53 protein-coding genes and 2 pseudogenes are annotated in these 54,575 nt (G+C 72.0%); 24 read left to right on the forward strand and 31 right to left on the reverse strand.

All coding sequences use genetic code 11. From position 1 onward, the window contains the following. Positions 1-66 precede the first annotated feature (66 nt). From AB0N07_RS24660 to AB0N07_RS24685, 6 genes are all read right to left on the reverse strand, one after another. On the reverse strand, positions 67-942 hold the full coding sequence (locus AB0N07_RS24660; RefSeq protein WP_365838469.1) for a universal stress protein: 876 nt from the start codon (positions 940-942) through the stop codon (positions 67-69). 157 nt (positions 943-1,099) lie between these two features. After that, positions 1,100-2,170 (reverse strand): zinc-dependent alcohol dehydrogenase family protein, encoded by a 1,071-nt coding sequence (locus AB0N07_RS24665; RefSeq protein WP_365838471.1) that lies wholly within the window; start codon positions 2,168-2,170, stop codon positions 1,100-1,102. 114 nt (positions 2,171-2,284) lie between these two features. Continuing rightward, positions 2,285-3,721: an MBL fold metallo-hydrolase gene (locus AB0N07_RS24670; protein ID WP_365838473.1), complete on the reverse strand. Its 1,437-nt coding sequence runs from the start codon at positions 3,719-3,721 to the stop codon at positions 2,285-2,287. 142 nt (positions 3,722-3,863) lie between these two features. After that, positions 3,864-4,436: a hydrogenase maturation protease gene (locus AB0N07_RS24675; RefSeq protein ID WP_365838475.1), complete on the reverse strand. Its 573-nt coding sequence runs from the start codon at positions 4,434-4,436 to the stop codon at positions 3,864-3,866. A gap of 179 nt (positions 4,437-4,615) precedes the next feature. Further along, the gene (locus AB0N07_RS24680; protein WP_365838477.1) at positions 4,616-5,038 is read right to left on the reverse strand and encodes an Hsp20/alpha crystallin family protein; all 423 of its coding nucleotides are present in this window, start codon (positions 5,036-5,038) and stop codon (positions 4,616-4,618) included. A gap of 145 nt (positions 5,039-5,183) precedes the next feature. Next, on the reverse strand, positions 5,184-5,906 hold the full coding sequence (locus AB0N07_RS24685) for a CBS domain-containing protein (RefSeq protein WP_365838614.1): 723 nt from the start codon (positions 5,904-5,906) through the stop codon (positions 5,184-5,186). 276 nt (positions 5,907-6,182) lie between these two features. Here AB0N07_RS24685 and AB0N07_RS24690 point away from each other — a divergent pair, with 276 nt between their 5' ends. The 5 genes from AB0N07_RS24690 to AB0N07_RS24710 are packed head-to-tail and all read left to right on the forward strand — an operon-like array spanning position 6,183 to position 11,554. Further along, a complete protein-coding gene (locus AB0N07_RS24690; protein ID WP_365838479.1) occupies positions 6,183-7,079 on the forward strand; it encodes a universal stress protein in 897 nt (298 codons plus the stop codon). A gap of 42 nt (positions 7,080-7,121) precedes the next feature. Further along, on the forward strand, positions 7,122-7,700 hold the full coding sequence (locus AB0N07_RS24695; protein ID WP_365838481.1) for a 2-oxoacid:acceptor oxidoreductase family protein: 579 nt from the start codon (positions 7,122-7,124) through the stop codon (positions 7,698-7,700). Next, positions 7,684-8,925 (forward strand): pyruvate ferredoxin oxidoreductase, encoded by a 1,242-nt coding sequence (porA, locus tag AB0N07_RS24700; protein WP_365838483.1) that lies wholly within the window; start codon positions 7,684-7,686, stop codon positions 8,923-8,925. The genes AB0N07_RS24695 and porA overlap by 17 nt, the downstream gene beginning before the upstream one ends. Further along, positions 8,922-9,932: a thiamine pyrophosphate-dependent enzyme gene (locus tag AB0N07_RS24705; RefSeq protein WP_365838485.1), complete on the forward strand. Its 1,011-nt coding sequence runs from the start codon at positions 8,922-8,924 to the stop codon at positions 9,930-9,932. Before porA ends, AB0N07_RS24705 begins: the two co-directional genes overlap by 4 nt. Continuing rightward, entirely contained in the window at positions 9,929-11,554 is a 1,626-nt protein-coding gene (locus AB0N07_RS24710) for an NAD(P)-binding protein (protein WP_365838487.1), read from the forward strand. Before AB0N07_RS24705 ends, AB0N07_RS24710 begins: the two co-directional genes overlap by 4 nt. 399 nt (positions 11,555-11,953) lie before the next feature. Here AB0N07_RS24710 and AB0N07_RS24715 read toward each other — a convergent pair whose 3' ends face one another. The 10 genes and pseudogenes from AB0N07_RS24715 to AB0N07_RS24760 form a co-directional block, all read right to left on the reverse strand. Further along, positions 11,954-13,366, reverse strand: a complete 1,413-nt coding sequence (locus AB0N07_RS24715; RefSeq protein WP_365838616.1) for an NAD(P)(+) transhydrogenase (Re/Si-specific) subunit beta — start codon at positions 13,364-13,366, stop codon at positions 11,954-11,956. Between the two features lie 5 nt (positions 13,367-13,371). Beyond that, complete coding sequence (locus AB0N07_RS24720; RefSeq protein WP_365838489.1) at positions 13,372-13,692, reverse strand: NAD(P) transhydrogenase subunit alpha; 321 nt, start codon at positions 13,690-13,692, stop codon at positions 13,372-13,374. Further along, entirely contained in the window at positions 13,689-14,804 is a 1,116-nt protein-coding gene (locus tag AB0N07_RS24725; RefSeq protein ID WP_365838491.1) for an NAD(P) transhydrogenase subunit alpha, read from the reverse strand. Before AB0N07_RS24725 ends, AB0N07_RS24720 begins: the two co-directional genes overlap by 4 nt. Positions 14,805-14,844: 40 nt before the next feature. Beyond that, positions 14,845-15,858, reverse strand: coding sequence for a zinc-dependent alcohol dehydrogenase (locus AB0N07_RS24730; RefSeq protein ID WP_365838493.1), 1,014 nt, complete (start codon positions 15,856-15,858; stop codon positions 14,845-14,847). Positions 15,859-15,869: 11 nt separating this feature from the next. Further along, a complete protein-coding gene (locus tag AB0N07_RS24735) occupies positions 15,870-16,238 on the reverse strand; it encodes a DUF779 domain-containing protein (protein WP_365838495.1) in 369 nt (122 codons plus the stop codon). Positions 16,239-16,252: 14 nt separating this feature from the next. Continuing rightward, positions 16,253-17,773 carry an aldehyde dehydrogenase family protein gene (locus AB0N07_RS24740; RefSeq protein WP_365838497.1) on the reverse strand — a complete coding sequence of 507 codons (1,521 nt, stop codon included), beginning with the start codon at positions 17,771-17,773 and terminating at the stop codon, positions 16,253-16,255. A 44-nt stretch (positions 17,774-17,817) separates the two neighbouring features. After that, a complete protein-coding gene (locus AB0N07_RS24745) occupies positions 17,818-19,116 on the reverse strand; it encodes a transcriptional regulator (RefSeq protein ID WP_365838499.1) in 1,299 nt (432 codons plus the stop codon). Between the two features lie 144 nt (positions 19,117-19,260). Continuing rightward, a complete protein-coding gene (locus AB0N07_RS24750) occupies positions 19,261-20,988 on the reverse strand; it encodes a GAF domain-containing sensor histidine kinase (protein WP_365838501.1) in 1,728 nt (575 codons plus the stop codon). A gap of 120 nt (positions 20,989-21,108) precedes the next feature. Beyond that, on the reverse strand, positions 21,109-22,137 hold the full coding sequence (gene gap / locus AB0N07_RS24755; protein WP_365838618.1) for a type I glyceraldehyde-3-phosphate dehydrogenase: 1,029 nt from the start codon (positions 22,135-22,137) through the stop codon (positions 21,109-21,111). 126 nt (positions 22,138-22,263) lie between these two features. After that, positions 22,264-22,822: pseudogene (locus tag AB0N07_RS24760) on the reverse strand (response regulator transcription factor); the annotation flags it as partial. 271 nt (positions 22,823-23,093) lie between these two features. Here AB0N07_RS24760 and AB0N07_RS24765 point away from each other — a divergent pair. The 3 genes from AB0N07_RS24765 (at position 23,094) to AB0N07_RS24775 (ending at position 24,671) form a co-directional block, all read left to right on the forward strand. After that, positions 23,094-23,579, forward strand: coding sequence for a pyridoxamine 5'-phosphate oxidase family protein (locus AB0N07_RS24765; RefSeq protein ID WP_365838503.1), 486 nt, complete (start codon positions 23,094-23,096; stop codon positions 23,577-23,579). Between the two features lie 121 nt (positions 23,580-23,700). After that, complete coding sequence (locus AB0N07_RS24770; RefSeq protein WP_365838505.1) at positions 23,701-24,375, forward strand: DUF4389 domain-containing protein; 675 nt, start codon at positions 23,701-23,703, stop codon at positions 24,373-24,375. Next, positions 24,372-24,671, forward strand: coding sequence for a hypothetical protein (locus AB0N07_RS24775; RefSeq protein ID WP_365838507.1), 300 nt, complete (start codon positions 24,372-24,374; stop codon positions 24,669-24,671). Before AB0N07_RS24770 ends, AB0N07_RS24775 begins: the two co-directional genes overlap by 4 nt. A 12-nt stretch (positions 24,672-24,683) precedes the next feature. On the opposite strand, the gene AB0N07_RS24780 is transcribed toward AB0N07_RS24775, so the two are convergent. Both AB0N07_RS24780 and AB0N07_RS24785 read right to left on the reverse strand, forming a co-directional pair. After that, complete coding sequence (locus AB0N07_RS24780) at positions 24,684-25,598, reverse strand: universal stress protein (protein WP_365838620.1); 915 nt, start codon at positions 25,596-25,598, stop codon at positions 24,684-24,686. Positions 25,599-25,742: 144 nt separating this feature from the next. After that, a pseudogene (locus AB0N07_RS24785) lies at positions 25,743-26,163 on the reverse strand (carbamate kinase); the annotation flags it as partial. On the opposite strand from AB0N07_RS24785, the gene AB0N07_RS24790 reads away from it, so the two are divergent. The 4 genes from AB0N07_RS24790 to AB0N07_RS24805 all read left to right on the forward strand — a co-directional run bounded on the left by AB0N07_RS24790 (position 26,123) and on the right by AB0N07_RS24805 (position 30,208). Beyond that, the gene (locus tag AB0N07_RS24790) at positions 26,123-26,524 is read left to right on the forward strand and encodes a nitroreductase family deazaflavin-dependent oxidoreductase (protein ID WP_365838622.1); all 402 of its coding nucleotides are present in this window, start codon (positions 26,123-26,125) and stop codon (positions 26,522-26,524) included. The pseudogene AB0N07_RS24785 and the gene AB0N07_RS24790 overlap by 41 nt on opposite strands. Positions 26,525-26,692: 168 nt before the next feature. After that, entirely contained in the window at positions 26,693-26,947 is a 255-nt protein-coding gene (locus AB0N07_RS24795) for a hypothetical protein (RefSeq protein ID WP_365838509.1), read from the forward strand. Positions 26,948-28,071: 1,124 nt separating this feature from the next. Continuing rightward, positions 28,072-28,449 carry a hypothetical protein gene (locus tag AB0N07_RS24800; protein WP_365838511.1) on the forward strand — a complete coding sequence of 126 codons (378 nt, stop codon included), beginning with the start codon at positions 28,072-28,074 and terminating at the stop codon, positions 28,447-28,449. A 187-nt stretch (positions 28,450-28,636) separates the two neighbouring features. Then, complete coding sequence (locus AB0N07_RS24805) at positions 28,637-30,208, forward strand: oleate hydratase (RefSeq protein WP_365838513.1); 1,572 nt, start codon at positions 28,637-28,639, stop codon at positions 30,206-30,208. A gap of 81 nt (positions 30,209-30,289) precedes the next feature. Here AB0N07_RS24805 and AB0N07_RS24810 read toward each other — a convergent pair whose 3' ends face one another. Continuing rightward, on the reverse strand, positions 30,290-30,889 hold the full coding sequence (locus AB0N07_RS24810) for a hypothetical protein (RefSeq protein WP_365838515.1): 600 nt from the start codon (positions 30,887-30,889) through the stop codon (positions 30,290-30,292). A 241-nt stretch (positions 30,890-31,130) separates the two neighbouring features. Between AB0N07_RS24810 and AB0N07_RS24815 the strand changes: the two genes are divergently transcribed. Next, complete coding sequence (locus AB0N07_RS24815) at positions 31,131-31,583, forward strand: universal stress protein (RefSeq protein WP_365838517.1); 453 nt, start codon at positions 31,131-31,133, stop codon at positions 31,581-31,583. Positions 31,584-31,590: 7 nt separating this feature from the next. Here AB0N07_RS24815 and AB0N07_RS24820 read toward each other — a convergent pair whose 3' ends face one another. The 4 genes from AB0N07_RS24820 to AB0N07_RS24835 form a co-directional block, all read right to left on the reverse strand. Then, positions 31,591-32,247 (reverse strand): NAD-binding protein, encoded by a 657-nt coding sequence (locus AB0N07_RS24820; RefSeq protein ID WP_365838520.1) that lies wholly within the window; start codon positions 32,245-32,247, stop codon positions 31,591-31,593. Beyond that, positions 32,244-32,903, reverse strand: a complete 660-nt coding sequence (locus AB0N07_RS24825) for a TrkA family potassium uptake protein (protein WP_365838522.1) — start codon at positions 32,901-32,903, stop codon at positions 32,244-32,246. Before AB0N07_RS24825 ends, AB0N07_RS24820 begins: the two co-directional genes overlap by 4 nt. Continuing rightward, positions 32,900-35,659, reverse strand: coding sequence for a cation-transporting P-type ATPase (locus tag AB0N07_RS24830; protein WP_365838524.1), 2,760 nt, complete (start codon positions 35,657-35,659; stop codon positions 32,900-32,902). Before AB0N07_RS24830 ends, AB0N07_RS24825 begins: the two co-directional genes overlap by 4 nt. Positions 35,660-36,271: 612 nt before the next feature. Further along, the gene (locus AB0N07_RS24835) at positions 36,272-37,249 is read right to left on the reverse strand and encodes an AsnC family transcriptional regulator (RefSeq protein WP_365838526.1); all 978 of its coding nucleotides are present in this window, start codon (positions 37,247-37,249) and stop codon (positions 36,272-36,274) included. Between the two features lie 99 nt (positions 37,250-37,348). Here AB0N07_RS24835 and AB0N07_RS24840 point away from each other — a divergent pair, with 99 nt between their 5' ends. Further along, complete coding sequence (locus AB0N07_RS24840) at positions 37,349-38,161, forward strand: inositol monophosphatase (protein ID WP_365838528.1); 813 nt, start codon at positions 37,349-37,351, stop codon at positions 38,159-38,161. A 51-nt stretch (positions 38,162-38,212) separates the two neighbouring features. Here AB0N07_RS24840 and AB0N07_RS24845 read toward each other — a convergent pair whose 3' ends face one another. Both AB0N07_RS24845 and AB0N07_RS24850 read right to left on the reverse strand, forming a co-directional pair. Further along, entirely contained in the window at positions 38,213-39,169 is a 957-nt protein-coding gene (locus AB0N07_RS24845; RefSeq protein ID WP_365838530.1) for a pyridoxamine 5'-phosphate oxidase family protein, read from the reverse strand. 21 nt (positions 39,170-39,190) lie between these two features. Beyond that, positions 39,191-40,063 (reverse strand): alpha/beta hydrolase, encoded by an 873-nt coding sequence (locus AB0N07_RS24850; RefSeq protein WP_365838532.1) that lies wholly within the window; start codon positions 40,061-40,063, stop codon positions 39,191-39,193. Between the two features lie 83 nt (positions 40,064-40,146). On the opposite strand from AB0N07_RS24850, the gene AB0N07_RS24855 reads away from it, so the two are divergent. Further along, on the forward strand, positions 40,147-40,704 hold the full coding sequence (locus AB0N07_RS24855; protein WP_365838534.1) for a CGNR zinc finger domain-containing protein: 558 nt from the start codon (positions 40,147-40,149) through the stop codon (positions 40,702-40,704). A 200-nt stretch (positions 40,705-40,904) separates the two neighbouring features. Here AB0N07_RS24855 and AB0N07_RS24860 read toward each other — a convergent pair whose 3' ends face one another. After that, positions 40,905-41,390 (reverse strand): OsmC family protein, encoded by a 486-nt coding sequence (locus tag AB0N07_RS24860; RefSeq protein WP_365838536.1) that lies wholly within the window; start codon positions 41,388-41,390, stop codon positions 40,905-40,907. 220 nt (positions 41,391-41,610) lie between these two features. On the opposite strand from AB0N07_RS24860, the gene AB0N07_RS24865 reads away from it, so the two are divergent. From AB0N07_RS24865 to AB0N07_RS24895, 7 genes are all read left to right on the forward strand, one after another. Next, positions 41,611-42,315, forward strand: a complete 705-nt coding sequence (locus AB0N07_RS24865; protein WP_365838538.1) for a response regulator transcription factor — start codon at positions 41,611-41,613, stop codon at positions 42,313-42,315. Further along, positions 42,312-43,724, forward strand: a complete 1,413-nt coding sequence (locus AB0N07_RS24870; RefSeq protein WP_365838540.1) for a HAMP domain-containing sensor histidine kinase — start codon at positions 42,312-42,314, stop codon at positions 43,722-43,724. Before AB0N07_RS24865 ends, AB0N07_RS24870 begins: the two co-directional genes overlap by 4 nt. 107 nt (positions 43,725-43,831) lie before the next feature. Continuing rightward, complete coding sequence (locus AB0N07_RS24875) at positions 43,832-44,197, forward strand: hypothetical protein (RefSeq protein WP_365838542.1); 366 nt, start codon at positions 43,832-43,834, stop codon at positions 44,195-44,197. Then, complete coding sequence (locus AB0N07_RS24880) at positions 44,194-45,039, forward strand: FAD:protein FMN transferase (protein ID WP_365838544.1); 846 nt, start codon at positions 44,194-44,196, stop codon at positions 45,037-45,039. The genes AB0N07_RS24875 and AB0N07_RS24880 overlap by 4 nt, the downstream gene beginning before the upstream one ends. After that, a complete protein-coding gene (locus AB0N07_RS24885; protein ID WP_365838546.1) occupies positions 45,036-45,722 on the forward strand; it encodes a ferric reductase-like transmembrane domain-containing protein in 687 nt (228 codons plus the stop codon). The genes AB0N07_RS24880 and AB0N07_RS24885 overlap by 4 nt, the downstream gene beginning before the upstream one ends. Next, on the forward strand, positions 45,719-47,044 hold the full coding sequence (locus AB0N07_RS24890; protein ID WP_365838548.1) for an NADH-ubiquinone oxidoreductase-F iron-sulfur binding region domain-containing protein: 1,326 nt from the start codon (positions 45,719-45,721) through the stop codon (positions 47,042-47,044). Before AB0N07_RS24885 ends, AB0N07_RS24890 begins: the two co-directional genes overlap by 4 nt. Continuing rightward, complete coding sequence (locus AB0N07_RS24895; RefSeq protein WP_365838550.1) at positions 47,041-47,253, forward strand: ferredoxin; 213 nt, start codon at positions 47,041-47,043, stop codon at positions 47,251-47,253. Before AB0N07_RS24890 ends, AB0N07_RS24895 begins: the two co-directional genes overlap by 4 nt. A 99-nt stretch (positions 47,254-47,352) precedes the next feature. On the opposite strand, the gene AB0N07_RS24900 is transcribed toward AB0N07_RS24895, so the two are convergent. The 5 genes from AB0N07_RS24900 to AB0N07_RS24920 all read right to left on the reverse strand — a co-directional run bounded on the left by AB0N07_RS24900 (position 47,353) and on the right by AB0N07_RS24920 (position 50,665). Further along, positions 47,353-47,577: a hypothetical protein gene (locus tag AB0N07_RS24900; protein ID WP_365838552.1), complete on the reverse strand. Its 225-nt coding sequence runs from the start codon at positions 47,575-47,577 to the stop codon at positions 47,353-47,355. A gap of 24 nt (positions 47,578-47,601) precedes the next feature. Further along, positions 47,602-48,042, reverse strand: coding sequence for a pyridoxamine 5'-phosphate oxidase family protein (locus AB0N07_RS24905; RefSeq protein ID WP_365838554.1), 441 nt, complete (start codon positions 48,040-48,042; stop codon positions 47,602-47,604). Positions 48,043-48,156: 114 nt separating this feature from the next. Beyond that, positions 48,157-48,831 carry a pyridoxamine 5'-phosphate oxidase family protein gene (locus tag AB0N07_RS24910; protein WP_365838556.1) on the reverse strand — a complete coding sequence of 225 codons (675 nt, stop codon included), beginning with the start codon at positions 48,829-48,831 and terminating at the stop codon, positions 48,157-48,159. A 216-nt stretch (positions 48,832-49,047) separates the two neighbouring features. Next, entirely contained in the window at positions 49,048-49,674 is a 627-nt protein-coding gene (locus AB0N07_RS24915; protein ID WP_365838558.1) for a hypothetical protein, read from the reverse strand. A 160-nt stretch (positions 49,675-49,834) separates the two neighbouring features. Continuing rightward, a complete protein-coding gene (locus tag AB0N07_RS24920) occupies positions 49,835-50,665 on the reverse strand; it encodes a universal stress protein (protein WP_365838560.1) in 831 nt (276 codons plus the stop codon). A 219-nt stretch (positions 50,666-50,884) separates the two neighbouring features. Here AB0N07_RS24920 and AB0N07_RS24925 point away from each other — a divergent pair, with 219 nt between their 5' ends. Both AB0N07_RS24925 and AB0N07_RS24930 read left to right on the forward strand, forming a co-directional pair. Further along, positions 50,885-51,277: an STAS domain-containing protein gene (locus tag AB0N07_RS24925; RefSeq protein WP_365838562.1), complete on the forward strand. Its 393-nt coding sequence runs from the start codon at positions 50,885-50,887 to the stop codon at positions 51,275-51,277. 229 nt (positions 51,278-51,506) lie between these two features. Beyond that, positions 51,507-54,560 carry a LuxR C-terminal-related transcriptional regulator gene (locus tag AB0N07_RS24930; RefSeq protein ID WP_365838564.1) on the forward strand — a complete coding sequence of 1,018 codons (3,054 nt, stop codon included), beginning with the start codon at positions 51,507-51,509 and terminating at the stop codon, positions 54,558-54,560. The last annotated feature ends 15 nt before the right edge of the window (positions 54,561-54,575 follow it).

Genomic DNA, 54,575 nt, shown 5'->3' on the forward strand with positions numbered 1-54,575 from the left:
CGCCCCTTTGGGGCGCTGTCGCACCGGTGCGGACTTCGTCGAGGGCGCTCAGCGGGCGGTGCACGGTCATACCTGTTGCGGCACGATCGCCACCGGGCAGCCCGCGTGGTGCAGCAACGTGTGTGCCACCCGGCCGAGTTGGAGGCCGCCGTGGCCGGTGCGGCGCTGCGCCCCGACGATCACGAGGTCCGCGGCGGCCGAGCGGTGCAGCAGCACCTTGCGGGCCGGTCCCTCGACCGTGACGCGGTGCACCAGGACACTCGGGTGGTCGGCGATCGCGTCGGCGAGCAGGGCGTCGAGCAGTGCGGACGCCTGCTCTTCGTGGCGGTGCGCGGGGTCGTCCGCCGGCCGCGAGTGGCCGGCGCTCTCGTGTGCGGGACAGCGCCAGGTGCGCACGACGTCGAGGGGGCATCCGCGCGCCTCGGCCTCGCGGAAGGCGAACCGCACGGCCTCGCCGCCGGTCGCCGGCTCCCCCGCGCCGAGCAGGATCCGCTCATGGGTGCCCGCCAGGCCGGCCTTGTCGCCGCGGACGACGATCACCGGGCCGTGGGCGCGGGCGGCCACGGCCAGTCCGACCGAGCCGAGCAGCAGGCCCGCCAGCTCGCCGCGCCCGCGCGAGCCCGTCACGAGTACGGAGGCGTTGTTGCCCTCGTGCAGGAGCGCTGCGGCCGCTTCCTCGGGGAGCACGTCGGTGGTGACCTTCACATCGGGGTTGCGCCGCCCGGCGCGCTCCGCGGCGGAGGCGACGATGTGTTCCGCCATCACCTGCTCGGACGGACGTTCAAGACTGTTGGACGGCACGGTGCCCTCGTAGCGTTCCCACAGCGAGGCGTACACCAGGCGCAACGGCAGTCCGTGCCGGGCCGCTTCGTCCACGGCCCAGTCGACCGCGGCGAGGCTCCCGTCGGATCCGTCGACGCCCACGACCAGGGGCAGCTCCATCTTCCCCACCGCCTTTCTTCGGTCTGCGCGGTAGCTCGGCGCAGAACTCCACTCCCACCGTGACACCGGCAGCCCGGGCTCAGCAGGGGTGGTTCGGCCCCCGCTCGGGGCCGCTCGGCCCAGGCCGGTGCCCGCGCAACCTCTGCCGGGGCTCCCGTCATGCCGTCGGCACGGGGACGACCTCGCGCTGCGGCCCGCCGAGGACCACCTTGAGCGCGCCGGTCTCGGCGGCACGGGCGAAGACCTCGTACGCCTCCTCCATGCGGTCGAGCGGGAAGCCGTGGGTGACCAGTTGTGAGGTCGGCAGTCGTCCGGCCGCCGCCATCCGCAGCAGCGTGGGAGTGGAGCGTGTGTCGACCAGGCCCGTGGTGATGGTCACGTTCTTGATCCACAGGTCTTCCAGGTGCAGGGTGGCCGGCTTGCCGTGCACACCGACGTTGGCCACGTGCCCGCCGGGGCGCACCATGCGCGTGCACAGCTCGAAGCTCTCCGGTACGCCGACCGCCTCGATGACCACGTCGGCACCGAGCCCGTCGGTGAGATCGGCGATCAGCTGCTCCGGCGCCTCGCTCGCGTCGGCCACTGCTTCGGCACCGAGCTTTCTGGCCGCCTCCAGGCGTGAGGCGGCGAGGTCCACGGCGAGAATGCGCTCCGGGGCGAACAGCCGGGCCGTGGCGATCGCGGCCAGGCCGATGGGCCCCGCCCCGACCACGGCGACGGTGTCTCCGGGACGTACCCGGCCGTTGAGCACGCCCACCTCGTAGGCCGTCGGGAAGATGTCGGCCAGCAGCACGGCGTCCTCGTTGTCCACGCTGCTGGGCAACGGATGCACGGAAAGGTCGGCATAGGGGACCCGGACGTACTCGGCCTGGGTGCCGTTGATCAGGTGACCCAGGATCCAGCCTCCACCGCCCCGGCACTGTCCGTACACGGCCTCGCGACAGTAGTGGCAGCGACCGCAGGCGCTGATGCAGGAGACCAGGACCCGATCCCCGGGCCGTACGGTCCGCACGTCGCTGCCGACCTCGACGATCTCACCGACCGCCTCGTGCCCCAGCACCGTGCCCGGGCGCACCTCGGGCACATCGCCCTTGAGGATGTGCAGATCCGTCCCGCAGATGGTGACGGCGTCGACCCGCACGATCGCATCGGTGGCCTCCTCCAGGCCCGGGTCTGCAACCTCTTCCCAGGCCGCCTGGCCCGGGCCGTGGAACACGTACCCCTTCATGTCCGACCTCACCCTCTTGATGCACGGGATCCCCGAGTTGCCGGAAACACCCCCGTAGCTCCAGCTTGGCCAACATCCACGGGATCCGCATGGGCCGGTCGGCCCCGCGGCCCGTCACCGGACGAGTACGCGCTCCCCGGATCGGGGCACGACGGCGGTCCAGCCCAGGGTGCGGTCGATGCGGTCGCGCAGGGCGTTTGCCGCGTCGGGTTCGCCGTGCACCAGGTAGGTGGTGTGCGGAGCGGGGGCGCCGTGCAGCCAGTCGATGATCTGGGCGGCATCCGCGTGTGCCGAGAAGTGGGGCACATCGGCGACCTGCGCACGCACCGGGACGTATTCACCGAACATCTTCAGGGCCTTGGCGCCGTCGACGAGGTCCCTGGCGCGGGTGCCCCGGGCGGCGAAACCGACCACGACGACGGCATTGCGCGGGTCGGGCAGCAGGCGCCTGAGATGGTGCAGGACACGGCCGCCGGTGGCCATGCCGGAGGCGGAGACGATGACGGCCGGGCCGCCGGACTCGCCGATCTCGACCGACTCCTGGATGGAGCGGGCCGCAAGGAACGGCTCGGGGCTCAGCGCGGCCGTGCCTGCGGCCGTGACCTCGGGGCGCAGTTCGGGTGCCGCGGTGCGCACGGCGTCGCGGTAGACGTCGAGGGCCGCCAGCGCCATCGGGCTGTCGACGTACACCGGCACCGCGGCGGACAACCGGCCCCGGCGGCGGAGTTCGGCGAGTTCGTGCAGGACGACCTCGGTGCGGTCGAGGGCGAATGCGGGGATCACGACGGTGCCGCCACGGGCGAGGGTGCGGGTCAGCACGTCCGCGAAGTGGGTGCGTCCCGCCTGTTCCTCGTGGCGCCGGTTGCCGTACGTCGATTCCATCAGCAGCACGTCCGCCCCGGAGAACGGTTCCGCGGGGCGCAGCAGCGGGTGTCCCGGTCGGCCCAGGTCTCCGCTCACGGCGAGGGTGTGCCCGTCCTCCAGGGTGAGCCGGGCCCAGGCCGAGCCGAGGATGTGGCCGGCCGGGTGCAGTGTCAGGGTGGTTCCGGTGGCGATGTCGGCGGATGCGCCCACGGGTACGGTGTCGACGAGTTTGAGGGTGCGGTCGACGTCCGCGTCGTCGTACAGCGGTTGCGCGGGCCGGTGTTTGGACCAGCCGTGCTCATTGGCGTGCTGAGCGGCCTCGATCTGGAGTTTTGCGCTGTCCCGCAGCACGATCTCCATGAGCCGTGCAGTGAACTCGGTCGTCACGATCCGTCCCCGGAACCCGTGGCGCAGCAGCCGCGGCAGGTACCCGCAGTGGTCCAGGTGCGCATGGGTGACGACCACCGCCTCGATGTCGGCGGCGTCGCAGGGAAGGCCGCGCCAGTTGAGCCGCCGCAGGTCGGCCAGGCCCTGGAAGAGCCCGCAGTCGACGAGGACGCGCGCGTGGTCGCTCTCCATGAGGAACTTGCTGCCGGTGACGGTTCCCACGCCACCCAGGAAGGTCAGCAGTGCGGGCCGGGGGTGGGCCGGTGCAGTGCCGGCCGGACGCGGTCCGTCGGCGGTCATGACGTCCTTCTCCTCACCGGCCTGGGCCGGGATTCGGGGCCGATCGGCCCTGGTGTGTCCGGTGTGCGCATGGTGTGCTGGAGGTGACGGGAAGTGCCCACGAAAGACGCGGGGAAGCGGCCGGCGGCCGCGCACCGCGCAATCAGGATCCGCGAGAAGCGGATGGGCCTTCCCGCCCTTCATGGCCGTCGGCCCCGTCCTTGATGCCGGGCATGTCGGCCAAGTCCTTCGCGACCGCGGCCCGATGGCGGGTGATCTCCGCCTCGACGCAGGTGACGAGCTGCCCGACCGTCGTGGCGACGGGTTCGGAAAGCCCCTTGCCGAGCGAGGCGTCGGCACCGTCCACGGCGTACGCCACCAGGTGGCCGGGCAGTCGCCCGAGCGCCCTGCCCACGTTGACGACTTCGCCCAGGCCCTGCGGGCGCATCGTGCCGGCCCGCCACAGCGCCGCCGTGTCCAGTTCCAGGCGGTAGATGCGGCCGGGGTGGCTCGGGCGGGCGTGGGCGGGCTCCAGCACGACGGCCAGCTCCGTGTTCTCCCACAGCCGGATCAGCCGTGCCGGGTCGGGGTCGCATGCGGCGAGCAGGGTGCCCGGGGGCAGTGGCCTTTCGGTGGCCCGCTCCCGCAGGCAGGAGAGCACCGCTCGAGGCACGCCGTCGTCGTGCCGGTCCGGGTCGCCGATGGCGATGATCGCGATACGGGTGGAGACAGTCATGGTTCCCCTCCCTCCACTGCGTGTGCGTTCAGCCTTGCCGGAACCAGATGTTCCGGTCAGGGGCCGAAGGGCCTCGGAAACGGCCGCGTGGCCCGGCCGTCCGTCCCGCCTCGGGCAGACGTGTGCGCGGCCGGCGTACCGGCCGCGCACCGCAGGTGCGGGCGAACGCCCACCCCCACTCAGCCTTGTCGCACCGGGATGGTCTTCGTGCCCGTCTTGGCCTCGGGCACCGGGATCCTGACGGTCAGGACGCCGTCCTTGTACTCGGCAGTGGCCTCGTCGCCCTTGGCCCCGGCCGGCAGCCGGACGGAGCGGGCGAAGGTGCCGTAGCGGAACTCCGTGCGGTGCTTCTGTGTCGTCTCCTCACTGCGCTCGGCCCGCAGGGTCAGAACGCCTTCCGCGACGGTGATTTCGACATCCTTGGCGGGGTCGATGCCGGGGAGCTCCGCCCGCAGCACGTACGTCTCGTCCGCCAGGTGTTCTTCGATGCGGATGCCGTGCAGTCCGGGGACCGTGTGCGCCCCGGGGAAACCGGTCTCGACCCAGCCGAACAGGTCGGGCAGGGTCGGCCAGCCCGGCAGCCGTTCGATCATGCCGGTCATGTCCCCTCCTCGTCTTCCGTCTTCTTCGCCACTTCCAGCGTCCCGCGCCGGGGCGGGACGCGCGTGGGCCGACCGGATCCGTACCGGGCCCGGTCGGCCCTGGCGCCCCGACGTCCCCCCGGAACCTGCCGGTTGGGGCGCCGCCTCATGACGCGCCGCCGACACCCGAGGGCGGCGCGCTCGGCTCGGTGTCCGGCAGGTCCGGGTCCAGGTCCGGACGCCGGCGCGGTCCCAGCAGCGCGCAGTCCACGTCCACGACGCCCTCGACGGCCCGCACCAGCCGTGCGGCGATGGGCACCAGGGCGGTGTCGCTGGTCCTTCCGGTGAGCTTCACGACGCCTTCGCGCACCTCGACCCGGATCGATTCGGCCTCGGCGGGGAACAGGTGCGCCACGACGTCGCGCCGCACCTCTGCGGCGATGTCCTGGTCGCTGCGCAGGAAGACCTTCAGCAGGTCGGCCCTGCTGACGATGCCCCGCAACATGTCTTCGTCGTCGACGACCGGCAGCCGTTTCACCTTGTGGAGCGCCATGATCCGGGCGGCCTGCGTGAGCGAGGCGTGTGCCTGGACGGTGACGGCCGGTGCGCTCATCAGTTCCTCGGCGGTCACGGCGCCGGCCTTGACCAGGTCGGCCAGCCGGCGCAGCTGGGTGTACCGGTCCGGGTCGCCGTCGCGGAACTCCTCCTTGGGCAGCAGATCGGCCTCGGAGACGATTCCGACCACCCGGCCCTCGCCCTCCACCACGGGCATGGCGCTGACCTTCCACTGCTGCATGGTCTTCACGATCTCCTTGAACGTCGCTCCGCGGCCGAGGGCGACGACGGTGCGGGTCATGACATCGCTGACGATGTGCGGAGTGCCGTGCATGGCGCGTCCTCCCTTGTGCTCGCGGCGCGCGACGTACTCGGGTCGCACGACCACACCTTCAGCGTCGGGCAGCCGCCCGCCGTCGACATGGGCCGAGTGGCCCAGTACCGGGTTCCGGTGGGCTCTCTTTGTGCTGCTCGGCCCGAGCAGCGCATCCAAGGGCCGTTCGGCCCGTTCCGCAGGCCACGCAGCCCCTGCCCGGGCGGACGGCTTCCCGGTGACGCTGGTGGTGCAGAGGGGCGCCCGGAAGCGGGCGGCCGACCAGCCGGGGAGGTGATGGCCGTGCTTCGCCCCGTTGTCGTGGGCCTGGACGGCTCACGTGAGAGCCTCGCCGCCGCCGAGTGGGCGGCCGGGGAGGCATTGCGGCGCGGCCTTCCGCTGCGCCTGGTGCACGCGTGGGAGGGACTGGAGTCCGACACGACGCAGCTGCCCGAGCTGGAGGCGCCGCGGTATTGGGCGCGGCGGATCCTGCGCGGAGCCATGGACCAGCTCAACGAACGTCACCCGCAGGTGTATCTCAGTGCCGAGCAGATCGCCCGTCCCGCGGCGGACGCGCTGGTGGAGGAGGCCGCCGAGGCCGAGCTGTTGGTCCTGGGCAGCCGGGCGTTCAGCGGGTTCGGCGGCTTCATGGCCGGCTCGGTGGCGCTCGCGACGGTGGCCCGCGTGACACGGCCCGTGGTGCTCGTACGGGCCGACCGGACCGCGGAGGACGACCACCTGCCGGACGCGGAGGGCGGGCCTTCGCTGTGCACGCCGTATCGCGACGTCGTGGTCGGTGTGGACATCGCGCACCCGTGCGAGGAACTGCTCGCGTTCGCCTTCGAGAGCGCGGCCCTGCGTTCCGCACAGCTGCAAGCGCTGCACACCTGGCACGTGCCGTACACTCCGCCCGCCGCGGCAGCCACGATGAGTGCCGCTGCACAGCAGGCCGCCGAGACCGCACTGGACGGCGCGCTCCAGCCGTGGCGGGAGAAGTACCCGACGGTGAAGGTCCGGACGCTGGTGGAGAACGGCCGCCCGGCCCAGCAACTGCTGCACGCCGCACAGGACGCCGGACTGCTGGTCGTCGGCCGCAGGAACCGTCCGGCCAGGCTGGGCTCGCACACCGGGCCGGTCGCGCACGCGGTGATGCACCACGTGCGCTGCCCGGTCGTGATCGTCCCGCACGACTGACTCGCCCGAAGGCACGAAGACCCGTGGGGAAGGAAAGGTGCCGTGTTCCAGGTTCGCATCCACGGTCGTGGCGGCCAGGGAGCCGTCACGGCCGCCGAGTTGTTGTCGGTGGCGGCGTTCATGGAGGACCGCCACGCGCAGGCGTTCCCGAGCTTCGGATCGGAGCGGACGGGGGCGCCGGTCGTGGCGTTCTGCCGGATCGACGACCGGCCGATCCGGGTGCGCGAGCCCGTCATGCGGCCCGATGCGCTGGTGGTCCAGGACCCCACGCTGCTGCACCAGGTGAACGTCTTCGAAGGGCTGCGGACCGGCGGCGCCGTACTGATCAACTCGCCGCGGTCTGCCGACGAGTTGGGCCTCGACGAGCTTGCCGGCCGTGCTCTCACCGTCCCGGCCACCGCACTCGCCGTGCGCCACTTCGGCCGGCCGGTACCGAACGCCGTCCTGCTCGGCGGGCTCGCCGCGCTCACCGGCTGCGTGCGGATCGAGTCCCTCGGCGCCGCCGTCCGCGAGCGTTTCCCCGGGGAGCTGGGCGAGGCCAACGCGGCCGCGGCCCGGGAAGCGTACGACCACGTCCGGAAGGCCCAGCGGGAGGAGCGGGCGCATGCTCAAGCAGACTGAGGGGTCGCGTGCGGTCGCCGAAACCGTCGCCTGCTGCCGGCCCGAAGTGATCGCCGCGTATCCGATCTCGCCGCAGACGCACATCGTCGAGGAGCTCAGCCGCCTGGTGAAGTCCGGGACGCTGAAACCGTGCGAGTACGTCAACGTCGAGTCGGAGTTCGCCGCGATGTCGATGTGCATCGGGGCCTCGGCCGCGGGCGCCCGCACCTACACGGCGACCGCGAGCCAGGGCCTGCTGTACATGGTGGAGGCGCTCTACAACGCCTCCGGGCTCGGTCTGCCGATCGTGATGACGGTCGCCAACCGGGCCATCGGCGCACCCATCAACATCTGGAACGACCACAGCGACACCATGTCGCAGCGCGACTCCGGCTGGATCCAGCTGTACGCGCGCGACAACCAGGAGGCCGCCGACCTGCATCCGCAGGCGTTCCGGCTGGCCGAGGAGCTGTCGCTGCCGGTGATGGTGTGCATGGACGGCTTCGTGCTCACCCACGCCTGGGAGCGGATCGAGGTGCCGGAGCAGGCACAGGTCGACGCGTTCCTGCCGCCGTACGAGCCACGCCAGGTCCTGGACCCGGCCGAGCCGGTGTCGATCGGTGCGATGGTCGGCCCGGACGCCTTCACCGAGGTGCGGTATCTGGCGCATGCCAAGCAGATGCAGGCGCTGGAGGCGATCCCCCGGGTGGCCGACGAGTTCCGGCAGGTCTTCGGGCGCGCCGGCGGCGGCCTGGTCCATCCGTACGCCTGCGAGGACGCCGACACGATCGTCGTGGCACTGGGCTCGGTGTTCGGAACGGTGTGCGACGTCGTCGACGAGATGCGGGAGGGCGGGGTGCGGATCGGGGCGCTTGCCATCACGTCGTTCCGGCCCTTCCCGCTGAACGCGGTGCGGACCGTGCTCGGCCGTGCCCGTCAGGTGGTCGTGCTGGAGCGGGCGTTGGCGGTCGGTATCGGCGGGATCGTGTCGGCGAACGTGCGCACCGCACTGTCCGGGATCCAGTTGGACGGACACACCGTGGTCGCGGGGCTCGGCGGGCGCGCGATCACCAAGGAGTCCCTGCACCGGCTGTTCGACGACGCGATCGCGGGGCGGCTGGGGCAGTTGACCTTCCTCGACCTCGACACGGAGCTGGTGGAGCGGGAGTTGGCGCGGATGGCTGAGACCAGGCGGTCCGGGCCGTCCGCGGAGAACATCCTGCGTGATGTGGGGAGCAACCGATGAGTGCCGCGTCGCAGGTCAAGTTCTACCAGGTGGGCAGCTTCGCGGCCGGTAACCGGCTGCTGGGGCCCGAGCTGCAGTCCGACCAGGCCGATCCGGGTCGCGCCAACGCGCTGACCTGCGGCCACCGCGCCTGCCAGGGCTGCGGCGAGGCGCTCGGCGCCCGCTACATCCTGGACTCGGCCCAGCGGGCGGCCGGCGGCAAGGTGATCGCGGTCAACGCGACGGGCTGCCTGGAAGTGTTCTCGACGCCGTATCCGGAGACGTCGTGGCAACTGCCCTGGCTGCACTCGCTGTTCGGCAATGCGCCCGCGGTCGCCGCGGGCGTCGCCGCCGCACTGCGCGCCAAGGGCCGCACCGACATCCGCGTGGTCGGGCAGGGCGGCGACGGCGGCACCGTCGACATCGGCCTCGGCTGCCTGTCCGGCATGTTCGAGCGCAACGACGACGTCCTGTACGTCTGTTACGACAACGAGGCGTACATGAACACCGGTGTGCAGCGCTCCGGGGCCACTCCCCCGAGCGCGCGCACCGCCACCACCCAGGCGGTGGGCGAGGAGCCCGGGGCCCCCTTCGGACAGGGCAAGAACCTGCCGCTGATCGCGATGGCCCACGATATCCCGTACGTCGCCACGGCCACCGTCGCGGGTCTGCGCGACCTGGAGGCCAAGGTGCACCGGGCGATGGGCATGCGCGGCGCCCGCTATCTGCATGTGCTGGTGCCCTGCCCGCTGGGCTGGGGCACGGCGTCCCACGACACGGTGCGCATCGCGCGTCTGGCCGAGCAGACCGGGCTGTTCCCGGTGTTCGAGGCCCTCGACGGCAAGGTCACCGACGTCACACCGATCCGGCGGCGCCTGCCGGTCGAGGAGTACCTGCGCCCGCAGAAGCGCTACGCGCACCTCTTCCGGCCGGAGCTGCGCACGGACGTCATCGCCCGTCTGCAGCGGACCGCCGACCGCAACATCGCCCGCTTCCGGTTGCTGGCCCATGAGGAGGCGGCGTCGTGAAGGACAAACCGTTCGCGATCACTCTGAACGTCGGCTCCAGCCTGGCGAACCACACCGGTGCCTGGCGCACCGAACGTCCCGTGTACGTCGACCGGATGCCGCCGTGCAACCAGGCCTGCCCTGCCGGGGAGAACATCCAGCAGTGGCTGTTCCACGCGGAGAGCGGCGACTACGGGTCCGCGTGGCGGCAGCTGATGCGGGACAATCCGCTGCCCGCCGTGATGGGACGCGTCTGCTATCACCCCTGCGAGACCGCCTGCAACCGGGTGCAGGTCGACAACGCGGTCGGCATCAACTCGATCGAGCGGTTCCTGGGCGACGAGGCGATCAAGCGGGGCTGGACGGTTCCCGTGCCGGACACGACCTCGGGCAAGCGCGTCCTGGTCGTCGGCTCGGGTCCGGCCGGGCTGTCGGCCGCGTACCACCTGCGGCTGCTCGGCCACGAGGTGACGATCCGCGAGGCACAGGAGAAGCCCGGCGGGATGATGCGCTACGGCATTCCGCGCTACCGGCTGCCGCGCGAGGTACTGGACGCCGAGATCGACCGGATCACGGCGCTGGGCGTCCGGCTGGAGCTCGGCACGAAGGTCGACGACGTGCCGGCCGCGCAGCGGGACGGCGGCTTCGACGCCGTGTTCCTGGCGGTGGGCGCGGGCATCGGCAAGCGTGCCTACATCCCGGCCGGTGACAGCGCCCGCATCCTCGACGCGGTGACGCTGCTGGGCAGCATGGAGGGCGAGGACCGGCCGCTGCTGGGCCGCAGGGTCGCCGTCTACGGCGGCGGCAACACGGCCATGGACGCGGCCCGTACCGCCCGCAGGCTCGGCGCGACCGACGCCGTGGTGGTCTACCGGCGCACCCGGGACCGTATGCCCGCGCACGACATCGAGGTCGAGGAGGCGCTGGAGGAGGGCGTGCGGATGAAGTGGCTCTCCACGATCAGGCACGCCGACGAGGGCCGGCTGACCATCGAGCGGATGGAACTCGACGAGACCGGATTCCCGCAGCCCACCGGCGAGTTCGAGGAGCTGGCGGCGGACAGCGTGGTGCTGGCGCTCGGCCAGGACTCGGACCTGTCCCTGCTGCGGGACGTACCGGAGCTGACCGTGGACCACGGCATGGTCCAGGTGGCCGACGGGCTGATGACCGGGCGCGAGGGCATCTTCGCGGGCGGCGACATGGTGCCGGCCGAGCGCACGGTCACGGTGGCCGTCGGGCACGGCAAGAAGGCGGCCCGGCACATCGACGCGTACCTGCGCGGCACGTCGTACGACCCCGGCCCCAAGCACGGCCTCGCGTCGACCGACCGGCTCAACACCTGGTACTACTCCGACGCCCCGGCCTCCGTACGACCGACGCTCGAACTCGCCCGACGCGTCTCGACGTTCGACGAGGTGGTGCAAGGGCTCGACGAGTCCACGGCACTGTTCGAGGCCCGGCGTTGCATGTCCTGCGGCAACTGCTTCGAGTGCGACAACTGCTACGGCGTCTGCCCGGACAACGCGATCATCAAGCTGGGGCCGGGCAAGGGGTTCACCATCGACCTCGACTACTGCAAGGGGTGCGGGCTGTGCGCGGCCGAATGCCCGTGCGGGGCGATCGACATGGTGCCGGAGGAGTGAGCCGGACCCACGCGATCCCTCATTTCCCGGAGGGAATTGCCGGTCTTGTCCGCGGGCCGAAGGATCGAGTCCAAGCGAGCTCTTCCCTTCCGGCAAGGAGACGTACGTGATCGAGACCGACCCGCAGGACCTGGCCCACCGCTACGCAACCCCCGTAGGCGGAACTCGCCGCGGCACTGTTCGTCGCAGTGCGCGTCGACCAGGACGCCGAGCACGACCGACGGGCGCTGGATGCCTACGACGGGCCGACTGCGGCCGGCCGCTCGACGAGCTGGAGCAGATCCAGGCCCGGCCAGCCGGCTGGAGAGGATCGCCGGCCTGATCCCGCTGCTGCAAGTCCCGTGACCGGGCACACCGCCGGGGCCGCCCGCAGAGCGGCCCCGGCGCGCAGGCCGTGGGTCAGCCGACGAACTCGCCCACGGCCGCCTTCAGTTCGTTCAGTCCCTTCTTGGCGTCGGTGAAGAACATCCCGGTCTTCGGATCGGTGTAGAGCTCGTTGTCGATGCCGGCGTAACCGTGGCCCATCGAGCGTTTGATGACGACGACGCTCTTGGCCCTGTCGACGTCGAGGATCGGCATGCCCGAGATCGCGTTGCCCGGACGGCGGGCGATCGGGTTGGTGACGTCGTTGGCGCCGATCACGAGGGCGACGTCTGCCTGCGGGAATTCGGGGTTGACCTCGTCCATCTCCTTCAGCTGGGTGTAGGGGACATTGGCCTCGGCCAGGAGCACGTTCATGTGTCCGGGCATGCGGCCCGCGACCGGGTGAACGGCGTAACTGACGTCGACGCCGTGGTCGGTGAGCATCTTGGCGAGGTCGCCGAGTTCGTGCTGTGCCTGGGCCGCGGCGAGGCCGTAGCCGGGGACGAAGATGACCTTGCTCGCGTACGCCAGTTGGATCGCCACGTCGTCCGCCGAGACCGGCCGCACCTGGGCGGGAGTTCCGCCGCCGGCAACCGGTGCGCTGTCGCCGGTACCGAAGCCGCCGACCACGACGCCCGCGACCGACCGGTTCATGGCGTCGGCCATCAGCTTGGTGAGGATGCCGCCCGAGGAGCTGACCAGCATGCCCGCGATGATCAGGGCGGTCTCGTTCAGGACGAAGCCCGCCATGGCGACCGCGGATCCGGTGAAGGCGTTCAGCAGGGCGATGACGACGGGCATGTCCGCGCCGCCGATCGGAAGCACCATCGTCACGCCGAACAGCAGGGCGACGGCGACCAGCCCGTACAGGGCGGTACGGGAGTCCGGCGACAGGACCAGCCAGACGGTGCCGGCGGCGAAGGAGGCCGGCAGCACCACGTTCAGCAGCCGTGCTCCCGGGAACGCCAGCGGCGCCCCGGAGACGACTCCCTGGAGCTTGCCTGCCGCGATCAGCGATCCGGAGAAGGTGACCGCGCCGATGACGATGTCCAGGGCGCCGGGCAGGGAGACCCGTGCCCCGAGCGCGGCCGGGTGTTCGGCCTGGAGCAGGTCGTTGACGGCGATGAGCGCGGCCGCCCCGCCGCCGACCGCGTTGAAGAGGCTGACCAGTTGGGGCATGGCGGTCATCTTGACCTCGCGTGCGGCGTACAGGCCGAGCGCGGCGCCGACGAGACCGCCGGAGGCCAGCACCAGCCAGCCGGTCCTGCTGATGGCGCCTTCGTGCGCCACCAGCCACACCGTGGCGGCGATCGCGACGGCCATGGCCCCGGCGGAGATCGTGTTGCCCCGTCGGGCCGTGCGCGGGTGGTTCATCAGGTGCAGGCCGAGGACGAAGCAGGCGGCCGTGGCGAGGAAGACGTAGTGGACGGCGTTGGAGACCGTGTCCATGGTGCTCACACCTCCGCCTTCTCAGGAGTGTCCGACGTGGTGGGCCTGGCCTTGAACATCTCCAGCATGCGGTCGGTGACGACATATCCGCCGACGACGTTCATCGCTCCGAACACCATCGCCGCGAAGGCGAGGACGTGGCCCAGCCAGGTGTGCGACTCGGCCGCGATCAGCATGGCGCCGATGACGACGATGCCGTGCACGGAGTTGGAGCCGGACATCAGGGGGGTGTGCAGGGTCGCGGGGACCTTGCTGATGACCTCGACGCCGACCAGGACGCTCAGCACGAAGACGGTGACTGCGGTGAGGAGATCGAGGTTGTTCATGAGAGGGCTCCTCCCGTGAGCGCGGCCGTGATCTCGTCGGCCGGGTCGAAGAGCAGTTCGCCGTCGTGCACGAGGTGGCGCAGGAGCGCGACCAGGTTGCGGGCGTAGGCCGTGGACGCGGCGGTCGCCATCGCGGACGGCAGCCGTCCGGCGCCGATGACGGTGACTCCACCCGCCAGGACCTGCGTCTTGTCGGGTTCGGAGACCTCGACGTTTCCGCCGAGTTCGCTCGCGGCGAGGTCGACGACCACCGAACCGGGCTTCATGGCCTCGACGGCCTCGGCGGTGACCAGCAACGGCGGCTTGCGGACCGGCACCCGGGCCGTGGTGATCACGATGTCGGTACGGGCGACGTGCGCGTCCAGCGCCGCTCGCTGGGCCTGCTGTTCCGCCTCGGTCAACTCCCGTGCGTAGCCGCCCTGTCCGGCGCCCGATCCGGTGCCTGACGGGTGCTGGATGTCGAGGAATCGGGCGCCGAGCGACTCCACCTCCTCTCGTGCCGCGGGGCGTACGTCGTAGGCCGTGACGACGGCGCCGAGGCGGCGGGCCGTGGCGATCGCCTGCAGTCCGGCCACTCCGGCGCCGAGGACGAGGACCTGCGCGGGGCGCATGGTGCCCGCCGCGGTGGTCAGCATCGGGAAGAACCGGTCGTAGGAGTCGGCCGCGAGCACGGCAGCCTTGTAGCCGGCGACATTGGCCTGGGAGGTCAGCGCGTCCATGGACTGGGCGCGGCTGAGGGTGCGCGGCAGCAGGTCGAGGCTCACCGTCCGCACTCCGCGCTCGGCCAGTTCGCGGGCCAGGGCGGGGTGGCGCAGCGGTTCGAGCAGGCCGATCAGGCTCTGTCCGGCACGCAGCGACTCGGCGGTCTCCGGGTCCGGCGGGCCGACGCACAGGACGGCGTCCGCGCGTGCGTACAGTTCCTCCGAGGGCACGACGGTCGCGCCGGCGTCGGTGTAGCCGGCGTCGGTGAACCAGGCACCGGAGCCTGCCCCGGTTTCGACCAGGACGTCAAGTCCGGCCCGGATCAGGAGAGTTACCGCCTCGGGGACGAGGGCGACACGGCGTTCGCCGGGTGCCCGCTCCCGTACGGCGCCTACGGTGACGGTGGGCATGATCTGCTGCCTCTCCCTGTGGTCCGCTGGGTCGCGGGCCTCAGAATTCGAAGACGAGCCGGGCTTCGGCCCGTCCGCCGAGGACCTCGTCGAAGGAGTCGTTGACCTCGTCCAGGCGGCGCGTTTCGGCGATGACCTGGGTGCGTCCGGCCGCGTGCAGCGCGAACACCTCGGCGAGGTCCTGGCGGGTGCCGACGATGGAGCCGATGACGGAGATGCCGCCGAGGACGGTCTCGAAGATCGGCACGTTGATCGCGGCGTTGTCGGCGGGCAGGGCGACCATGACCAGGCGTCCGCCGCGGTTGAGGGACTTGTAGGCCTGCTCGAATGCCTTCGGAGCGGCGGCGAGCACAACCGCGACGTCCGCGCCGCCGGCCTTCTTGATCTCCTCGACGGGGTCGTGCGTGCGGGCGTTGACGGTCTGGTCGGCGCCGAGCCGGTGTGCCAGGCCCAGCTTGTCGGGTTCCACGTCGACGGCGGTGACCAGGCCGCCGACGAGGCGCGCGTACTGCAGGGCCAGGTGGCCGAGACCGCCGATGCCGAAGACCGCGACCCGTTCGGCCGGGACCACCTTCGCGACCTTGATCGCCTTGTACGTGGTGACGCCCGCGCAGGTCAGCGGTGCCGCGTCGAGGGAGCTGACGCCCTCGGGCACCTCGACCACCGCGCCCGCGTTCGCGAGGGCGTACTCGGCATAGCAACCGTCCACGGAATAACCGGAGTTGACCTGGCTCTCGCACAGCGTCTCCCAGCCCGACACGCAGTAGCGGCAGGTGCCGCAGGACGAGCCGAGCCACGGTATGGCGACCCGCTTGCCGGCCAGCTCGGCCGGGACACCGGCGCCGACGGCCTGTACGGTGCCGATGCCCTCGTGGCCGGGGACGAACGGCGGCTGCGGCTTGACGGGCCAGTCGCCGTGGGCGGCGTGGATGTCGGTGTGGCAGAGGCCGGAGGCCTCCATCTTGACGAGCACCTGGCCGGGGCCGGGCTCGGGGACGGGCAGGTCCTGGATCTCCAGGGGCTTCCCGAAGTCGGTGACCACTGCTGCCTTCATCGATCTGCTCCTCAACTCGTCCTGTTCTCCGGTGCCTTGACCCGGGTCACGAAGTGCAGCCCGTCCCCGGCTGCGAGGGAGAATCCGCCCGGCGTGCCCTCTTCGACGTCCAGGACGTAGCAGGGGCGGCCGAACGCCTCGTACTGTTCGGCGTCCATGTGGAACGTGCAGCCGTCCACGACGCCGACGAGCATGTCGCCGCCTCCCAGGGCGAATTCGCCGCCGGGGAAGCACATCGGGTCGCTTCCGTCGCAGCAGCCGCCCGACTGGACGAACATCACGGGCCCGCCGTGGGCGGCGCACAGGGCCGCGATGGCCCTGCGCGCCGCCCGCGTGGCGGTGACGCGCCCGACGGTGCCGTATTCGACCTTCTCGGACATGTCGCCGCCTCCTCCTAGAACAGCCCGAGCGGCTTGTCGCTGTAGCTGACCAGGAGGTTCTTGGTCTGGCTGTAGTGCTCGAGCATCATCTTGTGCGTCTCGCGGCCGATGCCGGAGACCTTGTAGCCGCCGAACGCCGCGCCCGCCGGGTACTGGTGGTAGCAGTTCGTCCAGACCCGGCCCGCCTTGATGGCGCGGCCCATGCGGTAGGCGAGGGCGCCGTCGCGGCTCCACACGCCGGCGCCGAGGCCGTAGAGCGTGTCGTTGGCGATCTCCAGTGCCTCGGCCTCGTCCTTGAAGGTGGTGACGGCGAGGACGGGTCCGAAGATCTCCTCCTGGAAGACCCGCATCTTGTTGTGGCCCTTGAGGACGGTCGGCTCGTAGAAGTAGCCGTCCGCGAACTCGCCGACCAGGGCCGGCCGGTGGCCGCCGGCCAGCAGTTCGGCGCCCTCCTTCAGACCGATCTCGACGTACGAGGCGATCTTCTCGATCTGCTGCTTCGACACCTGAGGACCGATCATGGTCGCGGTGTCGAGGGGGTCGCCCTGCTTGATGGCGCGGATGCGCTCCAGGCAGCGGCCCATGAACTCCTCGTAGATGTCCTCCTGGACGAGTGCGCGGGAGGGGCAGGTGCAGACCTCGCCCTTGTTGAACGCGTACAGGACGAGTCCCTCGACTGCCTTGTTCAGGAAGTCGTCGTCCTTCGCGGCCACGTCGTCGAAGAAGATGTTCGGCGACTTGCCGCCCAGTTCCAGGGTGACCGGGATGATGTTCTGAGACGCGTACTGCATGATCAGCCGGCCCGTGGTGGTCTCGCCGGTGAAGGCGACCTTGGCGATGCGCTTGTTGGTGGCGAGCGCTTTGCCGATCTCGGCGCCGGGCCCGTTCACGACGTTGACCGCGCCGGGCGGCAGGATGTCGCCGACGACCTCCATCAGCTTCAGGATCGACCACGGGGTCGGCGAGGCGGGCTTGAGCACCGAGGTGTTGCCCGCGGCCAGGGCCGGGGCCAGCTTCCACGCCGCCATCAGCAGCGGGAAGTTGAAGGGGATGATCTGGCCGACCACGCCCAGCGGCTCGTGGAAGTGGTAGGCGATCAGGTCCTTGTCGATCTCGGTGATCTCGCTCTCCTCGGCCCGGACGGCGGACGCGAAGTAGCGGAAGTGGTCGGCGGCGAGGGGGATGTCGGCGGCCAGGGTCTCGCGGACCGGCTTGCCGTTGTCCCAGCTCTCGGCGACGGCGAGTTCCTCGCGGTGCGCGTCGATGGCGTCGGCCACCTTGTTCAGGACCGCCGCGCGCTGGGCCGTGGATGCCTCCCCCCAGGCGTCCTTGGCGGCGTGGGCGGCGTCCAGGGCGAGTTCGATGTCCTCGGCGCCGGACTTCGGGACCTCGCAGACCGGCTTCGCGGTCGCGGGGCACAGGTTGACGGAGTACTGGCCGGTGCTGGGCGCCTGCCACTTGCCGCCGATGAAGTTCTCGTACCGGGGCGCGACGTCCACGGGACTGCCGGGCCTGCCGGGAGGCTCGTACTTCATGATCGTCCCCTTTCCGGACACGACGATCGGGTCATGCTCGAACGCTAGGAGCGGGAACGCTGCAACCACGCTGCATGCGGCGCGACCTGCGGCGGGACGCCCGGGCGGGAGTCCAGTGCGCGGGCGCGGGCCGCGGCGGCCGCCCGCTGCGCCGAGCCGCCCGGCAGCCGGTGGGCGAGGGTCAGCCATGCGGAGGCGTCGGCGGCTCCCCACTCGGCGCCCACCCAGCGGCGCAGCAGCGCCGTGTCGCCGGCGGCCAGCACGGCGCCACGCAACTGCTGTTCCAGACACCGCCGTTGCTCCACCACGACGGGTGCGTCGGAACACGGCAGGAGCGGACCGGTGTAGCGGGCCAGGGCCTCGGCCACCCGTCCCGCAGCGAGCAGGTCGGCGACGTCGCCGAAGTCGGTGTGAGCGGTGCACAGGAGCGTGTACGGGCGTGAGCCGAGCAGGTCGGGGCCTAGGACCGCGCGCAGCCGGGTCATCTCGGCGCGCAGCGTGGAGGCGGGCACCTCGCGCTCGGACAGGTCGACGGCGAGCCGTTCCCCGCTCACGCCGTGGCCCGCCAGGGCGAGCGCGACGACGATCTCGCTGTGCCGCCGGCTGAGCTGGAGCACCCGCCCGTCGGTCTCGAGCACGGCACTGTCCCGGCCGAGAGCTCTCAGACGTGCCCCGGGCGCCCATGCGCCGGTGCCGAGCGGCGCCGACGGCCGGTGCGCGAGCTCCGCCTGTGCCGCCAGCGCGGCCGCACGCACCGCGGCGAACGCGGGCGGGGTGGCGATGCTGGCGCCGCCGGTGAGGTCGACGACGCCGAGGACGCGGCCGGTGGCGGGGTCGCGCACGGGCGCTGCGGCGCACGACCAGGCGTGCGCGGCGGCACTGTAGTGCTCGCCGGTGACGATCTGGACGGGGCGCGCCAACTCCAGTGCGGTGCCCGGGGCGTTCGTTCCTGCCTGTGGCTCGGACCACTGGGCGCCCTCGGCGAAGTGCATGGCCTCGGCACGTCCGACGGTCGCGCGGTCGCCCTCGACCCACAGCAGGGTCCCGTCCGCATCGCCGACCGCGAAGAGGTGCCCGTCGTCGGCAGCCCCGGCCCCCAGCAGTTCCCGGAACAGGGGCAGCACCCCGGCCAGCGGGTGGGTGCGGCGGTAGGAGGCCAGTTCCTCGGGCGTGGTGCGCAGGGACGGCAGCCGGCCGCCGTCGGCGCGTACGTCGGTGGCGACGCAGCGCCGCCATGACTCGGCCACCAGACTGCGCACGCCCGGCGGGGCCTGGGGCGCAGTCACGAATCGCTCGTGTGCGGCGCGCAGCGCAGGGGCCGAGGCCGCGGCGGAAGCTTCCATGCCACCTCCTGTATGCCGTCCTCCCGGTCCGGCCCCACCAGCCTCACCCGCGCGGCGGGCAGGGGTGCAGAGGCCGAAGGGCCCCTGCGACAGGGCCTGGTGGGCTCACGTCAGGAGGCGGTGGCCACGAGGAGGTGGGGGCCGCTATTCCCGGGGCAGCGGGACGTGCCAGGCCAGTACGGTGCCCCTCCCGGGCCCGGTGTCGAGGTCCAGCGCTCCGCCCAGCTGCTCGGCCCGCTCGGCCATGTTCCGCAGGCCGCTGCGGCGGCCCCCGGGCGGGATGCCCGCGCCGTTGTCCGTGACCGTCAGCCGTACCTCGCGGCCGTCGGTCTCCAGGACGACGTCGGCGCGGTCGGCGCCGGCGTGCCGCGCGATGTTGGTCAGGGCCTCGGAGAGGACTGCCTCGACATGGGCGGCGATGTGCTGCGGCACGTCGGTGTCCAGCAGCCCTTCCATCCGCACACTGGGCGCGAAGGCCAGTACCGGGGCTGCCTCGCCGACCACACGCACCACCCGCGCCCGCAGCCCGGTTCCGGCACCGCCCTCACGCTCCCGCAGACCGAAGATCGTCGACCTGATGATCTTGATGGTCTCGTCCAGGTCGTCGACCGCCCGCACCACGCGTTCGGCGGCCTCCTGGTGCTCGATGAAGCGTCCCGCGCTCTGCAGGGTCATACCGGTGGCGAACAGCCGCTGGATCGCCAGGTCGTGCAGGTCCCGGGCGATCCGGTCACGGTCCTTGAGCACCGCGATCTGCTCGGCGTCCTGGCGGCGTTCGGCCAGTTCCATCGCGATGGCGGCTTGCGCGGCGAAGGCCTGCAGGGGCACGGTCTCCATGTCCGTGAACATCGGCTGGCCGGCTTTGCGCGCCAGCAGGACCACACCTCGCGGGCCGGGCTCGCCCGTGCCGATGGGCACGGCCACGGCGGGGCCCAGCCCCTCGAAACGCACGGGCTCCCGCGAGATCCGTTCGTCGTGCGCGGCATCCTCGCTGGTCACCGGGGCGACCTCGGAAAAGGCCAGCCCCATCAGGCTCCGGTCCATGGGCAGCACGAGGCCGCGATGAGCCTCGGCATCCAGCCCGACGGCGATCTCCACGGCGAGCGAGGCGGTGTCCTCCATGGGCAGTGCGACCGCTGCCAGGGCCGATCCGGTGATCTCCCCGGCCCGGTCGGCGATGAGGCGGAGCACATCGGTGCGCGCCCGGCCGGACATCAGGTCGTGGGTGATCTCCGCGTTCGCCTGCAGCCAGCGCTCGCGCAGCCGGGACTCCTCGTACAGGCGGGCGTTGTCGATGGCGACACCGGCCGCCACGGCCAGCGTCGCCAGGACCGACTCGTCCTCCTCGTCGAACTGCACGCCCCCACGCTTCTCGGTCAGATACAGGTTGCCGAACACCTGGTCGCGCACCCGGATGGGGACCCCGACGAAGGTGTTCATCGGCGGGTGGTGGGCCGGGAAGCCGTATGACGCAGGATGCTGGGAGATCTTGGCCAGCCGCAGGGGCTCGGGGTGGCTGATGAGCTCCCCGAGGATGCCGTGGCCCTCGGGGAACGGGCCGATCCTGGCGATCTGCTCCTCCGTGACCCCGATCGTGTGGAAGGCCGACAGGCGCTTGCCGTCCGGTCCGATCACGCCGAGGGCGGCGTACTCCGCGTCCACCAGCGTCGCCGCGGCTTCCACGATGCTGCGCAGTGCCTGTTCCAGGTCGAGCTCCCGGCCCACCGAGAGCACGGCCTCCAGCAGGCTGTGCACCCGGTCGCGGGTTCCGCGCGCCGCGTCCAGCCGGGCCTGCAGCTCCCCCAGGAGCTCGTCCAGCCTCAGCTGCGGCAACCGTACGCGCGGCGCCTGGGACTCCTCAGGGCTTCCCACGGCAGATCCTCCAGCTCCGGTTGCCTCAGCGGCGGCCGACCGCCCGGTCATGTGCCACGGTAACGGTCCAGGGCAGGCGGCGGTACGGAACGGGCCAGGTCGGCCGGGCTCGTTCTCCGGTCAGGGGCGCGGCAGGCGGGCGGCGACGTACTCGGTCAGGTCGATGAGCCGGTTGGTGTAACCCCACTCATTGTCGTACCAGCCGAAGACCTTGACCAGCTCGCCGTTCGCCTGGGTCAGCGGGGCGTCCAGCACACACGAGGCAGGGTCGCCGACGACGTCGCGGGAGACGATCGGGGCGTCGGAGACCCGCAGGACTCCCTTCAGCGGACCGTCCGCCGCCTCCCGGTATGCGGCGTTGATCTCGTCCGCGGTCACCGGCCGTCGGAGCAGCACGCTCAGGTCGGTCAGCGAGCCGTCCTCCACGGGCACGCGTACGGCGATGCCGTCGAGGGTGCCGGCCAGCTCCGGCAGGACCAGACCGACGGCCCGTGCGGCCCCGGTGCTGGTGGGGATGATGTTGACGGCGGCGCTGCGGCCACGGCGCAGGTCCTTGTGCGGGCGGTCCAGGACCACCTGGTCGTTGGTGTAGCCGTGGATGGTGGTCATCAGGCCCTTGACGATGCCGAAGTGCTCGTCGAGCACCTTCACCATGGGGGCCACGCAGTTGGTGGTGCAGGAGGCATTGGAGACGACGTGGTCGCTGTCGGGGTCGTAGGTGCCTTCGTTGACGCCCATCACGAGAGTGGCGTCGACGCCCTTCCCCGGCACGGACAGCAGCACCTTTCGGGCGCCCGCCCTCAGGTGCGCTCCGGCCTGCTCGCGGGTGCGGAAGCGGCCGGTGGACTCGATGACCACGTCCACCCCGTGCTCGCCCCAGGCGAGGGCGGCCGGGTCGCGTTCGGCGGTCACGGCGATGCGGTGGCCGTCGACCGTCAGGGAGCTGTCGTCGTGCTCGACGGTGCGGTGCAGCCGACCGTACGTGGAGTCGTACTCCAGCAGATGGGCCAGCGCCGCCGGGGAGGTGATGTCGTTGACCGCCACGACCTCGACGGGTGTGCCGGTGCCGCCCTCGGCCCGCTCCAGCACACAGCGCAGGTAGTTGCGTCCGATGCGGCCGAAGCCGTTGATGCCCACGCGTACGCTCATGTCCGTCGCCCTCCCGATCGTCGCCCGGCTGTGTCCGGGGTCTGCCGCCAGCCTGCTGACGGCGGGCCGGGCGGGGCTTGGGCCGGACGGGGACGAGCGGAGGACGTTCGGCCCTGGGTGCCAGTGGCCCTGCCGCCGGAGCCGGTCCTCGGCCTGGGTGGCGATGACGGCGGCCTGGATGCGCCGTTCCACGCCGAGTTCGGCCGGCAGGCGGGAGATGTGGTTCTTCACCGTCTTCTCGGCGAGGAACAGCCGCCGGGCGGCCTGGTGGTGGCGCTCGGATCGAGCTGTCCCGCCGCGACCGTACGCACGGCGGACACCAGGTCGCAGCCCTGGATCTGTTTCAGGACGTACCCGGACGCGCCCGCCGTGATCGAGTCGGGCAGGGCCTCCTCGTCGTCGAACGAGATCAGCATGAGGCAGGCCGGCTCGGGCAGCCGTGAGCGCGGCTCCCGGCAGACCGTCACGCCGTCGCCGTCGGGCAGCCGCACGTCCAGCACGGCCACCTGCGGCCGGAGCGCCGGAACACGGACCATGGCCTGCTCGACGTGGATCCCTCACCGACCACGGTGATGTCCGGCTCGTCGTCGAGGAGGTCGCGCACCCCGCGGCGTACCACTTCGTGGTCGTCCAGCAGGAAGACCCGGATCGGGCTGTCCGGGCCCGGCCGCTCGCCGTCCGCCATCGAATGCTCCTTGTCCTGCCTCCCGCGCCGGATTGCCTGCGCCGGTTTCCGAGATGTTCGCCCCTGAGCGCCCGCGGAACCAGGGCCGGTCGGCCCCGATCCCTGCGCCTGTCTCCTTCCCCCGGTGCCCCTTCGGTCCACCGCCGGACCCGCTCGCGAGGCCCCTGGGCCGGCCGGACGCGGATGAGGGCCGAACGGCCCTTACCCCTGCTGAGACAGGGCGGTTCCATGGACGGTCAGGAGTGAGCCGCCGACCCGTACGGAAACCGCCATGCGCCTCGACAACACCCAGCCGGTCCCCGTCGGGCCGCGCCTGAGCATCGAGCTGGACGGCGATGAAGCGCTGCGGCTGCTGGGCAGCGTGTCCGTGGGCAGGATCGTCTTCACGCGGCACGCACTGCCGACCATCCGGCCGGTCAACCACATCCTGGATCGCGGTGACATCGTCATCCGCACCCATGAGGGCGCGGCCCTGACCTCCCGAGCGCGCGAGTCCGCCCCGTCGGGCGTGGTCGTGGCCTACGAGGCCGACACCATCGACCCGGCCACACACCTCGGCTGGAGCGTGGTCGCCACCGGCTACGCCCAGCTGGTGACCGACCCGGAGGAGCTGGCCCGCTATCGGCGGCTGCTGCATCCGTGGGTGCAGCAGACCATGGACTACGCGGTCCGCATCCGGCCCGGCCTGGTCACCGGCATCCGTCTCACGAACACCTGGGCAAGCCGCCCGGACGGCGGCCGAGGCGAGCCCCCGTGACCGGGACCGACAGCCCCCGCATCGACCCCAACGGCCCTCGCCCGGGCCGGGCTTCGGCGCCCACGCTGGACTTGGGCCCAGGTCGCCGCGGCGGCGCCACGGGCCGAAGGAGCTGATCGCCATGACGACCCTGGCGGGAACACCTGACCGTCCTGTGCGGGTGAACGCGGTGCTCGACGTGCCCCTGTCCCGTTGGCTGTGGCTGGTGAAGTGGATCCTGGTGATTCCGCACTACGTGGTGCTGTTCTTCCTCTGGATCGCCTTCACCCTGGTGAGCGTGGTCGCGTTCTTCGGCATCCTGTTCACCGAGCGCTATCCGCGCCCGTTGTTCGACTTCAACCTCGGTGTACTGCGCTGGAGTTGGCGGGTGGCGTACTACTCGTACGGCGCCCTGGCCACCGACCGGTACCCGCCGTTCAGCCTGGGCGAGGAGCCCGACTACCCCGCGCGGCTGGACATCGCCTACCCCGAGCGGCTCTCCCGGGGGCTGGTCCTGGTGAAGTGGTGGCTGCTGGCCATCCCGCACTACATCGTCATCGGGTTCTTCCTCGGCGGGTGGCATCTCGGCTGGTGGGACGGCGGGCTGGTGGCCGTGCTGGCGCTGATCGCCGCCGTCACGCTGGCCTTCACCGAGAAGTACCCGCGGGCCCTGTTCGACCTGATCCTCGGGCTCAACCGGTGGGTGCTTCGGGTGGCCGCCTACGCCGCTCTGATGACGGACACCTACCCGCCCTTCCGGCTCGACATGGGCGGCACCGAGCCCCGCGAACCCTTCGCGCCCGACGACGTGTCGTGACCCCCCTGCTGGTGGCGGCGTTCCTGATCGTGCACGGGCTGTTGCACCCCGGCGTGTGGACGGCGCCGCAACAGCCCGGCACGGCGGCCCCGTTCACACCCGGGCACTCGTGGGTGCCGGCGGCCGTGGGGGTCCGCCCGGGCGCCGGCTGGTGGCCCACGGCCGGCCTTGTCGCCGCATCGAGCGGGCTGGTGCTCAAGGCGGTCTGGTTCGACCCGTGGCTGAGCGTCGGTGTGCTGCTGGACGTGGGCGTGATCACCGCTGTGGCCAGTTCGTGGCCCGCCTCCGTCTGTTGACGACCTGGGAGATCAGTCGTGCGGCACCACCGCGACCGGTGCGGCGGCATGCTGCAGCACTGCGTGGGCCACGGAACCTATGTGACCGCCGATCGAAGTGTGGCGTTCGCTGCGGCCCACGACGACCAGGCCCGCATCGCGTGAGGCGTGTGCGAGATGACGGCCTGCGCTGCCGATCACGGCCTGCGCATGCACCTCGACGCCGGGGAACTTGTCCTGCCACGGCCGCAGGGTGTCGGTCAGTGCGTGCCGCACCTGCTCGGCCAGTTCCTCGTTCACCCCTACGTCCATGGCGCTGCCGTAGCCGTAGGAGGTCGGCAGGCTCCAGCCGTGGATGATCTGCAGGCCGCTTGCGCGGCGCAGGGCCGCGTCGAACGCGAAGCCGATGAGCGCGTCGCCGGGGTCGTCCAGGTCCAGCCCGAGCAGCACATCGCGATACGGAGTGGTGGTGGACGCGCCGCCCGAGGCGTCGGGCAGATGCTCGTCCTGGGCACGCTCGCCGGCCCGGACGAGAACGACGGGCCGCGCGGCACGGGCCACCACGGCGAGGGAGACGGAGCCGACCAGGAACCCGGCGACCGTTCCGAGACCCCGGGATCCGAGGACCAGCAGGTCAGCCTCCTCCGCGGCGGCCAGGAGGGCCGCGACCGGCTGCCCCCCGGTCTGCTGTACGCCGATGTCCAGACCGGGGTGGCGGTGCGCGAGCCGGGACCGCGCATCGTGCAGCAGGGTCTTGGCCCACGCATGCTGCGCATCGACCGCGCCCGGGGCGGGGACTCCGGCGAGGGCCGGGATCAGGTGGGACTGCGGTTCCCGGGCGTGCAGCAGGCACAGCGCCGCCCCGCGTTGTACTGCCTCGCGGGCGGCCCAGTCGGCGGCGGCGAGACTCTGCGGTGAGCCGTCGAGGCCGACGGTGATGGTGGACATGTGCGGACCTCCTTCGGGGTTGCTCTGCCAGTTTCCGGGCGGCGCGGGCGACGCAGGAGGGGCCTCAAGTCCCCGCCGAGGACCGGTCGGCCCACGCACAGCGGATGCCCAACGCTTCTCAGGCTGCGGGCAGGGCGGGCCGCACAGCGTGCCGGAGCGGCCGTGCACGATCTCGTAGGCCGCGTCCAGGGCGCCGGTGCGTTCCACGAACCGGGCGGCCGCCTCGGCCTTGGGTCCCATCGAGCCGACGGAAAGACCGGCCCGGCGCAGCTCGGCGGGGTGGCGTCGGGCACGTCGGACTTGAGGTCCTCGGCGAGCAGGGCGGCCGTCAGGTCCTTGTCGACGACGGCCTCGACGCCGCTGAGGGCAGCGTTGTCCGGTCGGCGGTGACGGGGACGCCTCCGCCGCCGGCACAGATCACCAGCGTGCCGTTGCTGAGGAGTTGGTGGATGGTGTCGGTCTCCACGATGCGCTCGGGCGCCGGGGAGGCGACGACGCGCCGCCACCCGGTGGTGTCCTGGGCGATGTGCCGGCCGTACTTCCGGGCGAGCGACCGGGCCACCTCGCTGACGCTCCGCCTCGCGGGTCATCTCGCCTTCGCCGATCTCGTACACATCGGCCACGTCTCCGGCACGGTGCGCCACACGCCGCTGCGGGCCCTCCGCACGGACGCCACGGTCGTGATCGGCATCAACTTCGGGCGGGATTCCGACTGGTCGAAGAACATCCGGGCCGCCGGGCAGTGCCGGATGCGACTGCGCGGCGAGCGGCTCGAACTGGCCCCCCGAGGATCGTCCCGGTCGAGGAGGGCATCCGCGGCATGCCCCGGCTGTTCGGCACCGTGCTCAGGAATGTCGTCCGCACCGCCGAGTGCGTCGAGTTGCCCGTCCTCGGCAGCACTCCGCTCAAGGGGCACGGAGCTGTGACATGAGCGGCTCCGCCTGCGGAACGCCTAGCACAACGCCGCTCTCCGGCCACCGCGGCCGCAAGGCCCCTGGGGTGCCCCGGACGGCCCCTCCCCCTGCCCGGCTGCGCGGGCAACGCTGGCGGTGACCGCCCGTCCCGGCGGGAACCGTCCACTCGGGACCGATGCCATGATCACCGCAGCTGCCGTGCTCCAACTCTTGGTTCTCGCGGGCGCGTTGTACGACACGGGAGGTCTGCTGACGTCGCCCGGAGCCCGTCGTCCGATGTGGCCCCGGCCACGGCGCGGTCGCGCCGCGCTCGAGGCGGCCGAGCGGCAGTTGGTGGAGCAGCGGCTGCACGGCCGGATCGACGCGGCCGCATACCGGGAGCGGATGCGGTCCATCGCGGACGGGCGACGCCCCCGGGCGGGGCACCACGGCTGACTCCGGGAGGCCGCGGCAAAGGCCGGCCTTTCGTACGACACCGGACCTGTCGCTGCTCCTCGCCAGGGAGCAGTCGCCTCCGGCCTTCCGTACGTACCGAGCCACCCCTGCGTGGCAAGGACCCGAACGTCCCTCAGACAGGTCCGCTCGCCCCTCTCCCACCCGGGGTCACGGAGTGATCATTGAGTTGGGCGCGGACGCCGGGCACGGCATCCGAAGGGGTTCCCCCGTCCCCTGCCGGAAACGGCGTTCGCGCCAGGGGGACGGCCCTGCGAGGGGTCGTGGCCGCACGTGGGTCGTCGGCCGCGTGCCCGCGCAGCCGCGCGGGCACGTCCCCCGGCCCGGCGGTGGACAGAGCCGAAGAGACAGGTCCGTGGCGCCGTGCGGCCCCACGGTCCGGGCGGGCCATGGGACCCGAGTTCCCCAACCCATGGGCCGTGTGGCGCCTCTTCCCTCCAGCGCCCCGAAACGGCACCGAAACTAGGGAGGACGACTGCTGAACAGAAGGTCGCCGCGCATTCGACGCGACGGTCCTCGCGCCCCGTTCCCCCGCCCGGGAGGCTCCATGCTGTCCGCAGAATCCGCCGCCGTGGCAGGTGCCACCCTGCCCGCCGCGGCCGGAGCGCTCGACGAGATCACGACGCACTCTGCTGCGGGGCGATGTTCCGGGACCGGGCGGAACTGCTCGACCCTTCGGGGACGTGTTCCTCGACGGCCCGGCCGCCGGCACCGACCCGCTGGTGCTGGTCTCGGCGGGCATCGGCTGCACCCCCATGACGAGCATCCTTGACCATCTCGAAGCGGGCGACTCCACCCGCCGGGTGCTGCTCCTGCACGCCGACCTGTCCCCGCCGACCACGCCCTGCGCGCCGAGACCCGCGAGCTCGTCGGGAACTGCCGCACGCCCGTGCGCTCTTCTGGTACGAGCGTCCCGGCGCCGAGGAGCCCGACGGCGCCGCAGTGTTCCTGTGCGGCCCGCTGCCCTTCATGCACCACGTCCGCGCCCAGCTGCACGGTGCCGGGATTCCGGCACCGACACATCCGGTACGAGGTTTTAGGCCCAGGCCTGTGGCTGGCCGACAGCACGGCCTGAACCACCTGCACCTTCCAGGAAAGGATCCACGATGACGCGCGACAGCTCCCAGGCCGCACCCGCGGTGCGGCTGCGTTTCGACGGCCCGGTGGACCAGGAGACCCTCGCCTACGCCCGTACGAAGATCGACGCCGTCGTCGGCCGTTCCGGCCTGCCCTCGATCACCGGTGAGGTACGGATCGTGCGGGCGGCCGTCCGCCATGCCGACCGCCCCTGGCTGGCCACGGCAGACCTGTACGTCGGCGGCCGGCAGGTGGTGGTCCTCGCCGAGCACTCCACCGGCCGGGAGGTCGTGGACCTGCTCCAGGACCGCCTGCGGCGCCAGACCGACAAGGCCGCCCACGCCTGGGAGGACGGCCACCGGACCGAGGCGCCGCCGTGGCGCGGCGGCGGTCAGCAGTCGGCGTAAGGCCTCAGTGGGAACGGCCCGGTCGGTGACGGTCCACGGATCGGGCCGCCGTCGTGTGCTGCCTCGCCGGGACGCGGGCCACCCGGCCCGCACAGGTGACCAACGGCCCACTGCCCAGGCGCCCGGGCGCACGAAAACGTGGGTGCCGTGGTTCCCCGATCGGCGGGCGAGAACGAGGAGTTGTGTGATGGCGAAGGCGTACCTGGTGGGCAGCGGGATCGCGGCGCTCGCCGCGGCCACGTTCCTGGTCCGTGACGGCGGATTCGACGGGGCGGACATCCATCTCTTCGAGGAACAGCACACCGTCGGGGGCAGCCTGGACGCGGGCGGCAGTGTGGACGCCGGCTACAGCATGCGCGGCGGACGGATGTTCGAGGCCGAGTTCCGCTGCACCTACGACCTGCTGTCCGCGATCCCCACGCTCGACGATTCCGCGGTGTCAGTGACCGAGGAGATCCTGGCGGGGCACGAGGAGTTCGCCTGGGACGACGTGGCACGTCTCGTCGACGGAGACGGAAAGATCGTCGACGCCGCCTCGATGGGATTCTCCGAGCGCGACCGGCTGGAACTGGTCCGGTGCCTGGCGAGCCCGGAGGGGCACCTGGACGGCAAACGCATCACGGACTGCTTCGGTGAGCACTTCTTCAAGACGAACTTCTGGTTCATGTGGTGCACCACCTTCGCCTTCCAGCCCTGGCACAGCGCGATCGAGTTCCGCCGCTACCTGAGGCGGTTCATCCATCTCTTCCCGGAGTTCGCGTCGATGTCGGGCATCCACCGGACCCGCTACAACCAGTACGACTCGATCGTGCGTCCTCTCACCGCCTGGCTGCACGAGCGCGGCGTCACCGTGCACACCGGGAGCCGGGTCACCGACCTCGGGTTCGCGCCGGCGCAGGACGGCACCACGGTCGAGACCCTCCGTGTCTCCCGGGGCGGCCGCGACGAGAAGATCGCCGTGGCTCCCGAGGATCTGGTCCTGGTCACCAACGGCTCGATGACGGACGCCTCGAGTCTCGGTTCGCACACCACGGCGCCGCCCCCGCCCGGCCACCGCTCGCAGGCGTGGCTGCTGTGGCACCGCATCGCCCGCGGGCGCGAGGAGTTCGGCAACCCGGCGGTCTTCGACAAGCATGTCAAGGAGTCCCGCTGGGAGTCGTTCACGGTCACCGCCAAGGATCCCGTCTTCCTGGACGCGCTCGCCGAGTTCGCGGGCCGTGGGACCGGCAGGGGCGGGCTGATGACCTTCACCGACTCCAACTGGCTGCTGACGATCGTCGCCAACCGCCAGCCGGTCTACCGCGACCAGCCCGAGGGCGTCTCCGTGTGGTGGGGCTACGGTCTGTTCCCCGGCCGCGCGGGCAACCACACGCCCAAACCGATGACGATGTGCTCCGGCCGGGAGATCCTCGAGGAGGTGCTGCACCATCTGCGCTTCGACGAGTCGTCGGCGGCCCGGGCCCTGGAGACCTCCACCGTGGTGCCCTGTCTGATGCCGTACATCACCAGCCAGTTCCTGGTCCGCCGCCGCGAGGACCGGCCCCATGTGGTGCCCGAGGGATCGGTCAACCTCGCCTTCATCGGACAGTTCGCGGAGGTACCCGACGACGTCGTCTTCACCGTCGAGTACTCGGTGCGCACCGCCTGGACCGCGGTGGCCCGGCTCCTGAACCTCGACCGGCAGCCTCCCGCGGTCTACAAGGGGCACCACGATCCCCGTGTCCTGGCTGCGGCTCTGGAGACGATGCACCGCAGGTGACCGGGCACGACTCGGCCGGTGGAAATCGTGCGCGCGGCCGCGCGGGCCGACAGGCTCCGACGGGGATCCGGTCGGCCTCTGTCAGCCGAGCATCCGCTTCCTCCACTGCGGGCCGACCTGCGCCCACTGCGCGTCCCACTCCGCAAGGCGCCGCCGGTCCAGCCGCCCGCGCGCCAGCCGTTCGCCGGCCAGGACCACGGCCCCTGCTCCCATGGCGGCCCCGGCACCGAACAGAACCGTCTGCAGCCAGGCCTCGGTCGGGCTCGCGGGTTCGAGGACCAGCCTGCCCGTGTGATCGGTCCAGGCAGCGATCCGGGTGCCGACGGCGGTGCCGGGCTCGACCCTCGTGGTGCCGGTGTGCGTCGAACCGTCGGCAGCGACCCAGCGCACCTTCGCCCACACCTTGTCGTCGCTGTACCCCGACGTCGAAACGGGCGGGATCCGTGGCGCGTCCTCGGTCAGCACCGCCGAGACGGAGTGCACGTCCGCACGTCGTGCGGCGAGGTCGTCCTGCACCGCCCCTTGCGTCGCCAGCGCCGCGAGCAGGCCGCCGAGCAGGGCGAGTGTCCATGCAGCGAGCACGATCCACGCTTCAAGCCGGTCGCTGCGGCGCCGCAGGGGATTGCTCCGCCACCGCCAGAACCTGACCCTCTTCGCCTTCGCACGGTGTGTCTTCGTCATCGGTCGACACCCCATTTGTTGTACGTGCCGATGTCCTCACCGACGTCCTCCACTGGGAACGTCCCACGTCATGGCGGGTGGGCGGCAGGGGCCGACCAGGCAGGCCCGCTGGGCCGACCGGCCCGCGTCGTGGCGTCTGCCCCGCGAGGTGCTTCCCGGCTGGCGTGGTGGCGCCGGGCCGGGCAGCGTGTACGTAGCGAGAGCGCCCCTGAGTGATCTGCGTGATCTGAGTGAGGTGACCATGCAATCTGCTGAGCCGACGCACCGGGTCGTCGTCGGCGTGGACGGCTCTCCCTCCTCGTACGCGGCACTGCGCTGGGCGGCACGGTATGCGCAGAACTTCGGCGGTGTGGTGGAGGCTGTCCATGCGTGGGAGACACCGTCGGAGGTGGGCTGGAGCGGCCCTGCGATCGACCCCGACTTCGACCTCGCGCAGGCGCGGGAGCGCTTCGCGGCGGAGCTGCACGCCGTCTTCCCGGACGAACGCCCGCCCGGCCTGCAGGAACGCCTGGTCGAGGGCGATCCCTCCGAGGTGCTGATCCGGGCCTCGCAGGAGGCGGACCTCCTGGTGGTGGGCCGCCGGGGGCGCGGCGGGTTCACCCGGGCGATGCTGGGGTCGGTCAGCCAGCGCTGCGCTCAGCACGCGGTCTGCCCGGTCGTCGTGGTGCGGCAGGCCGACGATCCGTCGCGCTGATACCGCTTCACTGGAAGGCGGCGTGGATCTCCTGTTCGGTGGCGGCGTGCGAGACGACCAGGATTTCGTCGCCGGGCTCGAGCCGCATCCCGGGGGTGGGGACGGTGGGTTGGCCGTCGCGGATGACGGTGGCGACGACCGTGCCCGCGGGAAGGGTGATCTCGGCGAGTGTGCGTCCGGCGGCGCGGGACTGCGGTGTGAGGGCGGTTTCGATGACGTCGACGCCCGCCTTGCTCAGCCGCAGCAGGGCGACGGTGTCCGTGGCGCCGGTGGCCTCCTCGATGAGGGAGATCAGCGGAGTGGCCGCGGGGACTGCGGTGTCGACGCCCCAGTTCCGGTCGAACAGCCAGGTGTTCTCGGTGTCGTTGACGCGTGCCGCGACCCGGGGCACCTCGAACTGCCGCTTGGCGAGCAGGCTGATGACGAGGTTGTCCTCGTCGTCGCCGGTGGCCGCGATGACGAGGTCGGCCGTCAGCACGCCCGAGTGCTCCAGGATCGAGGGTTCGCAGGCGTCCCCGGCCACGAGACGTACGGGCAGATGGCCCTCGAGTTCGGCGACGCGGTCCTCGTCGATGTCGACGAGTGTGACGTCGCTGCGGGCCGCGGCGAGCACCTGGGCGATCTGGGTGCCCAGGCGTCCCGCACCGACGATGAGAGCCTTCATGTCCCCAGCTCCTTGTCCAGAAAGCCGCCCAGGCGGCCGAGCGCGGTCGCCGCGACGGCGAAGGTGACCAGGTCGCCGGGCTCGGCACGGGTGCTGTGGGCCGGCACCAGCGAGCGGCCCGCGCGGGTGACCTCGACGACGCGGATCTCGCCGTCCACGTCGAACTCGGCCAGCCGGCGCCCGCGGACGTAGGACGGCAGCTCGGAGCGGACCAGCAGGGTCTCCCCGTTGCCGAAGGTGAGCTCCGGTGTGAGGTGGCGGTGCAGCAGCATCTGGTGGATCTGGTGCACCGTCCAGCGCACGCTGGCGATGGTGGGGATCCCGAGGTCGCGGTAGATGTCGGCGCGCCGCGGGTCGTAGATACGAGCCAGGACGACGGGCACCCGGTAGGTCTCCTTCGCGGTGCGTGCGCTGACGATGTTGCTGTTGTCGCCCGAGGTGGCGGCCACGAACGCGTCGGCGTGCTCGATCCCGGCGGCCTCGAGCACGGACCGGCTGTAGGCGTTGCCTTCGTGGAACCGGGCCGGGAAGCCGGCCGGCAGCAGTCTGCGGGTCCTGGCGCTGCGGTCGATGAGCTCCACGTCGTGGCCTTCGGCGACGAGCTGGACGGCGAGTGCGGATCCCACCCGGCCGCAGCCCGCGATGATCACCCTCATTGCACTCCTTCCTTCCGGCCGACAGGCCGACGGTGTCGCAGCCACCCCTTGCGGGCCTCCTCGGCCGCCAGCAGCAGCACGCCGAAGCCGACGAGAACGGCCCAGTCGGAGGCGGCGAGCGGGGCGGTGTGGAACAGGGCCTGCAGGGGCGGCGCGTAGCTGATGGCGGCCATCAGCGCGATGCCGAAGCAGCCGGCCGCCAGCAGCCAGGGATTGGACAGCAGGCCGATCCGGAACACGCTCTGCCGGTCGGTGCGCACGGCGAGCGCGTTGAAGAACTGGCTGACCACGATCCCGGCCTGGACCATGGTGATCGCCTCCCGGTAGACGGGGTCGTCCTTGGTGAAGTCGGCGTACGGGATGCCGGAGGCGTGGATGTGCCAGAAGAACACGGCGCACACGCCGAGGGACTGGATGCCGCCGAGGAAGAGGACCCGCCCCATCACGGCGGTGGAGAACAGCCGTTCGCGCCGGGAGCGCGGCGGCCGGTCCATGACGTCCGGCTCCGGTGGCTCGGCGCCCAGGGCCAGCGCGGGAAGGACGTCGGAGCCGAGGTCGATCGCGAGGATCTGTACGGCGGTGATCGGCACCAGGGGGAATCCCGCGAAGGTGGCGGCGAGGATGGGCGTGAGCTCGGCGATGTTGTGGCTGAAGAGGTAGATCAGGAACTTGCGGATGTTCTGGTAGACGGAGCGGCCCAGGCGTACCGCCGTGGTGATGGAGGCGAAGGAGTCGTCCAGCAGCACCATGACGGCGGCCTCCCTGGCGACGTCGGTGCCGGAGGCCCCCATGGCGACGCCGATGTCCGCGTGTTTGAGGGCCGGTGCGTCGTTGGCGCCGTCTCCGGTCACGGCGACGATCTCGCCGCGCTGCTGCAGGGCGGCGACCACCCGCATCTTGTGCTCGGGGCTGACCCGGCACAGCAGCAGTTCGCCCGAGCCGGCGAGCAGGGTGTCCAGAGCTTCGTCGTCGAGCGTGTCCAGCCGGGTGCCGGTGACGACGGTGGGGTCGGGCCGGCGGACGATGCCGACGCGGCGGGCGACTGCTTCCGCGGTCAGCGGGTGATCGCCGGTGACCATGACGATGCGGATGCCTGCGTGCCGGCAGGCGTCGACGGCGTCGCTGACCTCGGGCCGGGGCGGATCCTGCATGCCGACGAGGCCCAGCAGGGCAAGGTCCGACTCGGTCTCGTCCTGGGTGGGGCGGCCGTCGGGCAGGGACCGCGAGGCCACCGCCAGGACCCGCAGGCCCTGGGCGGCCAGTTCGTCGTTGGCGCTGATCACCGCCGTCCTGAGGTCCTCGGTCAGCGGCTGCCGCTCGTCCTTCCATACGACGGCGCTGCAGCGGGCGAGCAGTTCCTGCGGCGCACCCTTGACGCAGGCGCGGAGACCGCCGTGCGGGGCGCGGTGCACGGTGCTCATCAGCTTGCGGGTCGAGTCGAAGGGGAACTCCGTCACCCGTGGCGTCGAGGCCTCCTCGGCCGCCAGGTCCACGCCGGCCTTCGCGGCGGCGACGAGGATGGCTCCCTCCGTGGTGTCGCCGAGGACGCGCCAGCCGTCGTGGTCCGCGGGCGGGACCATCCGGGCGTCGCAGCACAGTGCCGCCGTACGGAGCAGCTCGCGCACCGGCTGTGGGTCGGTCACCTCACCGACGGGTGCGTACCCGACGCCGGAGACGGGATGACGGACACCGCCCGCCCACACCTGGACGACGGTCATCTCGGCCTGGGTGAGGGTGCCGGTCTTGTCCGTGCACACCACGGTGGTGGAGCCCAGAGCCTCCACCGCCAGCAGCTTCTTGACCAGGGCGTGCCGACGGGCCATGCGCCGTACGCCGATGGCCAGGGACACCGACAGCGTCGCGGGCAGGCCCTCGGGCACCAGGGCCACCATCACGCCCAGGGCAAAGACGAAGGTCTCGACGAGCGGCCGCCCGGCAGGCAGCCGCACCGCGAACAGGAGTGCTCCGATCGCCAGGGCCGTACCCGCCACCCTGCGGGCCATGGAGGCCACTTGGCGCTGCAGGGGCGTCTGCTGGCGCGGAGCTGCTGACGCGAGCCGGAAGATGCGCCCGAACTCGGTCGCGGCACCCGTCGCGAACACCACGGCCTTCGCGGACCCCGCCACGACGTCGGTCCCCATGAACACGCAGTTACGGGCCTCGAGCACCGGCCCGGCCGCCACCGGCTGGCGGGTACGGCCGACAGGATCGCTCTCCCCCGTCAGCGCCGCGTTGTTCACCGCGAGTTCGTGTGCCTCCACGAGACGGCAGTCGGCCGAGACCGCGTCACCGGCCTCCAGGACCACGACGTCGCCGGGGACCAGGTCACGCGCGGGCAGTTCCTGCCGCTCCCCTGCGCGCAGCACCCGGCAGGTGTGGGGCACCATCGCCTGGAGCGACTCGGCGGTCCGCTCGGCGGAGTACTCCTGGACGAAGCCGATGGTCGCGTTCAGCAGCACCACGCAGAGAATCGCGACGGCAAGCTGGAGGGTCCCCACGTCCCGGGGGTGCTGAAGACCGTAGGCCAGAAAGGTGATCGCGGACGCGACGACGAGCACCACCGCGAACAGATCCGTGAACTGGCGGGCGAGGTCCCGCCACCAGCCTCTGTGCCGGGCGCGCGGCAGCTCGTTGGGGCCGTGGCGCTCCCGCCGCGGGGCCACGTCGACGGGTGCCAGCCCTCGGGGTGAGCTGTCCAAGGCGGCGAAGACGTCCCGGGTGGCCAGGGTCTGTACCGCAGGGCTGCTCACCGTCATGGCGTGACCACGTGCCGGGCGACGGCGTCGCGGGGTCCGGTGTGGCCGAGCGGCCTCGGTGAAGTCCGCCGTGTGCGCGCGACCGGCCATGACGCCGGGGACGGTCGACGGCACGTGGTGGCCCCGCGGCGGAGCCGCACATCGGCACCGTGCTCGGAGCGCTCAGAGGCCATGGCCTCATCGTGGAGTCCGTCATTCCGGGCCGCAATCGCGGAATCGGGCATCGCGTGCGGTGCCCGCGGCGACACATTCGCAGCGTTCATCCGCCGAGGATCCATCGCGTCGGGCCGCGCGGGCGCGGGGCCGTACGGGCCCTGTACCAGAGCCGTTCGGCACCCGCAGGAGGGCGCCGGGTTCGTCGGCCTCGGCCGGTAAGCGTGCATCCGCCGTATGAACTCCCGTGGCCTGGGGGCGTTCACGGGCTCGGGCACATGCCGCCGCAACGGGCAGCGGGCCTGATGCCGCCGGCCGGGGGATCCAGGCCTCGGCTGGCGCTGATGCCATCGTCCTCGCCGTGGACCAGCCGGCGAACGTGGAGGTCGACGAGCCCGCACCGAGCCCTTCTCCGCCTCGACCGTCACCGCATCATCGTGCTGGTTGCCACGACCCGGCTCACCCGGCCCGGCCGCCTGGCCCCTTCCCCGGGCGTTTGACCGCGTGGCCGACGATGACGGTCTCCGCGCCGTCGACTCCCAGACTGCCGAGGTCCTGGGTGAGGAACCGGTAGAGGTGTTCCAGGTCACGTACCCAGATCGCGATCTGCAGGTTGGACGGGCCCGTGGTGGCGAACGCGCCGTGCACGGCGGGGTGTTCCGCCAGGGTGCGCCCCACCGCGTCGAGGCGGGCGGGGGCGACGCGCACCATGATGTTGGCGTCGATGAGGAGTCCCAGCCGCCTCGGATCGACCACGACCTGGGTGAGGAGTCGGCCGCTCTCGGTGAGCCGGGCGATGCGGCGCCGGACGGTGGAGTCCGGGTGGCCGGTGCGCTGGGCGACGACCGCGGCCGGTGTCCTGGCGTCCTCCTCCAGCACGGCGAGGATGTCGCGGTCGATGTCGTCCGGCATTCCCGCCGGGGCGGCTCCTGGCGGGAGCAGCGGTGTCAGCGCGGTGCGTTCGGCGCCGCTGAGGACTGCGTGCCGCCAGTCGGAGGCCTCGGCGAAGACATGCAGGACGGTGTCCGCCGCCACGGAGGTCACGGACCGGGTCGCGGGCAGATCCCGGAACACCAGGTGGTCCCTGGTGCCCGGCAGCGTCCACGAGACGGCGAGGATCTCGTCGCCGGACGCCGACACATCGATGAACGGGACATCGGAACGGGCTGCCAGGGCCGCCGTGATCGCGTCGAGCTTGCCGCCGAGCACGCGGATCCGCAGAAACAGCGCGCCAACCGAGTCGCGTCCGGCGTGCGGGGCAATCACCCTGCAGGTCCCGTCGCCCATCAGGGCCTGCCAGCGCCGGTGCACGGTGCGCGGGCTCATTCCGAGGACTTCACCGGCCCGCTCGGCGGTCAGGCGTCCGTCGCACTGCAGCGCCGCGACCAGCCGCTGATCGCGCTCGTCGAGTGCGGAATTTGCCGTTTGGTGGGCCACAGGTGGCAGTATCGCTCACGCAGACTCCCTGGAGGGACGTGTGGCGCCGGGTGCGGCGGAGGATCGACGTGTCGACCGATTCACGCACTGGAGCCGAAGATGACCTACGAGAACCTGCTCGCACCCATGGCCGTCGCCGCGCAGGAGGTGGGTGAGCTGCTGCTGGCCACCCCACGCCCGGCGCCTGTCACCTCCCTCGACGAACTGGCCGCGCGCTACGGGGAGTTGGAGGCGCCGACGGCCGCCGTGATGCGGCGCCATCTGGAGGCACTGCGTCCCGGGGTCACCTGGGCGGACGAACTGGACGACCTCGCCGTGCTGCCCGACGGCGAGCTGTGGGTCGTCGACGTCGTGGACGGCGCGGTGCAGTTCCTGCAGGACCTGCCGCAGTTCTGCGTGAGCCTGGCGCTGGTCGAGGACAGCGAGCCGGTGGCGGCCGCCCTGCACGCGCCGCTGCTGGGAGAGACCTACCTCGCTGCCCTCGGAGCAGGCGCCACCCGCAACGGGCGGCCGATCACGCCGTCGGCCAAGACCGACCCGGCCGTCGCCATCGTGGCGACCAGCCATCCCCCGTTCATCACCCGGCAGCCCGAAGCCGCCAAGGAGGCCGGACGGTCGCTCGCCGCCGTGCTGCCGTACGTGGGTGCCGTACGCAATCTGGGTCCCACCTCGTGGCAGATCGCCGATACGGCGGCCGGACGCCTCGACGCCTTCTGGCAGTTCGGTCGCGACGCCGCCAATCTGCTGCCGGGCGCGCTGGTGGCCCGGGAGGCGGGCGCCCTGGTCACGGACGCCGAGGGCCGTCCCTGGACCGCGAGGTCCGACAGCTTCCTCACCGCACCGGTGGGACTGCACACGCGGCTGGTGGAGACTCTGCGCGGGAGCAGTCCGTCGGTGCACGGCCTTCGATAGGGCCCGGCGGACCAGCAAGCGGCACTCCCTGCGCCGCAGGTCGTACCGAGGTCACGGCAGACGGCGCGCGGACGCGGTCGGTTCGGTGGACCCGTCGTCGGCGAGCGCGGGCGGATTGGCCCGCGAGTAGGCGTGAAACTCCCACCTCAGGGAGCTGGCATGGTCGATCTGCACCACTTTGGCGATGTCGAACTCGACCACCCGCAGGGCCCCCGGGTACTTCTGGGCGCGGGCGGGGTCCCAGTCGATCCGTCCCTGCCCGGTCAGCTGCAACGTGTGACCGTTTTCCCAGTCCAGGAAGAGCAGACCGGTCGCCGGATTGAGATGCATGTTGCCGAGCGTCATATAGAACTGATTGCCGGTGTAGTCCGGCCAGACGACGGTGCGCGGGCCGGCGACCGTGACGAATCCCGGCATGCCGCCGCGGTGCGAGGAGTCGGCGCCATGCCCGGGCGAGAGGCTCGCGACGAAGAACGTGTCGGCGCCCTCGATCCACCGCTGCTGGTCTTCACCGAGCTCTTCGCCGGTCACGGCCGGTCCGGCGCCGCCGGGTACCATCTCCCTGACGGTGCGTGTCTGAAGGTACTTCGGGCAGTTGCCCAGTACCTGCCCGGTCCGTACGACGAGGCGGTTCCCGTCGCGCCTGGCGACTCCGTTCATCCGGATCCGACGTCGTGTCTGCGACTGGAGGGCGAGCACACCGATGTCCCGTTCGGTGTGGAAGGCCTCGCGGAGCGGATCACCGGGCGCGGGCAACGCGTCGATGACGACGGTCCGTTCGTCCACCACTTCGGCGAAACCGGTCGGCCCGTCGACGACGGTCGACCAGATCTGGCCCTCGTCGTCGGCCCCGGCGATGACGAGCATGCGCTGGTCCCGGACGAACGGGACGAACCCGTGGGGGATCTCGGGGCCGAACATCGGAGAACCCCATCCGGGCCCGCCTTCGCGCGCCTGCCGCTGGATCGCCTGCTCGCCCTCATGCTCGACGTTCCTGATATCAATCAATCCTCCTTTGCGCGAGCCCGATCACTTCCAGGCACGGTCGAGAAAGTCGGCGATCAGTGGCGCGATTTCCGGCAGATGGGTCTCCAGGGCGAAGTGGCCGGTGTCGAAGAGGTGGAGTTCGGCGTCGGGCACGTCGCGGAGGTAGGCACGGGCGCCGGGCTCGGGGAAGAAGGGGTCGTTGCTTCCCCAGGTGATGAGGGTGGGCGGGGTGTGGCGGCGCAGCCATGCGTGCCAGTGGTCGTAGTGCTCGACGTTGGTGTGGTAGTCGAAGATCAGTGCCTGCTGGGCCTCCTTGCGGCCGGGCAGGTCGAGGAAGTGCTGGTCGAGGGTGTAGCCGTCCGGGGCGATGAGGTCGGGGTCGGGGACGCCGGTCTCGTACTGGCTGCGGGTGCCGTCGAGGGTGAGCATGCCCTGGATGGCGTCCTCGGCGCCGGGGGTGTCGGGGGTCAGGCCGATGAGGCGGCGAGCCGCGTCGGAGAGCCCTTCCTCATAGGCATTGCCGTTCTGCACTACCAGCCCCGCGATCCACTCCGGGTGGCGTTCGGCGATACGGAAGCCGATGGGCGCGCCGAAGTCGAAGACGTACATCACGAACCGGTCGAGGCCGAGGCACCGGACGAAGCCTTCGGTGATGTCGGTGAGCCGGTCGAAGGAGTAGGTGAAGTCGTCCGGGGCCCGGGTGTGGCCGAAGCCGGGGTAGTCCGGGGCGATCAGCCGGTAGCGCGAGCCGAGCGCGTCGATGAGGCCGCGGAATTGGTGAGAGCCGGACGGGAAGCCGTGCAGGAGCAGCAGCACCGGCACGTCGGCCCGGTCCGGGAGGGACTCCCGGTAGAAGACGCGGACGCTGTCGACATCGATGTGGCGATGGACGGTGCGGGGAGCTGCGGCAAACATACTAATCCCTCATAGGTAGATGTATGCATTAGGTATATCGGGACCAGACTAACGTGTCAATCCGCCGATGTATCATTAGCGGCATGAGCGATCTCGTGCCGCTGACCGGAGAACCGCTGGCCCTGGACCTGGTCAACACCCGTCCGACCGCAGGCGACCTGCTCACGACCACGGACGACCTGCGGGCCTGGTGGGCCCTTCAGGCCGACCGCCTGCCGGACGAGGTGCCACAGGCGGTCACCGCTGCGGATCTGGCCGCCGTGCGGGTTGTACGGGAGCACACCGCCGGCGCCCTCAGCCACCTCCGCCGAGGCGACGAGCCCCTGGCGGCCGACCTGGACGCGCTCAACCGGGCACAGCGTGCCGCGCCGGCGATCAACGAGCTGGCATGGAACGGGTCGGCGGTGACCGCCACCCGCCGACGCGACGGCTCACCGGGCCTGCGGCTTGCCGCCTGCCTCGCGGAGGCCGCCGCCGAACTGCTGTCAGATCCCGCGGTCACCAGGATCCGGGAATGCGAGGCGGACGACTGTGTGATGCTGTTCCTGGCCGCGCATCCGCGGCGCCGCTGGTGCTCGGCCACCCGCTGCGGCAACCGGGTGCGCGTCGCCCGCCACTATCAGCGCAACAAGGCCGGCTGACCCGAACGTCCCACGCCCTCGGGTCCCCGGGGAGCTCCTGGCAACCGGAGACGGGGACGGCGGCCCCCACCACCACGCCACACCCCCGGCGCGAACGCGGTTGCCGGCAGCGGACCGCCGATCAGCATGGCCACGAACCCAGTACGGCGATGGCAGGCAAGTCGGGGGACGAGGCGGGCACGGTCGGTCCGCCGGCGTGCTCATGGCTCCAGCTCGATGTCGATCTCGGGTGGCTCGTGGAGGGTGTTGTACACCGTGCAGTGCGAGGCCACGGCCAGCAGCGCGGCCCTGCGCTGCACGGAGAGCTCGGGCGGCGGTACGACCACGACGTGCAGGGAGGCCACGCGGGCCGGGCGGTCGGTGGCCATGGTGAACTCCGTGCGGACGCGCAGTCCGGTGCGGGGCAGGCCGTGCCGGTGCAGATAACGGCCCGCATGGAACGCGACGCAGGTGGCCAAGGAGGCCGCGAAGAGTTCGGTGGGGGTGGGAGCGGTGTCCGTGCCGCCCGCCTCCGGCGGTTGGTCGGCCTGAAGCCGGTGCCCGCGGATGTCCAGGGTGTAGACGTCGCGGTCGGTGTGCGTGACCTCGAAACGGTGCACGTCCGGCTTCTCGTTGTGGAGCTGGTTCGTGCTCAGGGTCTGCGGTGCGCTGCCGGTCATGGCCTGGCCCTTCTCGCTGGTGCACACGGCTGTCACCTTCCAGTCGACCTCGGCGGGCGCAGTTGATCGAGGGGCCGAGGGGGTGCGGCGGGGGCCGTTCGGCCCTCGTCCGGGCCGCCTCAGCCGTACAACCGGCCGGGTGTTCAAAGGCGGGACGAACGGCCCTGCCCTCGAGGCCGGGCAAGGACGCAGGCTGGGAGGCGAGGCGACGTAGTCGATCCCCTCGTCGGGGAGACGGGCGGCGGCCATGAACGCCCAGGCCACGGGCGCAACCGACCAGACCCGGGTGCTGGTCGTGGAAGACGACCGTGGCATCGCGGAGTCGCTGGTGCGTGGCCTGCGGCAGGCCGGCTATGCGGTCGAGGACGTGCGGACCGGGCGGGCCGCGCTGACCGCGCCCTCCCCCGATGTGGTGCTGCTCGATCTGGGGCTGCCGGACATCGACGGGGTCGAGGTGTGCCGGCGGCTGAGGGCCCGGTCGACTGCGGCGATCATCGCCGTGACCGCCCGGGGTGAGGAGGCCGACCGGGTGGTCGCCCTGGACGAAGGAGCGGACGACTATCTGGTCAAGCCGTTCGGGCTGGCCGAGCTGCTGGCGCGGATACGGGCGGTGCTGCGCCGTCGGCGCCCGGCGCAGCCGGAGATCCTGCGGCACGGGCCGCTGGCGCTCGACCTGCGCACCCGGCAGGTCTCCGTCGACGGCCGCGCGGTCGCTCTGACGCCGAAGGAGTTCTCCATTCTGGAGTGCCTGGCCGCCGATCCGGGCCGGGTGGTGAGCCGGCGGCAGATCCTGGAGCGGGCGTGGGACGCCCATTGGTACGGGCCCACGAAAGTGCTCGATGTCCATGTCGCGGCGCTGCGCCGCAAACTCGGCGTTCCGGGGCTGATCGAGACGGTCTACGGGCACGGCTTCCGGCTCGGAGTGGGCCAGGAGTCCCAGGAGCAGCCGTGACCCGCCGGATCGCCTGGACGCTGCTGGCTCTGACCTCGGTGCTGCTGGTGCTGGCGGTCGTACCGCTGGCGGTGTCGATGACGGCGCGTGAGCGCGTCTCCTACCGCGACAACCAGCGGGCGGCCACCCGCGTGATCGCCGCGGCCGCGGAGGAACATCTCTCGGACCACAAGCCGGCGACCGCCATGCGCAAGGAACTGGACACCGCGGCCCGCGCCGGGGACTGCGCCGCGGTGTACGACGCCTCCGCGCAGCTGGTGGCCGGTACGCCCTGTACGGCGGCGCAGGGCGAGGAGGCGGCGGAACTGGTGGGGAAGGTACTGGCCGGGCACGAGCCGGAACCGCCGGAGAACGAGGGCCGGCTGCTGGCAGCCGAACCGGCCGGTGAGGTGCGCCGCCCGGCAGGAGCCGTGGTACTGGCCCGCTCCGCGGCCCCGCTCGACGCCCGTATCGCCGCGATCTGGGGCTGGTCCGCCGCGATCGGCGCCGCGGGACTGGCCGCGTCCGTGCTGTTGTCCGTCCGCCTCGCCCGCTGGGTCGGCCGTCCTCTCTCGACGCTGGACGCCAGCGCCCGGCGGCTGGGCGAGGGAGCCCTCGACGAACGGACCGACATCGGTGGCGGACCTCCGGAAGTGCGCCGGCTGGCCGCCACTTTCAACACCATGGCGGCTCGCACGGAAGCCCTGGTGCACGGCCACCGGGCCGTGGTCGCCGATGTGTCCCACCAACTGCGCACTCCGCTGGCCGCGCTGCGGCTGCGGCTCGACGTCCTCGCAGCAGGTGCCGAAGAAGACACCGCGACGGAACTGGCCGCCGCCCAGGAGGAGATCGCCCGGCTGTCCCGGCTGGTCGACGGACTGCTGGCGGTCGCCCGCGCCGAACAGGCGACACCCCGCCCGACCGCGGTGCGCGTCGACGAGGTGGTGGCCGAGCGGGTGGCCGCCTGGTCGCCCGTGGCGGAGGAGCGCGGGGTGGGGCTCAGCGCCGTGTCCGCGGGACCCGCGGTGACCGTCGCACTGGGCGCGGGCCATCTGGAGCAGATCCTCGACAATCTGTTCGCCAACGCGGTGGAGGCCGTGCCCGCCGGCGGGAGCGTCACCCTCGACCACCGGGCGGCAGGCGAACGGGCCCGGCTGCTCGTGCGGGACGACGGGCCGGGGATGACGGCCGAGGCGAAGGCGGTCGCATTCCACCGGTTCGGGAACCCGGAGGCCAGGGGCAGCGGCCTGGGACTGGCCATCGTCCACCGGCTGGTCACCTCCAACGGCGGTACCGCCCGCCTGGAGGACACCCCGGGCGGCGGGCTGACCGTCGTACTGGATCTGCCGCTGTGGCCGGAGCGCGGGCACGAACGGGGGATCGCGTCGAGATCCTTACCGGTGGACCGGACGGCGGACCGGTACCGGTAGATCTTTACGGGTTCTGAAGAAGACGCGAACCAGTTCCCGAGTGCCGTCGGCACAGCCTGGAGACGCAGGCATCCGATGCGGGCCGCCGATTCAACAGGAGCGCTGCCATGGCACCCTCGCCCTACGACTTCCAAGGGCCCCCTTCCCCGGCCGGTTCGCCGCACGCGCGCGATCACGGCCTGCGGCGCAGCCGCCGCATCACCCGGTGGATCGCCGTCACCGCCGTGGCCGGTGCTGCGGCCCTGGGCACCCTCTACACCCATCTGCTGCCGGGCACCTCGGCCTCTCCCGCGCTGCCGGGCCCGCCCGTGCAGCACTCCGCCGCTTCCACCGCCGCCACGGCAGGAGGGGACGACCAGCACGGCGAGGACGACGAGGGCGCAGCCCCGGTCACACAGTCGGCACCGCAGCCCCCCGCCCAGCCGCCGGCCGCCTCCCAGGGACAGCCACACACCACGACGGGGGCGTCATGACCACCCGCGCCCCGACACCGGCCCGGACCGTCCTCCCTGCTCTGGGCACCACGGCCGCCCTGCTCGTGACCGACCCGAGCGCCCGGCCCATTGCGACGGCCGTCCTGCGCGCCGAGCTGACCAACGTCGACCTCAGGTGCGGCCGCTTCCGGCCCGACTCCGAACTCACCCGGGTGAACCTGGGCGCGGGCACCTCCATGACCGTCAGCGCATACTTCGCCGAAGCGCTCCAGGTCGCCCTGCGTGCCGCCCGGACCACCGACGGCGCCGTGGACCCGACCGTGGGCAGAGCAGTGATCGCGCTCGGCTACGACTGCACCTTCGCCTCCGTGCTCCCCGACGACGCCCGTCCCCTGGCCGCGGACCGCACCGCCCGCCGAACTGCTGCCGCCACCGGCAGCGGGGTCCTCGTCAGCCTCGGCGGCGATCTGACGACGGCCGGGCCGGCGCCGGAGGACGGCTGGCGGATCGCACTCGCCGACGACCACGCACGACCCGCCACGGAGCCGGGCCCCACTGTTGCCGTGACGGGCGGAGCACTGGCGACCTCCGGCATCCGGGTGCGCACCTGGCGGCGCGACGGGCGCACCCTGCACCACATCGTCGCCCCGGCCACCGGTGAGCCCGCCACACCTGTCTGGCGCACCGTCACCGTCGCGGCCGCCACCTGCGTGGACGCCAACACCGCCGGTACCGCCGCGATCGTGCTGGGCGACCGGGCCCTGGACTGGCTGCGCGACACCGCCCTGCCCGTGCGGCTGATCGGCCTCGACGGCGATGTCGTACGCCTTGGGGGCCGGCCGCCCGATTCACACGTTCCCGCCCAGGGAGGCGCGCGATGACGATCCTGGCTCTGACCGGCAGTCCCCTGTGGTACGCCAGCCGTGCGAGCGGCACCCTCTCCCTGATCCTGCTCACCGCCACCCTGGTGCTCGGGATCGCCTCCGGCGGGCGCTCCGCACCGCGCCGGATCGGCCGGTTCGAGATCGGCCTGCTGCACCGCGACCTGTCCCTGCTCACCCTGGTCTTCCTCGCCGTGCACGTGGTGACCGCGGTACTCGATCCGTTCGTGCACCTGGGATGGGCGGTCTCCGTGGTGCCGTTCGGGGCGTCCTACCGTCCGCTCTGGCTCGGGCTGGGTACGGCTGCCTTCGATCTGCTGCTGGCGGTGCTGGTGACCAGCGCGCTGCGGCTGCGGCTGGCGGTGCGGCGCTGGAAGGCGGTGCACTGGCTGGCGTATGCGGCATGGCCGTTTGCTCTCTTCCACGGGGTGGGCACCGGCACCGACACCCGCCTTCCCCTCCAGTTGTGGCTGTACGCCGGGTGTCTGGCCTCGGTGGTCGGTGCCGTGTGGTGGCGCCTCGCGAAGGCGGGCCCTGGACGGGTCGCCGGGCGTCTGGTGGCCGCCGTGACTGCGACCGCCATACCGGTGGTGCTGGCGGGGTTCCTCGCCACGGGACCGCTGCAGCCCGGGTGGGCCCAGCGTGCCGCCGCGACGACGATCCTGCTCGGAGGTGGACGATGAACTCCTCGGCCGCTGCGTCCTTCGCGCCCCACCACCCCTGGGCCGGGCCGGTCGATCCCGCCGAGGCCCGTCTGCTCGCCGAGTGGTACTCCACCGGGCAACCGGCGACACTCACCGATCATCTGGGACGCTACGGCCCGCCTCCCGGGAGCCGTACGCCGATGTCCCTGGTGGAGGCCGTCGAGGCGGCGGGACTCACCGGGCGCGGCGGCGCCGGGTTTCCCACCGCCCGGAAACTGCGTGCCGTCGCGGAGCACCGTGGCCGGGCGGTGGTCGTCGTCAACGCCATGGAGAGCGAACCCGCCAGCCGCAAGGACCAGTTCCTGCTCGCCGTCGCACCCCACCTTGTCCTTGACGGTGCCGTCCTGGCCGCAGCCGCGGTCGGCGCCGACACCGTCCACCTGTGCCTGCCCCGCGACCGCACGGCCCAGTGCGGGCAACTCGGGGCGGCTCTGGCCGAGCGCCGGCGCGCCCGCCTCGACCGGGTGCGGGTGCGCCTGCACGCCCTTCCGCACGCCTACGTCTCCAGCGAGTCGACCTCACTGGTGAGCTGGCTCAACGGGGGTCCGGCCCGTCCTCAGGGCAGCCCGCGCACCCACGAGCGCGGCGTCGCGCGTCGCCCCACGCTCGTGCACAACGCCGAGACACTCGCTCACCTGGCCCTCATCGCCCGACACGGCCCCCGCTGGTTCCGGCAGGCCGGCGCCCCGGACGAGCCCGGCACCACGCTCGTCACCGTCTCCGGCGCCGTCGCCGCCCCGAGTGTCCTCGAGGTCGCGCTCGGCACCCCCCTCGCCAGGCTCCTCAACCGAGCCGGAGGCCCGACGGAACCCGTGCAGGCGGTCCTGCTGGGGGGTTTCGCCGGCACCTGGCTCCCGGCGGAGCATCTGCACACGTCCCTCGCCCGGCGCGATCTGGCCCCGCTGGGTGCAGCGCCCGGTGCGGGCGTGCTCGTCGCGCTGGCCCATTCGGCCTGCGGGCTGAACGAGACGGCACGGATGCTCGCCTATCTGGCCGCTCACGGCGCCCACCAGTGCGGTCCCTGTCATTTCGGCCTGCCCGCCGTGGCCGAGGACTTCGCCGCCCTGGCGGCGGGACGGGCCGATGCTGATCTGTTGTCCCGTCTGCACCGCCGGACCGCTCTGCTGCCTGACCGGGGCGCCTGCCGCCACCCGGACGGTGCCGCCCGCCTCGCGGCCTCCGCGCTGCACACCTTCGCCGAAGAGGTCGAGCGGCACCTCACCCACGGCGCCTGCGAAGCAGCCCGTCGGCCGCCCCGGGTCCCTGTGCCGCCTCCCACACCCCCGGAGGGATGGCGATGAGCCGCACCCGGAGCCTGCGCATCGACCGCATCGCCTGTTCGGGCCAGGGCCTGTGCGCGGAACTGCTGCCCGAGCTGATCGACCTCGACGAATGGGGCTACCCCGTGATCAAGGACCGGGCTGTCCCCGACCGCCTGCGCACCCATGCCCGCCGGGCCGTCGGCGCCTGCCCCCGACTGGCCCTCCGCGTCGAGGGCGCCGAGCCGTGACAGACCGCGACCACCGCTGGTCGGATCACGGCAGCGGCTCCGCCATGGCCGTACCGACCCGGGCGCGTACCGCCTCTCCGGCCCACCGCCGGAAGGAGGTCAGGGCCAGGCTGTCCTTGAGCCGGGGCCGAGCGGGCTGAGCAGCGCCCATGCCCAGACGTTGGCGGCGAAGCCCGTGGCGGCGAGCGCCGTCATCAGCCACGCCCGGCGGGTGACGGTGACTTTTTTCGGCAGTGCGTCGTCGCGCTTCCTCGATGGCTGCAGCCATGGGGTCCTCGTCCAGGTGAGCGAGATGGGGCCGACGGGCCTGTCGGGTTCGTGCATCTCCTGCATCGGGGCCGGCGGTGCTCAGGACTGCAGATGCACCCCGTACAAGCTGCGTCCGCCCACGAGTTCGCGGCCGGTGATCAGTTCGGGCGCGATGCGGAGGAAGACCTCCTCGGGCGAGGGCGCCCAGGAGTGGGGACCGGTCCGGGCCAGGCGCTCGTGCTCGTCGGGATCGCGCACCACGGTGGCCGCCCCGGTGACGACGACGCTCCAGCCGGAGTGCGCCACCGCGTCGACCTCGTCGGCCTCGAAGGCGACCACCGTGCCGTCGACGGCGCGGGCCAGTTCGGAGGCCGCCGAGGTGCACAGCAGCACCGCGCCGTCACTGTCGAGGGAGAAGTTGACGGGCAGCACCGCGGGCAGGGCCTGCCGGGTGTGGACGATGCGGCCGACGGGCACCTTCGCCAGGAGACGCAGGCACTCCTGCCGTTCGAGTTCACGGAAACCGTCGTTGGGATACATGAGCCAGCCCGTCTCTCACCTGGATGCGACGCTGGAGCGTCCGGTCCATCGTCCGTCGGGTCGCGGCGGTGGGTGAGGGTCCATCGGCCCTGGCCCGCCGCAGAACGTCCCGCATCACACCGTGATGCGTCGCCCGGTGATGGCGAGGGGATCGATGCGCACCCACTGGTCGCGGTGCCCGCCGGCCCACGGCTCGCTGCGGGCGCCCTCGGCGAGTCGGTACACCTCCTCGGGGTCCGTCACGGTCCGGGCATGGCCCCGGACCAGCACGCTCCAGCCGCTGCTGAACGCGTCGTCGATGCGGTCGACCTCGAAGGCGACCTGGCAACCGGATGCCTGCGACGGTGTGCTGCCGGGTTCGGTGCGGAAGACGATCGCACCCTCGACGACGCTGTAGTTCACGGGCACGACGACGGGCCCCGACGCAGTGGGGACCGCGATCCGCCCCACGCCGTGGGTGGAGAGCAGAGCCCGGCACTCCGGGACGCTGAGCGACGTGAAGTCCGGGCTGCGGGAGGCCTGCCCCAGGCCGCTCGGCAGTTCGGTGTCGCCGCCGGTGAGGTCCCGCACGGTGGTCCCAAGGACCTGGGACAGCCGGAGCAGGACGCCTGGACCCGGTGCAGCACCGGGGTGCTCCTCGAGGTACTGGAGGTAGCCCGGCGCCATCCCGGCACGGGTGGCTGTCTCCCTGCGGCTCAGTCCGACCTCCGCGCGCCGTGCGGCGAGACGACGTCCGAGATCGCCCAGTGCATGTTCCTCGACCGTCCGAGACGGTGCTTTGTCAGCCATGGCCCCTCGCTCCCTTTCGCCCCACCGGACCACACCAGACGCCCGGATTGACCCGTAGATCCAGCATGTCCGGATCCGGTGGGGCGGACTTGGGCCGGTCGGCCCTGACTGCCAGGCCGGACGGGACCGCTTCCGAGCGCGCCGGTGTCGGCGCTCATCGTCGGACGGGGGCACCGCCGCATCGTTGCGGCGGTGCCCCCGTCGGGGACGCTGTGGTCACATCAGCCAGCGGTTCCGGCTGACGAAGGGCAGTCGCGCCCAGACCTTCCCCAGGCCCCAGGTGGCACCGGCGCCGGCCGCCGCCAGGGCGATGACGACGACGGCGTAGATGACGTGGTAGTCGGCGAACGGGTTCGTCGACATGCTCAGCGACCCGTCGGACAGGTGCTTGGCGGGCGGCCATTCCGCGATCCACATCAGTGCCATCATCGCCGTGCCGGCCACGGCCGCGAGCCGCAGGCCGATGCCCGCGATCAGGGCGAGGCCGATGCCGAGCAGGCCGAGCATGAACAGCCAGTCCGCCCAGCCGGCGCCGGCCCAGTCGTGGAAGGTGGACCTCATCGGTCCGGCGGCGACGGAACTGAGGAATCCCTTGGTCGGCGAGCCGCCGTCGATCCAGCCCTTGCCGGACGGGGTGGCGTAGCCGAAACCGAAGGTCTTGTCGAGGAAGGCCCACAGGAAGACGAACCCGGTCAGCAGGCGAAGCCCGGCGAGGACGTGTGCGCTGGTCGCCGTGAGCGCGACGGCGCCGGTCTCGTCGACGGGCCGCTGAGCCGTCGCCGGCCTGTGCACGGACGGGAGATGGAACCGCACGTGCCGGTGCGGTTGGTCGTGGACTGCCATGGTGCTCATCCCTCTCCAGGAGTGATGCGCGGGTTGACGACTCTCGTTGCGCTTTGAATGTCCCGCTCCGGCAGTCGGCGCCGCAGGGGCTGCGCGGCCCGTGTGCCGGGCCGAACGTCCCTGCTGTGAAGGCCTGTTCGGCCGCCCGCTGCGGTCCGGGTCAGCCGGTGGGTACGAGAACCACCGGGCAGTGCGAACGGTGCAGCAGGGTGTGCACGACGGGGCCCAGGTGCGGGCCGGGCCGCTCTGTGTGACGGTGGACGCCGATGACGACGACACCTGCTTCGCGGGTGGCTTCCAGCAGCGCGTGTGCCGGCCCGGCGGTGACGGTGTGCGCCTCGACGCCGACCTCGGGGTGTTGCTCCCGCAGCACGGAGAGGGCGAAGCGGGGCACTGCCTCCTCAGCGGCGCCGCGTCGGCCGAGTTCCCGCTGTCCGGGGCTTGTTGCGGGCACCGGCGACGGCACTTCGGGGGTGACGTGCCGGTGGGACCAGGAGTGCAGGACGCGCAGCCGGGTGCCGCGCCGCTCCGCCTCCTGGAAGGCGTAGGCCGCGGCGTCCGCGTCGGCGTCGCTCGCCAGGCCCAGCAGCACCTCCCGGCCGTCGTCGCACCGGTGGTCACCGCGTACGACCAGCAGCGGACTCCGGATGTGCGCGGCCAGGCGCAGGCTCACCGAGCCGAAGAGCAGTCCGGTGAATCCGCCCAGCCCGCGGTTGCCCACGACGGTGAGGGCCACGCCGTCGCTCTCCCGCATCAGGGCCTCCACCGGGCCGCTCACAGGTGACACGGTCTCGACCTGCAGGCCGGGATGGTGTGCCCGGATGCGTGCGGCGGCCGACGCGAGGATCGGTCCGGCCTCATCCTGGTCGCGGACTGCATGGATGATGCGCAGGGCGGCGTGGCGGCGTACTGCCTCCTGCGCCGCCCAGTCCAGCGCCCGTACGGCGGTCAGTGTGCCGTCGACTCCGACGACGGCGTACTGGGCAGTCATGTCGCTGTTCCCTTCTGTGCTCCACGTTCTGTGCTCCTGTATGGCTCTCATGCTCCGGCGGACCGTCACGCAGGAAATGGGCCGTCAGTCCCGCCCCTGCCGGAGAGCGACGCTCGATCCACCGTCCGTGAGGGCATGGAGCCGCCCGGCCCCCGCCGGACGTGCGCAAAGGGCCGACCGGCCCTACCGCCGTACGTGACATCCCGCTTTGCTCTGACTATGGCCGAAATCCGCACCGGGCCGGCGCCCTGCCACACGGAACGCGTCATCGGGGGCACGACGGTGGTGGAGATGCGCGGCGAGATCGACATGCTCACGGCGACGCCGCTTTTGGCGCGCCTCGACACCCTGACCGCAGGCCCGCGCCCCCATCTGGTGCTCGACCTGCGCCCCGTGACCTTCATCGACTGCAGCGGCCTGCGCCTGCTGTGCCGCGCAAGGAACCGGGTGCTGGCCCGGCAGGGCAGGCTCCGACTGGTGACCGACAACGGCCGCCACCTGCGCGTCCTGCGGCTCGCCCTGCTGGCGGACGTCTTCGAGATCCTCCCCGACCTGCACACGGACCGGTGCGATGCTCGCGAACAGAGCACCGTCTCCGCGGTGCCGGGCTGACCGCTGCCGCCTGCATCTGCTTCCCCGGCCGGCGCCCGGGTGCTCGCCGAGGCCGGAGACGACCGGGACCGCTTCGCCGCCCGCCGATGCCCAGGCAGTCGATGAGGACCCTCGGGCATGCCGGCCCGCCCGGACCGTAGGCCGAACGACTCAATCCGCACCCAAGAACCACCGCTCCCGATGGGCCGGCATGCCGCCCATGGCCAGGAGGTGGCCAGGATCGGCGGTCGTGAACGTCGGCCGGCCCGAGCCGATGGCCGGCTCCCCCGCCGGCCGGGCCTTCCTGCGCGGGGAGGTGGTCGAGGCGCCGAAGGGCCACGGTGTGCGGATGTACTTGCCTCTGCTGGGCGGGAGCGGCCAGGTGGGGGCGACGGCCCTGGCGCTGGATGCCGTGGGCGGCGACGAGTGGCGTCTGCTGGGCAGGCTCGCCGCCCTGGTCGCCGACGTGGAGCCGGCGCATGGCGCCGGTGCCCGGCAGCGGTCGCGCCTGGTATGGCGGAGTCCTCGCTTGCAGGTGCTGCCACCCGGGACGACGATCGGAGAGCGGGTGTTTTGCCGCTCCGTTACCCTGAGGCATGTGATGGGTCCCACATCACACACCGGTGAAGGCGGTCGCCCGGATCCGCCCGTGGAGGCGCTGACCCCCAACGGTGACCCGGTGCTTGCCGCACGGTTCAGCGTGCCGGTGGTCCCGAAGACGTTCGTGCACAGGCCCCGGCTCACAGCGCAGCTGGATGCCGGAGTCGAGGGGCCGCTGACCCTGGTCGACGGGCCTGCCGGCGCGGGCAAGACCCTGCTGGTCGCCGACTGGGTCACGGGAGGGGGCCTGCCGGGGCCCGCGGCCTGGCTGACGGTGGAGCCCGAGGACAGCGGTCCCGGTGTCTTCTGGACCTATGTGCTGCAGGCATTCCGGCACCATGGGATCGCCCTGCCCGACCGGATCGGCAGCCCGGCCCGCCCCGGAAAGGTGGACCATTCGCTGCTGACCCGCCTCGCGGCCTGGCTGGACGGGCGGGACGTGCCGGTGATCCTCGTCCTGGACGACTTCGACGGGGCGTCCGGGTCCGCCGAGGTCGCCGACGAGCTGCAGTTCGTGCTCCGGCACGCGGGCGAGGGCCTGCGTCTGGTGATCATCTGCCGTGCGGAGCCGTTGCTGCCCCTGCACCGCTATCGGGCCGCCGGTGAACTCGTCGACATCCGCAGCGCCGACCTGGCGTTCCGTTCCGAGGAGACGGCGGCCCTGGTCGATCGCCACGGGCTGCCGCTGTCGGCGGAGACGGCGCGTGCGCTGACCGAGCGCACGGGCGGCTGGGCGGCCGGACTTCGGCTGTCCGCCCTGGCGGCCGAGCACGCCGAGGACCCGGAAGGCTTCCTCACGGACTTCGAGGCCGGTCAGAGCACCCTCGCGGACTTCCTGCTGGCCGAAGTGCTCCGCACGCACCCGGCGGAGACCCAGGACCTGCTGCTGCGCACCAGCATCGTCGAGGAAACCCATCCGGATCTGGCCAATGCCCTCACCGGGCGGAACGATGCGGAACCCATTCTGGCGGAGCTGCAGCGCGCCAACGCGTTCGTCGAGCCCATCGGGCACTCCTGGTATCGGCTGCACCCGCTGTTCGCCGAGATCCTGCGGGCCCATCTGCGCGTGCGCCACCCCGGCCTCGAGCCGGAGCTGCACCGGGTGGCTGCCAAGTGGCTGAGCGGGGCGGGCCTGCTGAGCGAGGCCCTGCCGCATGCGGCGGACGCGGGCGACTGGGATCTTGCCGCCGCCGAGCTCATCGACGATCTGGCGATCGGCCGGATGCTCACCGGCCTGGACGCCGAGCGCCTGGACGGTCTCTTCGCCCCCATGACCACGGACGCCTCCGGGCCCGCGACCGATCTGGTGCGGGCGGCGCGCGAGCTGACCCGCCACGACGTGGAGCGTGGTGTCGCCTACCTGCATGACGCGCAGGAGAAGCTGCCCGACGACCCGCGCGAGGCAGCGGCCGCACAATTCAGCTGTGCCGTGTTGCGAGTGCTCGCCGCTCGGGTGGCAGGCTCCGCGGACCTGGCCGAGACGGCGGCCGAGACGGCGGCGCAAGCCGCGCGTGCGCTGCCCGCCGACCGGCTGGAGCAGCGCCCGGAGCTGACGGCCCTCATGCTCACCGACCTCGGATCGGCCCAGCTGTGGGCCGGCCGCTTCGATGCCGCTCGTTCGACGCTGTCCGCCGCCGTCCAGGCCGCCAAGGCGCCGTCGACGGCCTTCCCCCGGCATGAGTCCCTCGGCCGACTGGCACTGATCGACTATCTGCACGGCTGGCCCGGCCACGCCGAGTCGCACGCCAGGGCGGCGATCTCCGAGGCCGACCACTCCGGTCTGCCGGCGTCCGCGCGAACAGGGGTGGCCCAGCTCGTGCTCGCCGCCGTCGCCATCGACCGGGGCGAGCTCGTGGCGGCGCACGACCACCTCCAGCAGGCCGTCGCCTCGACCGCCGCGTCCCGCGATCCCATCGTGGCCGTCGAACTGGCACTGCTGCGCTCCCGGATGCGGCTTGCGAAGGGGGACCCCCGGGGAGCGCTCCAAGACCTCGACGCGATGGCGGAGAAGCCGCTGACCTCTGCGGACCCTTCTCCATGGGTGAACGATCGGATCGCGATGGCCCGAGCCGCCGTACGGCTGGCAGAGAAGGACGCCCGGGCCGCGGTGCAGGTCTTCGAGGACGAGCCGCCGCACACCCCGGAGGGCTTGGTGGCCGAGGCCCGGGCGTACCTGGCTGCCGGTGCGGCCGAGCGGGCGCTGGACATCCTCGACACCCTCTCCGACGACCCCCGCCGCGGACCGGCCATCACAGCCCGGGCCCTACTGGCCAGGGCACAGGCCGTCGACGCGCTCGGGGATGCCGCCACCGCGGAAGGCCTGGTCGTACGGGCCCTGGCGGTCTCCCGGCCGCATCAACTGCGGCGGCCTTTCCTGGAAGCCGGGCCGTGGCTCGGGCGGCTGCTGAATCGCCGGCCCGCGCTCACGCAGGGGCACGACTGGCTTGCCGGCGTGCCGGAGGGGCGCCCCCCTGCCCCGCGTCCGAAGCAGGGAGCCGTGATCACTTCTCATGAGCCCCTCAGCGAACGGGAGCGGGACGTGCTCGGGCGGGTGGCGCAGCTGATGTCCACCGACGAGATCGCTGACGATCTTCATCTGTCGGTCAACACGGTCAAGACGCACCTGAAGAACATCCACCGCAAGCTGGCTGTGAGCCGGCGCGGCGAGGCGGTCCGCCGGGCCCAGGAGCTGGGTCTGCTGTGAGGCCTGTTCACCTGC

The organism is Streptomyces sp. NPDC051172 (genome assembly GCF_040682555.1).
GTDB lineage: Bacteria > Actinomycetota > Actinomycetes > Streptomycetales > Streptomycetaceae > Streptomyces.

What these genes read in the sequence shown, in the direction of transcription:
- gap (WP_365838618.1), bottom strand. Translation starts at nt 22,137, where the DNA reads ATGAGCGTACGCGTGGGCATCAACGGCTTCGGCCGCATCGGACGCAAC.
- AB0N07_RS24660 (WP_365838469.1), bottom strand. Translation starts at nt 942, where the DNA reads ATGGAGCTGCCCCTGGTCGTGGGCGTCGACGGATCCGACGGGAGCCTC.
- AB0N07_RS24895 (WP_365838550.1), top strand. Translation starts at nt 47,041, where the DNA reads ATGAGCCGCACCCGGAGCCTGCGCATCGACCGCATCGCCTGTTCGGGC.
- AB0N07_RS24795 (WP_365838509.1), top strand. Translation starts at nt 26,693, where the DNA reads ATGATCACCGCAGCTGCCGTGCTCCAACTCTTGGTTCTCGCGGGCGCG.
- AB0N07_RS24675 (WP_365838475.1), bottom strand. Translation starts at nt 4,436, where the DNA reads ATGACTGTCTCCACCCGTATCGCGATCATCGCCATCGGCGACCCGGAC.
- AB0N07_RS24735 (WP_365838495.1), bottom strand. Translation starts at nt 16,238, where the DNA reads ATGTCCGAGAAGGTCGAATACGGCACCGTCGGGCGCGTCACCGCCACG.
- AB0N07_RS24740 (WP_365838497.1), bottom strand. Translation starts at nt 17,773, where the DNA reads ATGAAGTACGAGCCTCCCGGCAGGCCCGGCAGTCCCGTGGACGTCGCG.
- AB0N07_RS24725 (WP_365838491.1), bottom strand. Translation starts at nt 14,804, where the DNA reads ATGCCCACCGTCACCGTAGGCGCCGTACGGGAGCGGGCACCCGGCGAA.
- AB0N07_RS24720 (WP_365838489.1), bottom strand. Translation starts at nt 13,692, where the DNA reads ATGAACAACCTCGATCTCCTCACCGCAGTCACCGTCTTCGTGCTGAGC.
- AB0N07_RS24855 (WP_365838534.1), top strand. Translation starts at nt 40,147, where the DNA reads ATGAGCGATCTCGTGCCGCTGACCGGAGAACCGCTGGCCCTGGACCTG.
- AB0N07_RS24770 (WP_365838505.1), top strand. Translation starts at nt 23,701, where the DNA reads ATGACGACCCTGGCGGGAACACCTGACCGTCCTGTGCGGGTGAACGCG.
- AB0N07_RS24880 (WP_365838544.1), top strand. Translation starts at nt 44,194, where the DNA reads ATGACCACCCGCGCCCCGACACCGGCCCGGACCGTCCTCCCTGCTCTG.
- AB0N07_RS24875 (WP_365838542.1), top strand. Translation starts at nt 43,832, where the DNA reads ATGGCACCCTCGCCCTACGACTTCCAAGGGCCCCCTTCCCCGGCCGGT.
- AB0N07_RS24810 (WP_365838515.1), bottom strand. Translation starts at nt 30,889, where the DNA reads ATGACGAAGACACACCGTGCGAAGGCGAAGAGGGTCAGGTTCTGGCGG.
- AB0N07_RS24805 (WP_365838513.1), top strand. Translation starts at nt 28,637, where the DNA reads ATGGCGAAGGCGTACCTGGTGGGCAGCGGGATCGCGGCGCTCGCCGCG.
- AB0N07_RS24910 (WP_365838556.1), bottom strand. Translation starts at nt 48,831, where the DNA reads ATGGCTGACAAAGCACCGTCTCGGACGGTCGAGGAACATGCACTGGGC.
- AB0N07_RS24925 (WP_365838562.1), top strand. Translation starts at nt 50,885, where the DNA reads ATGGCCGAAATCCGCACCGGGCCGGCGCCCTGCCACACGGAACGCGTC.
- AB0N07_RS24830 (WP_365838524.1), bottom strand. Translation starts at nt 35,659, where the DNA reads ATGACGGTGAGCAGCCCTGCGGTACAGACCCTGGCCACCCGGGACGTC.
- AB0N07_RS24820 (WP_365838520.1), bottom strand. Translation starts at nt 32,247, where the DNA reads ATGAAGGCTCTCATCGTCGGTGCGGGACGCCTGGGCACCCAGATCGCC.
- AB0N07_RS24900 (WP_365838552.1), bottom strand. Translation starts at nt 47,577, where the DNA reads ATGCACGAACCCGACAGGCCCGTCGGCCCCATCTCGCTCACCTGGACG.
- AB0N07_RS24690 (WP_365838479.1), top strand. Translation starts at nt 6,183, where the DNA reads ATGGCCGTGCTTCGCCCCGTTGTCGTGGGCCTGGACGGCTCACGTGAG.
- AB0N07_RS24705 (WP_365838485.1), top strand. Translation starts at nt 8,922, where the DNA reads ATGAGTGCCGCGTCGCAGGTCAAGTTCTACCAGGTGGGCAGCTTCGCG.
- AB0N07_RS24815 (WP_365838517.1), top strand. Translation starts at nt 31,131, where the DNA reads ATGCAATCTGCTGAGCCGACGCACCGGGTCGTCGTCGGCGTGGACGGC.
- AB0N07_RS24825 (WP_365838522.1), bottom strand. Translation starts at nt 32,903, where the DNA reads ATGAGGGTGATCATCGCGGGCTGCGGCCGGGTGGGATCCGCACTCGCC.
- AB0N07_RS24920 (WP_365838560.1), bottom strand. Translation starts at nt 50,665, where the DNA reads ATGACTGCCCAGTACGCCGTCGTCGGAGTCGACGGCACACTGACCGCC.
- AB0N07_RS24790 (WP_365838622.1), top strand. Translation starts at nt 26,123, where the DNA reads ATGTGCCGGCCGTACTTCCGGGCGAGCGACCGGGCCACCTCGCTGACG.
- AB0N07_RS24915 (WP_365838558.1), bottom strand. Translation starts at nt 49,674, where the DNA reads ATGGCAGTCCACGACCAACCGCACCGGCACGTGCGGTTCCATCTCCCG.
- AB0N07_RS24670 (WP_365838473.1), bottom strand. Translation starts at nt 3,721, where the DNA reads ATGACCGCCGACGGACCGCGTCCGGCCGGCACTGCACCGGCCCACCCC.
- AB0N07_RS24800 (WP_365838511.1), top strand. Translation starts at nt 28,072, where the DNA reads ATGACGCGCGACAGCTCCCAGGCCGCACCCGCGGTGCGGCTGCGTTTC.
- AB0N07_RS24865 (WP_365838538.1), top strand. Translation starts at nt 41,611, where the DNA reads ATGAACGCCCAGGCCACGGGCGCAACCGACCAGACCCGGGTGCTGGTC.
- AB0N07_RS24840 (WP_365838528.1), top strand. Translation starts at nt 37,349, where the DNA reads ATGACCTACGAGAACCTGCTCGCACCCATGGCCGTCGCCGCGCAGGAG.
- AB0N07_RS24765 (WP_365838503.1), top strand. Translation starts at nt 23,094, where the DNA reads ATGCGCCTCGACAACACCCAGCCGGTCCCCGTCGGGCCGCGCCTGAGC.
- AB0N07_RS24745 (WP_365838499.1), bottom strand. Translation starts at nt 19,116, where the DNA reads ATGGAAGCTTCCGCCGCGGCCTCGGCCCCTGCGCTGCGCGCCGCACAC.
- AB0N07_RS24680 (WP_365838477.1), bottom strand. Translation starts at nt 5,038, where the DNA reads ATGACCGGCATGATCGAACGGCTGCCGGGCTGGCCGACCCTGCCCGAC.
- porA (WP_365838483.1), top strand. Translation starts at nt 7,684, where the DNA reads ATGCTCAAGCAGACTGAGGGGTCGCGTGCGGTCGCCGAAACCGTCGCC.
- AB0N07_RS24885 (WP_365838546.1), top strand. Translation starts at nt 45,036, where the DNA reads ATGACGATCCTGGCTCTGACCGGCAGTCCCCTGTGGTACGCCAGCCGT.
- AB0N07_RS24730 (WP_365838493.1), bottom strand. Translation starts at nt 15,858, where the DNA reads ATGAAGGCAGCAGTGGTCACCGACTTCGGGAAGCCCCTGGAGATCCAG.
- AB0N07_RS24850 (WP_365838532.1), bottom strand. Translation starts at nt 40,063, where the DNA reads ATGTTTGCCGCAGCTCCCCGCACCGTCCATCGCCACATCGATGTCGAC.
- AB0N07_RS24715 (WP_365838616.1), bottom strand. Translation starts at nt 13,366, where the DNA reads ATGGACACGGTCTCCAACGCCGTCCACTACGTCTTCCTCGCCACGGCC.
- AB0N07_RS24890 (WP_365838548.1), top strand. Translation starts at nt 45,719, where the DNA reads ATGAACTCCTCGGCCGCTGCGTCCTTCGCGCCCCACCACCCCTGGGCC.
- AB0N07_RS24665 (WP_365838471.1), bottom strand. Translation starts at nt 2,170, where the DNA reads ATGAAGGGGTACGTGTTCCACGGCCCGGGCCAGGCGGCCTGGGAAGAG.
- AB0N07_RS24905 (WP_365838554.1), bottom strand. Translation starts at nt 48,042, where the DNA reads ATGTATCCCAACGACGGTTTCCGTGAACTCGAACGGCAGGAGTGCCTG.
- AB0N07_RS24685 (WP_365838614.1), bottom strand. Translation starts at nt 5,906, where the DNA reads ATGCACGGCACTCCGCACATCGTCAGCGATGTCATGACCCGCACCGTC.
- AB0N07_RS24780 (WP_365838620.1), bottom strand. Translation starts at nt 25,598, where the DNA reads ATGTCCACCATCACCGTCGGCCTCGACGGCTCACCGCAGAGTCTCGCC.